We start from the raw sequence: 57671 nt of genomic DNA, 5'->3' as shown, positions 1-57671 counted from the left end.
AGTGCCGGGTCCCCAGCGCCAAACGAATCATGGGAAAAGGATGGAAAAATGAAATTGCTGATCTTGTTTGTGCTGTTCGCTTTAGGGGTAATAGCCCTTTCTAGCGGGCTATGGGGAGGGCATGGTTGGTTAGTTTGAAAGCAGTAACCATGTTGAAGCAAACGCCTGCCGCACACCCTAGCCTTTGATTGGGCCCAGAGGAAAACCTGCAGGCATTTTTGTCACAGCCATTCGCACAATGTCGCGTCTATCTCAAAAGGCGACACCACGCGACCTTACGCGCTAGCAACGGCCATTGCCCGGCGTCTGCGGAGAAAGAGCACCGTCTCCGGAAGAAGCAGCAAGGTTGCCAACCCCGCGAACAACGCAAACTCCGTAAGCCCTCCACCGGCGAGCCTCGACTTTGCATAAGCGAGTGGGTACTTGCCCTGTTCCAACTCCACCCCCCGCCCTGCCTCACTGACAACTTCCCAGGTGAGTCGCAGAGTGCCTTGTAACTCCCCGCGGAATTTGCAGCGCGCCTTTTCAACTGGAAGGTTGAGGGTTTGGCAGATCTCCGGCGGGATGCCGATGATTGTTCCATCCTCGATTACAACCGCGGCCGAATAGACGCGTGGAAATGCCCAAAAAGCAACGACCCAGAACCATAGAATGAAACCCAAAAACCTGATGCTGCCCACTGAAATCACCTTCAAAAAGTTCAGGCCGGTATTCTCGCACCCGATGAAATATACGAAAGATCTGATTTGCCCCAGGAGCATGGTCCAATCGGGACCCGCCGCAGAAGAGCATTGAAGTTGCAGTTTCGGGAATGCATGGAAGATCTGGATCAGAAACGGGCGACGCGCCCTCCTCTGACCTGGAAGCGGTGTTTACAGCATGAGTTCTTTCCCAAAAAAATTCCCGACCATCGATTTTTCGACCCAATACGGACTCGCTCTCGACGACTCTGACAGCTGGATCATCGTCGACCTGTTCGCCGGCGGTGGCGGCGCTTCAACCGGGTTGGAAATGGGTTTGAACAGGCCGGTGACCATCTGCGTTAACCACAATCCGACCGCCATCTCGATGCATGCTGCAAATCACCCACACGCTGAGCACTATCAAACGGATGTGTGGGGCGTCGACCCGGTTGAGGCATGCCGCGGTCGGAGGGTAGGTTTTCTTCACGGCTCGCCGGATTGCACGCACCACTCCCAGGCCGCCGGTGGCCAGTCGCGCAAGAAGGAAATCAGGGATCTCGGCTGGGTTCTGATCAAATGGGCCGGCAAGGTCCGACCGATAACGATCAGTATGGAAAATGTTCGTCAGATGCAGCTATGGAGCCCATTGGTTGCGAAGCGCTGCGCTAAAACCGGCCGGGTCATCAAACTGGATGGCACCATTGCCGAACCTGGCGAGCACGTCCCACGTCACGAACAGTTCCTGATACCCGACAAAGGCAAGCTCACCGGCAATGCGCTGCATCGTCGCAAGCAGCGTCGTAAGTACAAACGTCACGGCAGTCCGGTGAATCGCACTTGGGACCATTTCGTCGCAAGCCTTCGCCGTCTGGGATACGACGTTGAATGGCGCGTTTCGCGAGCCTGCGACGATGGAGCACCGACAACTCGAGAACGCCTGTTCCTGATGGCACGATGTGACGGCCACCCAATTGTGTGGCCGGAGGCGAGCCATGCGGCCGAGCCGAAGAAGGGACAACAGCCTTACCGCACCGCTGCGGAGTGCATCGACTGGACCGATCTTGGCCCGAGCATCTGGGCTCGTACCCGGCCGCTGGTTAAGACCACAAATGTGCGTATCGCCACCGGCATCGAGAAGTTTGTCCTAAACGGACGACCATTCATTGTCCCGGTCACTCACCAGGGTGCGGTTCGTCTGCACAGCATCGACGAGCCAATGCGCACCGTCACCGGCGCCAACCGTGGTGAACTGATGCTGGGCTCGCCGTTGCTGGCCCCATTCATCTCCGAACACGCGAATGCCACCCACCAACGAAATATGCCGGCCGACAGTCCACTGCGGACCATTTGCGCGCAGGTCAAAGGGGGGCATTTCTCGCTCGTGGCCCCCATCATTGTCCAGGCCAACGGCGGCAAGAACACGACACCCGCACACAGCGCCTTGGCGCCATTTAGCACCATCACCAGCGCAGGCAGCCAACAGCAGCTGGCCACCGCATCCCTGATGCACCTTGCTTCCGACCTCGGCCTGCAAATCACCGAGGAACAAATGGCCGGCGCCCTTCGTGTGGCCGACTTTATGCTGGAGCACGGAAAGGCCTCTACCCTCACCAATCAGCCAACCATCGCAGAGAAGCTGGCGCTGGTAACCCTTGATGTTAATGGCACCAAGTACCTGATGGTCGACATCTGCCTGCGAATGCTCAAACCACGCGAGCTCTATCGAGCTCAGGGTTTTCCCGAAAAATACATCATTGATCGGGGCCACGACGGGCGAGAGTTGAATAAAACTCAGCAGAGCCATCTGGTCGGGAACTCTGTGAGTCCTTTGCAAATGGCCCGGCTGGCTCGGGCGAATGACCCATGGAAAGCTCGACAGCGTGGAGCCATCGCCGCCTGAAGCTGAGAAATATCTAGATGGAGCCCGTGGTACCGATATTCGGTTCGGTACCAAACGCCCTAACACAGGTTCTGCGCCATTCTGCCACTGTCAATTGATACTAACATCACCTCTGGCAGCGTCTGAATACTCGGAGGTTCCACGCACGTTACCGCTCCGAAACCTGGCCGAGCGAGCCCCCCCATGACCCCAAGCGCTGTGAAGCACAATCGCCTCGACAGTCGGATTCGGAAATGCCCAGTCTCTGACCGCGCTGGATACAGCCCGTGCCAATGGCGACCTGTCTCAATAAGAATTCCTACGTGAAGTGAAGCGCCAGGGGCATCGTGAGTCATGACCTCTCGATCAAAGAAAACGCGGACAGGCCCGCGATTGAGTACATCGCCGCCTGATTTGATGTCAAAAGGCACAGGCTCTCGGTATGCTCGCCGATTTTCCGGGAGTTCAGGCATGACACTTATTATCGCTGGTCACACGCTAGAGCAAATAAACATCGACGGTATCAAAAGCACCCATGGTCACGGTGTTTTCTTCGCTACTGACAGCAGCATCACCCAGAACGGCGTGGTGGTGGTCAGTGGGTTCAAGAAAGTCTATGAGATGCCCATCCGCGTCAACGGAGTGAACCTGCTCGACAACTGGTTCAATGGCTATCACGGCTTTATCTACGAGGGCGGCTGTGCTGTCGCGTTCGCAGGCAGCACCCTCGTGTCCCAGCACATCATGAACTCGATACGGAACCATCTGGGAGAGCTGAAGCCGACGTACCGGGATGGCATGTACCAACTGGCCATGCTGTGTGAGACCCACAAATTCATCAGTCAACACTGCGACGGCGACATGTTCAAGCGTAGCGACTACGGGCCTAACTACCTGCTGACCGCTCCGTTTATTGCAGGTGTCGTGCAGCACGCGATCCAGTGCGTGCTTGACCGGGCGAGCCAGCACAAAGGGATGAAAACGAACTTCGCGGCTTACCAGGCTGACTTCATTCTGACCGTATGTTGCCCGGACACTGGCAAGTACCACATCTACCGGTATGAGATCGTGCCAGGGCCTGACAATGGTGATCAAAGCAGTGCTGACTCTGTTCCCGCCGTAGCCAAGATGGAAGAAATTCCAGAAGGAAAAGTCGCGGTGATCGGCATGCGTGATAATCACGAAGAAGACGCCAACGCGGCTTTCGCCGCAGCCGTCGAAGCAGGGCAGCGTACTGATCTCGCGATGCACGAATTCATAACCACGGCGATTCGGAATCAAAACGAAATCGGGGTTTTTAAGATCGGTCTTCCAGCCTTTCGGTATGAACACAGGGGAATCCGCTTGGAGTTGCAGGCTCGCAATGACTGAATTTCCTGATCCCTAGCTAAATGCCTGTCTGCATGACGGGTGAGATGGGCCTTGCTCGTGTAGGACTGTGCTTCGACCGGCGGTGGCATGGCCCATGATCATGCTTGGCGCATCACCTATCTGACGCGCACCGCAACCGCCGAGTCGAACATGTTAACCAACCAACCGGAATAGACCCGCTATTTCTTGCAGGATATTGGTCCCCCGCGCCGCGCCCAACCGCTCAGTGATGATCACCAGGTCCGGTACCAGGACGCCTCCCGATCGGAGATCATCAAGCAGGCCGCAACTGCCATCAGGGCAACCAGTGCTCCTCAACCGCCCACAAAGGCTTGTCCTGCTGCAGGGATTGAATTGCCTTGATGTATGCCTCATAGGTGGATTGCGAGAAGATCACCCAGGAGTCCCCCAAAGCTTGGGCGTCGAGAAGATTCTTCCGAAATTCCGCGTACTCATCCTGGTCTGCAACCACTTCGCAGAATGCGCTCAAGCCAATAAGCAGTTTTCTGTCAATTGGCGGATGCAGACGCTCAACCCGTTCGTCATCGTGGTAGCCGCCACAAACCAGTTTTGACTTCAGATAGACGTTCACAAGCTTCTGCGCACGGCCATAGGTGCAACGAAACGTCTCATTCTTTCCGGTTTTGTGGTGCACATAGGTCGCCGGTCGCGCTGCACGTACGGCCTCGATTCGCTCATGTATAAACGCGTCAATTCCCTCCTTGCATGGGAGGTCCTCCGGTGTGTTGATGTCGCGCATGCCGGCAGCTTCCAGCATCCGCTGTGCGTACGGAACGGAATACCCTCCACCGTCGCCGCCACTGCGCGAGTAGGCCCGCCCAGCGGCCCACACGGCGAAACGGTGGGCATGCTCCGCAAAAGAATAATTGGACATCCGTGGCTCCTTCAATGCCCTGGCTGGTTATTGGCAGGTGCAGAACTCATGCTCATTTTACTTTTAGCCGGAATTGTTTTGGCCGTGGGTGGACAGGTTTACACACGGATCAAGTCGATTAAAAAGCCATAATCAGCCGGGTATAGGAAATTCCGCTACACCATCAGGCTGCCTCAGTCGGGGGCTTCGGCAGCCGACTGAGCATAAAGCCGCGTCAACACCTTTTCGCGATTGACGCACTGCTGTAGTGGCTGACCGTTGCTCGGCACTTTTACGTCACTACCGTAGTGCGTCTAATCTTCAAGCCTTCTTGCTATTGATTGGTCCAAGAAAGCGTTGTTTGTTCCCTGCAACGTATTGCTCAAGGGACTCGTTAATCAGGACAGTGATCAACGAAACCTTGGAAGGCTCTTCGGTGATGAATCCGAAAGGAATGGGAACCTGCGAAAGTTCAGGAATTACAACATGGTAGAGCACAACAGCACACCGACCCTCGACGATTATGGCCTCGATCGGGGCCAGTGTTTCGCACTCGATGAAACCATGAAGGAGGTCCTTTGCGTCGGAGCAATCTGACTTTGCTCGTTTGACGCCAGGCATATCCCACTCGTCTGCAAGCGGGACTAACAGTTTCACGTCAAAAATGTTGTGCTTGTCCTTGTTATTTTTTGCTTTGGTATTCGCGAACTCTGCGAAGGCACTGCATATCTCTCCATGGCGCGCAGATTTGCCCCACAGTCCGTGTGCTGCAGGCGCGAGCCATGTCAGCTTAAGTGACCTATCCAAGGGCGAACGTTGAAGTTCCTTCAAATGCTTCCGTAGCAATGAAGAGACCTTGTCCCAGTTTCCTTGCAGGTGAATTGACCCGAACACCCTGTCGTCTGACAGACTTGAAGACTTAGCCGCTCGGTGAAGAGCGCTCAGATCTACACCGTTGGATTTCAAGTATTCATAGGAAGCCGAGTCGCCCAGATGGTCAGCTAGGGCTAAAACTTGGTCCAAATTGGTTGTCGCAACTTGTCTGCGCAACTGCTCGGTCCGTTGCCGAATGTAGTACTCGTTTTCACGCAGTCCGCCTTTGGCAATGAACCGCACTTGTCGCGCATCCGGATCGATTGCAGCACGCTCCTCGACCACCTCCCACCCTTCCTGGGTCTTCTGCGCATCAGCTACCTTGTACAGTTCGGGAGGCATACGCTCTTGGCCGGATCCACCTAGGTCGCCTGTGCGATGAATTTCGTAGATCTGATTCATGAACGCACCAACAGCCAGTCTGCACGAATCTGTCAGCGTGGCTGGCGCAGCCTGCAGTTCAAGGGTACGCCTCGACTCCCTGGATTTCATGCGTCGCCCCAGATAGCTGAGAGCCACGAGGTCAAAGGCGAACGTCTGCTGGCGCTCCTGCTTGCGCTTGACGATGGGCGTTTCGTGGCTTTCAGAAAAAAGCCTGAGCCCCATTTCAGTAAGTTCAGCCCTGCCATCTGGGCGAATGCGTATTTCTCGGCTCTGGAGGAATGGGGACAGGGCTGTACTGAGTTCCTTTTGGGACAACCCAAAGTATTTAGCTATCTCCGCTGGTAGTAGGGCAGAGATCTTCAAGAGGCGTAGTAGGAACTCTGGCACTACAGGAAGCCCCCCCTTGTCAACGAGGGTGTATTCAAAGCGGAACTGCTGAGCCGGCACCGCGAAGTCGATTTCAAAGAGAACAACAGGATTCGTATCCATTACACGATCCCCTTCTCGCCGGCAATGTTGGTTATTTTGTAGTGGTTTGTTTTATCAAGCCTGGTCTGGATGTAACTGGCGACCTTTCCGAGGGGAAGGCTGGCGTTACGGTCACTCCACATTTTCAAGCTCCCAACAATAATAAGCCGTTCCTTTGCGCGAGACATCGCGACGTTGATCCGGTTCGGTATAGACAGGAATCCTGGGTGCTGATCAGGCTTCGCCCTCGTAAGCGAAATTATAATTACATTATTTTCCTTGCCTTGATACGAGTCGCAGGTTTCTATTTTAACGAGCTTGCGGAAATCTTCGGACCAAGATTTCTCCTCGAATCTTTTACGAATAAGTTTTCGTTGATCTCGATACATACAAATCACACCGATCGGTGGTTCTTGTGTGCGCGCCATTTCGTCAATCATACCGGTGCAGAATTCAGTCGAAGCCTCGATTTCCTGCAATAGCTTAATGATGGCGTCGGCCTCAGCGCTGTTGGAAATGCTTTGTCCGCCGCTATCAAACGCCTTGTTTCCAAGGCCGCTAGTGTCCAACCAGGTGACGATGTGAGAGAGGCATGCAGGAACACTCTTCGCGTAATAAGCAGGGCTCGGCCTGAATCCGTTGGAAAGCCTGTTGTTGTAAAAAATCTCACTAACAAGATCGCCGATCGGAGGCAGCATTCGATACTGAGTCTTGAGCTCAGCACGAGCAGCCTGGCCGTAGGGTGATTCGAAGACCCGTTCGAAGTCGCTACGCATTACACGCTGAAATTCAGTTGAGTTCACAGAAATACCCAACGCTTTGGCGATGGCTTTCTTGTGTTCGTCCTCATAGGTGGGGCTCAGCTGGAAGTGGTCACCGACCTTAAGGATGCGGGAGCCAACTTGCATCGCGATCGCCAGCTCGCTCGGGGAGGATCGTGCAGCCTCATCAATGATGACCCAGTCGAAGTGAGTCGTGGCCAAGTTGAGGTGTTGTAGTCCTATCCCAACACACGTACCGCAAACGAGCGTCCGGGAGCGCATGAGGAATTCGTCGTAGTTCGCTCTATTGCTGGACAACCGCTCCATGAACTCCTGCGAGAGTTTGATCAAGTCCTGGCACTGTTTGAATTCTGGTGGACGGACACCGTGGGCAGATTGGATGCTCGTGTACACGCGCTCTAAAATATCTTGCGGGGGTACATCGTCTAACGGGCATTCACCGAGATAACCGCGAGCCGCCTGCTTCAATTCATCAGCAATGGCGTCCTTGAGGGCTTTTAACGCCTTTTTCTCGGCACCTTCCTCGGCTGACTCTATTTCTTTATCCAGTGTTCCAAGGGTTTTGACCTGTCGCGCTATTCTCTGGTTTACGTCCACCATGAAGTTGACGAATTCCTGGCTCAGTCCGAGCGAGGAAGCTAAATTGGAGACTCGCTCTTTCAGTTCCGCGCTGAAGCTGTTCCTCTGTCGCTCGATGATATTTCCGGAGTAAGCATCAAGTAGCTCCTCAGATACAACTTGGCTACGGTTACTAAACCGGACGACATCAAGGTCAGTTCCCAAGCGCCGGCAGTGAGTTCTAATTCTCTCTGCCGCTGTATTCACAGCCTCATGAGACTGGCTCACAAGTAAAATATTTCGGACACCCAATTTTGCAAGCAAGTAATGTACAAACGCAGCGATGAACTCAGTCTTGCCAGTTCCGGGAGGCCCCTGCAACAAATTGATAGGGCCAGTTGTAACTATATGGGTAAAAGCTTTCTTTTGTGCATCGTTCAGACCAATTACGGTGCCATCGGAAGTTGTTCTCTCGTAAAGCGCAAAGTCTTCTTCTGTGGGAGCCTGATCATAAACTAACGGGGCTAATTCGCATCTTTCGTCAAAGTACTGCAGCAAATCAGGTATCACAGATTGGCGATTGATGATCCGGTCCATTGCGCTTCGCCGGCGGATCAAAGAGGTCTTGTTCTGCTGGCTTTGAAGGTAAAGCACTGAATCTGCCTTCACACGCAGAGACTTCTGGGACGCGGGGACGTAAACCGCGTCGCGCAGGCTCTTGCTCAAGTCAATTGCGCCAATGTCGAAGTCGCGATCGCCCTCTCTGAGAATCAGTCGGATACTGTCGTCAGCTTCGAAGCCCTCAAGCGCTTTCGATTCCATGGAATAGGGGATCAGTAACCCTACGTTGTCTCTATGGAAGCGAGGTTCCGCAGCCACCCGGAAAAAAGGCTGAGCTTCCAACTCGGTCGACGTGAAAGTTTTCCAGATCTGGCTGACAGGAAAGACTTTGACCGTCACACCCGCTAACTGTGGGTCATCAACTGGTAGGCCGTTATCGGTGTCCTCACCAGTGATCGACTCTTCTGGTGTCTCGCTCTCTATCAGGACGGCCTGTTTCCGTTGCTCGGTTTCCAGGAATCTAGCCGCAAGATCCGTGAATGCCTCGTCTTGGCTCAGGAATGCGCCGAGGGCTGAGGCATCGCTCACCGCGCCGGCCGAGATGTCGAGCTTTACATAGAGGTGGTAGTCAGCGTTTTTTTCAAAATAGTGGTTGACCCGTTGTTCCAGGTGCGGTTTGAGCAGCTTGGAAACAGATTTGGTCCTAGGGTCGAAGAAGGCAGAGAACTGGCCTCCAATACCTGCGAAGACGATCTCCAGGCTTCCAACCGGGGCTTTTGGGTTCGGCTTGAAGACAACGTAGACTTTCCCGTTGTCCGGGAGGATTTCAAACGATGTGTCGCCCTTGACTGTGACATCGATGGTCCTGAGTGTCTGCTTGGGTTGGAAGGCTGCATTGAGCGCGTCCGAAAACCTGTCCAGCGACATGAAGCCCGACTCGGCCTCGGCTTCAACTGCCACGGCGTTTCTCAGCTCCGCAACGTCACTCTCTGCTGGCTCGTTCCAGTCCATCCCTAGTAACTCAAGCACCATTCGCATTACGGCGAAATTGTCGCTCTCAACCGGAGTGCAATTCTCTACGAGCGGGCTGTATCTGGTATTTGCAGGCCGCTCGCCAGTAGGAGAGAAGTCTGGGTAGTCGAGAAGGTACAGCTGAGTCGACTCGTAGTTCTCGCCCAGCGCGACCTTTATGTTTTGAGGGTGGAGGTCACCGTGGCTGAGCTGCAGTTCATGAAGCTCCTCTGCCGCCTCGATCAGGCGCTTGGCAACGGACAGTGCATCAACTGCTTCCAAGTCCTTCAACTCGCTCCAGTGAACTCCCTCAACGTACTCGCTGACCAGGAAGGGGTTGCCACTTCGGTCGTAACCGAAATGATCCAGCTTGGGAAGAAAGTGGGGGCTGCTTGCTTTCAGGCGTTCGAGGGTTTCGAAGAAGGACATGAGCATTGGTCCTTGTCCGTCTTGTGGATCCCTGGCATTGAGAGATGGCCAGGACTTCACAATCCACGGGCCCGAGCGGTACAAAAGCTTCACGGCTGAATCCGTGATCGGCTCATCATCTTCGCGATAGGCAGAGGCCAGTCGCACATCTGTGGCAAAACAGTCGAGCTGGCGCTTGTCGAATGCGAAGCCGGCAGAATCGTCAGGGGTGGCCTGACTCAATGCCTGCAGAAACTCGTTGGCGTTTTCATACCGGTCTGCGGGGCTGTGGTGAAGCGCCTGGCGGATTGCCGGCGCATACCACTCGCTTGACGCTGATATTTCCCCCACCACGCTATTGATGTAGGTGTCATCCAGCTTGAGGGGCAGAGGCTTGGCCTGAGCTAAATGCCAGCTCAGCAGACCGAGCGCAAAGACGTCCCGCTTGAAGGGTGTCGAGTTTAGACTGGTGTTGGGCTGGTCCTCTGGCAGCGCGATGGTCCCGATGCTCAACAGGCCTCGAAGGTCTCCCACCGTGCCTATGGGCTGGTGGTAGGCGCTGATGAAATTTGAAAGCGCGATACCTGAGCCTGGTGAGAACCAAATGCTGTGATCACCAATGTCACGGTGAGCGATGCTGTGCCCATGGAGGCCGGAGAACTGAGCGAGTAGGATTTTCAGAAGATGCAGGCGCTCGCTGCTCTCCTGACGAACCACAAACCTGTTGATGAACTCGTTGAGCCTAAAGTGGTTATCCGGCATCTCGAACAGTTCGGAATACTGTTCTGTGATGGCATCCCGGCTCACGTTCCCCTTGAACCGAGCGCAGCGGTTTACGAGGTCCTGGTCTAACCGCTTCAAGTAGACGAGGATTTCGCGCTCTCGCGAAAGAATCTTGAATCTTCCCTCGGTGGTTCGGGCAGTGGGGGAATCCAACCTGGAAAAGTCCCACAAGCGCAGCATCGCGTGATCATCTTTGTTGTTGATGTTCACGGAGTCGAATTCGCTATATACCTTGGTGGGGTGCATGAATACCGCCGGCGTTTTGGCGCGGTAGTCGTCGACGACCAACTCTTTGGGCTTTACCGAGCCTTTGCCCAACAGAGCGTCGAACACGTCAAAATGCTTGTTCAAACTCCCACGCTGACTCCTCGGGTACCGCTGCTTGAAGCGCTGCTCATCAGCAAGACTGAGGAAGTCGTCCAGCCGCATGACGTAAGGCTTTTCGTTATCTGGCAGTTCGAAGGTACAGTCAGCACTGAGGACAACGCAGAATTCGACCCAAGGTATTTTTCCCCCAGGAAGTTTGGTCTTGATGGCCTCCAGCTTTTTCTTGAACTCGAATGCCTTCCGTCGAGTTTTTTCAACCGGAGATGGTCCTTGCTCCTTCCCGTTCTGGAGCCACTTGCCGGCATGAGAGGTGATCTTCCCTTTCCAATGCTTGAGTTCGACTACAAGCACCATGCTGTGCAAGACAATGACGAGATCAAACTCACCTTCTGAGCCGCGAGAGTTGGCAAACCGAAAGCCCGCATAACCCTTCCACGGGTACATCGATGCAGTAGGCTCAGGCTTTTTTAGTCCCTTGAGAACATCGAACGAATTTCCTTTCGCAGGCCCCGCGACAGGCTGCGCTGGCGCTTCATTGGCCTGGAAAGCTTTAGCCATACTCTCGATCGCTTCGACTTCGAAGGCGAACAGGCCTCCTTCCCAATACCGAACTTCCATGCAGCCCTCCACTGAGCCTTTAGTTCCGTTGTTACCGTTTAATGGCACAGTATATGGCTGTGCACCAAAAAGGTAGCCAAAGGCCATTTTCACTGTGGTGTGTTTGATATCATGAGTGGCGGGGTGCGGGAAGCGGAGGGCGATAGGGGCTTTCCGGCATGGCAGCGGTACGCTGGGGAGGTCGATTGAGGCTAGGAATTAGCCATCTAAGGGCTCAAGCGACGCAAACGATGGTGTGCCTTTGATCCTCCAGCACCGCTGGAAAAGCCGCACCCAAAAGACAGTGACCGAAGGGAAAAAATCGACGACGCAGAATCACATCGTTGTCTACGGCTATCGGCTTGTTCTGACTCCCGAAAAGCTCGCGCCCGGCCAGTTCGAGAAGTCGCACAACGTACACACCCAGATCCAGCTTGAGCAAATCGTTGAAGGCCAGGACGGCCAGCCAAACCCGCAAAGCGTTGTGAAGGATGTGGCCATGGCTGTTGGTGAGCCAACCAACCTCGACTGGTCCATCAATGGCGAGCAGTACCAACTGACGTTGTGTTTGATTTCGCCAGAGCCCTCAAGCAGTAAGCCGGTTCTGCCCGTTAAGGGGGGCAGACTGCACATCTTTGACGGCAGCCTCTCGCTACTATTGCCCCATCACGCAACTTGAAAGACGTGGTCTGCGCCGCCGTCCGCTCGCATGATCCTTCGACTCATCTAACCGCAAGGACGCCCCAATGACCGCACTATCCATTGCTACCACGGCCCACGCTGCTGCCCTACCCCCACGACCTTGCCGGCGAGTGCGAGACTCCCGTAAAGCGGATAAATTTGTCTTAAGCACCCACACCACAATCATTGACGCCCTGGATGAAATCGCGAGAAGCCATTGCCGGAGCGTCAACTCAGAAATAATCATGGCGGTTACTGAGGCCCTGGACGGAAACCAAAGGACTACGTTCGACCGTCAGCTCTACGTGAACCATCTAGGTGAAGCCCGGGCCAGTTTGATCCTTGTTGGTGTCCCTCATGTCGACCTTTCCGCAATGCGAGGGGACCACACGACCACGGTCCGTCTTCCAGACGGCATTCGGGAAGCTGTAGCGATGGAGGCAGGGATTATGCATTTGTCCATGATGGCGTGGATGCTGAAGGCGCTTCAGTGCTGGATCAATGACCAACGCGATATTCACGCACTGCAAAACGCCTGTGTTGAAACTCAGCATCAGGACAGAACGAACGTTGCGTGACATAAACAGAGCACATGGGAAGATCCCTCTCCCTGTACCACGTGAGCCTCGCGACGCAGGCCTCACGCAGTTCAGTACTGCCAAAGGCCACGCAGCGCGGACAGAGGCAGTCTGTTCAATTTCGATATCGCGCAGGCAGCGTGTCCGGCATCCTGCTCGAGACCTAGGTGATCACCTGGCTTCTAAATCAAGGCACTTGCACCTGAGCCGGACTCGCTGACGTGCGGGATGATGCCGGTGGTCCAATAAGGCGGTTTGGCGATGGGGGCTGATAAAAGCCCTTGGTATCGGCAAGAATTTCCTTCACTTCCTCCTCGATTACCTCCCTCGCCCTCTCCGTCAACATCTGACGGGCTGCCGCGTAGTGAGCGCCAAACAGCTCATATGAACTGCGTGGGTACGCAAGAGGACGCCAGTAATATCCAATGCTGCGCAGCACTCTCGATGACAGGAAATAGCCGGCACCGAAGAACGCCGCAATGCCAAATACTGGGGTGTGCATGACATCCAGGTATTGTTTGTATTCCACAAACAACGCAGCAATTTCCTGGGTCTGTTCCAGGTCATTCAGCATCCAGAAAACCATCGGTCGTACCCCAAAAGCAATGCCAACCCCTCCCAGGGCGGCGAGCGTAAGCAAGCCGACCTCTTTCATTGTCTCCTGGTGACGATCGTCTTTGACGTTGAGGTAGACTCGCAAGATATGGGTGAAAAGCAGGCTGTTAAGCATCAGATTTGGGCGATCGAGCGCTGAGGTGTAAAAGTCCAGAGCAAAGTACAAGCCCACAGTCCCGATGACTGAGAGTACTGCCCAGAAAATTTGACGTCGTAAAACGTCGTTTCGTTGGTGAGTTGTCTGCAAGGCTGTTTTTCCGTGTCTGTTGCGGACGCGAACACCGCGCCTCGCTCTGCCTGTGTCGATATTGTGTTGAATACATGCCAGCGGTTGAAGCGTCTCATTGATCAAGAGGCATGCAAGCTCAAGTTCACCCCGCGCCTGTGGGTTGGTCTGAGCGCACAAAGGCCTTCGAAAGAATCTTCTTTGGGAAGGGAGACTTTCCAAAAAAGACTCTCGGCGGAGTAACCCGCCGATGTCTTAGATGTTGGAGCTGGTGGGAATCGCATCAAGTTCGTCGATGCAGCTAAGTCGAAATGCGGCTCCTGCAAGCAGGACCTGGCGCAGTTCGCAAAGCATGTTCTCCAGCAATGCTTGCTCATAGCCAATTCGGCAGTGAGCGAACGAGAACTGCAATAGCTGCTTTGTCTGATCTGGTGAAAACAGCATTGCGTCTTTCTTGCTAAAGGACCGGTTGAAGTCGCTGTACGGCCCACCCTGTAGCGCGCGTTCATCCTCCTTGTCGAGAGGGTGAAGCTTGTAGCGGATAGATATCGCTCCCCGCTTCTTGCCCACCATTACGAACAGGTGAGCACCGTCTGTATCGATTACTTCCTCCTTGTCGATCCAGTGGCGGATAACAGGCTGGTTGGTAGCGATGTCGTAGCCCAGGGCAACGGTAACCCGGCTGATTGCGGTAATGGTCATGGTCCTCTCCAATTGAGCGAGCCATGCCCCCAGCGGGGCATAGGCCCGCTAGGGTTTAGTAGGTTGTGGCTTCAGTTCGGTTGAACGATCAAGCCGTAGATTTGATCCGGGTTTATAACGCCGGACCCGATCGGGTCTTGGAATCTATTCAGCGGGACTCTGGCGCATCAATCGCATCGGCATCGTATCGGCGATCCGTACCTCAGCATTTTTTGAGAACTCGATGGCGCCGGCGATGAGATCTTCTGTCGTCACCTCGCTCCGTGGATTGAGGCTGTACCAGACAAAGAACCCTGTTGTACTGAGGACGTTGTTGCCCTCACTCGTGTATTCACCACTAAGCTTGCAGCACTCGTCGGGAGTGTCAGTAAAGTACGCCAAAGCGGTTCGCTCGCCCACCGCAGTTTGAAACGACTTCTTTGCCACTGCAGAAGTGTGATTCATGCTGATCTCATCTACGGCCTTCCAGCCGGAATGCAGCAGTCCCTGCAGGATTGCCTGTTTCATTTCGTGGTAGGTCATATTGGAATTTGACATCTCGAAGCTCCATTTGGACGGAGCTTGCCCCGGCAGGGACATAGCCCCGCGAAGGTTGATGTGCGCAGAGTTGCGCGTTGAGTGCTGGTGACCAGCTGACTACATACCCAGACATGTAGGTACGTGAGAGGCTCAAATGTTGCCTTAACCATCTAACCGCGGCAAGAGCCTCTATCAGGTGCGACAAACAGATGATGGAGGCAGCCGCTGGCCACACCTATGACCGCCGGCGGCCGATAGCCTATCAATCGCTATCCGTGCCGAGTTGAGGGTCAATTTCAACGAAATTCCGACGCAGGTAACTTTCCATGAAGACGTCCTCAATCGCCCACTCACCATACCCAAGGTTCCCAACCAGGTCGCGGCGTTGCAGGCGCTTCAATGCAGTCTGAACGGTCGCGGCGCTGGGAACGTTGCCACCGGGCATCTCACTGCCGATCCACTCACGGCCCTCGGCGGAGAATACCGAGATTCCCTTCACAAGCCCGACAAGGACAGTGAAATCCAGAGGAGCCATCTCCAGGATCAGGTTCTCGAAGTTGCCTTCGTCCGTCATGGTGTTCCAAGCTCGTTGGTCTGCATCTCCCACGCTGAGCCCCTCTGTGAGGCACAGCAGGAACACGTCGCGAATGTACTTTGGCATGTAACCCCGGGCAGCAAAGCGCTCGAAAGCGGCATTGACGTTCCACTCCCTGCCGGTGATCTCCAGGAACCGCTGGCCCAGATGCTGCACGAACTCCAAGCCAAGGTTTGGAAATTGAATCTCGTGGCTGAACTGGTAGAACGGTGCTTTGGTTTGACGAAACATGCGATGGAGGCCGTCCTGAGAGGACCCGGTGAACACTGCAAAAACCTCACCGTGCGCCTGCTGCAGTAGCGAACGGAGCGTAGCGGTCAGATCCTCGAATTCCTTCTTGCTCGCCAGGTGCTGCACCTCGTCGATGATCAGCAGCGCCTTGCCGTTACCGAGTATCCGGAAACGCTCAAAGAGCTCGATCAAGTTCAACCCCCCCTCCTTCGCCAGTTCGGCCTTCACCGTCACTCCGTCAGTGCCGGCGCCGGCCTCCACCGACTGGACGATAGAGCCCGGTCGCATAAGCTTCAGCCAGTTGCGTCGCAAGAACCCGGCACCGTGAATGGCTTCATACAGCGCACCAGCAATCACCCGCTCAGGGTGCGCCTTGTCAAACCACAGGTCTGCCGTGGCAACGATAAAGCCGTGTGCCTTGGCAATCGGTATCAGGTCGTTGATGAGGAACGTGGTTTTGCCCTTTCGCCGAGGTGCGAATATAGTCGCGGCATTCTGCAGACGCGACTCGAACGTGGCCAAGATTCCTTCGGCCAGGTGGGTGCGGGGGAAGAGCAGCGCGTCCTTGGTTTCTGGGGTCATTATGGGCCTTTATGCCGAAATTCATAAATTAGGAATTTCCACATAATTACGCATAATTTCCAAAATTGGAAGAGGTTCGGCGTTCCGAAAATGATCGCGACAAGGCGCTGACCTTGGCCGAAACGGCTGCGCGGTACCGGTCAATCGATGCCGTGCGCGAGGGTGTTGCAGTTTCACGACCCCATCATAACCTCATGTCACTGACTTAATGAGGTACTGACCAATGACCACTCAAACTCCGAAAGCCCAAGCGACACGCGCAGCTAAGCCTGCGACCAAGATGAACACGACCCAGCGCAATCAACTGATCACCAGTGCGATCTTGGAAGCAATCACCGCGGGCAAGGGCAATTGGATCACCGGTATCGTCCCGGCCGTGACCGCTCTCAACGTCACCAAATCGAATGATGGCCTGAAAGTTCGTAGCTGCCTCAATACCCTGATCGACAAAGAGCTGGTCTATCGCGTTTCGTTCACCTCTGAAGAACTCTACGACTTGACCGAAAACAAAGTCAGGCCCGTTGAGCCTGAGGGCGGGTTCACTATCCATCACGCGTTCGCGAACGGTGACTTCATCAAAGCCATTTCCGCCGCACATTGCGCTGCGTACGAAGACGAGGAAATGCCTGAGTCTGTAACCTGCAGCGTCACCGGCATTACGGTGTACTTGAAAGTCGAAAAAGGTCAGTTCGTCGTGTCTCTTGCAGACGGAACTGACGTTTCCGGACTGTTTAACGCGGCGCTTGATAAAGCAGTTGGCATGGCGTGACGAAGTGAAAACTGTTGAAATCCAGCACCAGCATTGAAAAGGACATTCACGTGACCACCAAAGCCCAGTTCGACGAAGCTGCTCAGCGGCTGCTAGGGGAAGAGAAGTACGCCAACCTGCTCAAGTCCGGCTATTCCCGCCCGGACTTCTGCCGGGAAATTGCCCAAGACGCGTTCGTGGACAACTTGCTCTGTCCGCCGACCAAACTGGACGACTTGGACCGCGTTCGCCGTGTCGCCAATCGCCTCTGGAAAGGTGATGGCGTCACTGGCTTGGACGATTAGCAATAGACCACCACCCACCGCCCGCGCCTGCGGGATTTGTAGAGGTAGCGGAGTTTTACCGCCCACCTAAATTAATAGCCCAACAGAGAGTCGAGGAAGCCGTGAAGGCAAGCGAAGAGATCACCAGCCAGATCTGTGATGCGATTCCTGAGGTCACGCCAGAGTTACTGGAAGCTGTTTTGACGGTTGCCGGACAAGATAGCCAGATCCTTTTCATTCAGGGTGAGGGGCAGCAGGTCATTGAAGGCAAGACGTCCTACCCGGATTACCTGCAGGTCGAGATCACTGATGCGCAAGAGGCCATGAACTTGGCGCAGCAACTTTTGAACGCATGCTCCGCTGCAATCAGCAACGGTGGAAAATTGCGATCCCCTGTGACACTGCTCATTGCCGGGCAAGCCTTACTGAGCGAGTAAGCAGGAAAACCAGAATGAAGCGCCGAGTGCATTTGGAAGTTATCACCTGTGCAGCCACCGAGGCAGATCCCGAAGGCGATTCGGAAATTGCGTGTGGCACCCAGGCCGATTTTGATGCGGAGCATCTTACAATTTACCCGGATCACGTGACCTGCAAGCGCTGCTTGAAGCGCATGCAGGCCGAACGCCGGCCAGCATAGAGATAGACCATGAAAATCAAAGTGGAGGTCTCTGACGCAGATCTAGGGGCCATGCTGTGCGAATCGTTGGGAGAGTTCGAGCAAGAGTTTCGTAACCAGCTCGATAATGGCGTCGTTACCGACGATGGCGGTGCAGGTTCTGACTGGATGAGCGAATACAAACTGGAAATCGTCAAGGTCTAGGAAGAGATCGCTGCCACCCTCCGGCCCTTGATTGGGCCTTTGAAGTTACAGGTCGCGGTTTTCGCGCTCGCGAAAAACCAAAAGGAATCGGTCCTATGAGTCAGCTTGTCGAGGCGCTACACGCAACCGTCGCACAATGGCGATTGAGCAATCAGGATCGCCGTGGCGGCGTTGTACTTGTGTGGCAGGGCGAAGTCTACGGCTGGAAAAACTGCTTGCGGGATGCGGTTCACGAACGCCCAGGGGCCTATGCCGTTGACGAAGCCGGCCACGTCTTCATTGCCGAGGGTGGTGATGATCAAAACGGCGCGAAATGCTGGGTTGTTGTCGACCCAGCCAGCTAAGGGAAGTGAGCGATGCCAATCAAACCGGACACCACGTCCCGCATCCACCGGCAATTGACCACTGAGACGAACGCAGGGACTACTGCTCATGTCGATTGAAACCTACAGACAATACCGCCGTATTCTGAAAAACACCCCGTTTAACGGGAAATTCATGGAGTACAACTGGGGAGAGCTCCCGGAGAGCGTTGACGCGATGTGGATGCCCTACATCCAAATGTTCAACGAATTTTCTCGCGAGCTTGCTAACGTGGTGAACGAATTTACCCGTTACACCCATCAACTGGCTGCGTGGAGCGATTTATTAGCGCCTCTGGATGATCGCAAGAAGATGAACGCCATCTTGGAGTTTATCAACCCGGTGGCCACGGTGGCCATCAACCTGCCTTATGTGATTCGCTCACGGTTTATCTTTGCCACTGCGCACCTTTCCCACCAGGCTAATCGAGAAAAGCTAGGCACTGCGTGGAAGGACACGTTTCCGTTGGATGATGAGGTCTTCTTCGACGCTGCAGATGCTCACGCCAAAGGCTGGCGACGGTATAAAGTTCTCAAAAAAAGGATGGAGGGAATTGGGGCCAAGAAATATCAGAAGGCCACCAACGATTTCAGGAACGCTTACAACCACCGTTTCTCGCCCCGAATTGAGGTTGGTATTACTCAAGTGGCTACCCGTCACACCAAGCCGGATGGCACTATTTTGTATAGCTTTGGTGGCGTTTCCCCACTTCCATTAACCAGTATCGTCACCCTTCTGGAGGCCCAGTGTCAGTGTTGCTATCAGACTTTTGAGGCCTTCAAGCTATTGATCAGGGAGCACGAAGAAGCCATCAAGTCATACTGAATCGGGTTCAAAGATGAGATTGCAAAAGCCCCGCCAATGGTGGGCTGAACAACATGGATTGATGAGGGGAAACATATTGAACACGAAAATTATTGCGCTAGTTGGGGTCATCCTTTGCATCATCGGCCGAGTCACTTTGGGATCTGACGCTGCCACATGGTTGGACGCGTTGGGCATCATCATCGGGTTTGGCGGTTTCTGGATGCTTGCCCGCAGGCCAACTCGAAGTGCATAGGGGAAACGCGTGGCTATCTACGAAGAAATGCAAGCTCAGCTCCAGGAACTGGTGGACTTGGTGATGCAGGACGAGCAGTACACCGCTGCTGTCGCCTACGGCGCGATTCAGGCCGATCAGGACAACGCCCAGACCCACCAGCGGCGTGCAGCTCGCATCGTCGAATTGAAGCGCAACTACGGGCTCAAGTGAACTCTCGCTGAACGACACAGAATCTGATTAAGGAGTTGAACACGAATGAGCGAAGAGGATTTGAAGCGGCAACTGGTCGCCCAGGTTAAACATCAGACGCGGTGGATACGCAGGGCACCGATGTTGATTGGTGTTTTCGGTGGAGGGTTAGCGCTGTTGGGCCTTTGGCATGCTTCAGGGTCACTTATCACTCTTGGCACTTGCGCCGGGGTTGCTGGTTTCGGTGCGCAAGCGGTTCTTTGGTACGGTCTTCATGACGAGGAAAAATTATGAAAGAAGTTGCACTTAGCTGTTTAGCGGTGCTGGCCTCTATGGTGTTTTTTAGTTTATTTTGGGCACCTTGGGTCGAGTTGATCACTCAGTCGTCGGCGGACCTTGCAGCCGTGAAGGGTTGGATCTGGTTGGCAGGATTGATCGCGTTCGGGGCGATTATCGCATATTGGACTTGGCCACCGCTTGCAGCCATAAAACTCACTACCAAGGACCACGCATCGGACTGACAGTGGTCGAAGTTCGTCCCCCCACGGAGCGACATCAGAAAGCGTTCATTGCCCAATACTGCTGGTCGGGGACAGTCCCTGAACGCTTTACCAATGTGGCTACGAATCCTGCTTGCCAGCCCCTCGCTACGTCATGCTTGTGTGCTGAATAACCGCCTCGGTTTCGAGCGGCCTGGTACCCCGGCACGAGGGAAAATTGAGGCACCCAAGAAACACACTGTTCGCTATTCCACCGTTGGTGGAGCGCGGGTACCGGGCCGTCATACCGCCACCGCACCGGGGGCAACTGGGTGAATTGTTGGAGTTCGACGAAGGTGGGCACTCCTTCGGTGCATCACCAGATGCTGGCGCAACTTGACTGACGATTTCGCGGTCGGCCTCTTCCAAAGAATCTTCTGCCGGAAGAGTTACCCTGCCCAGGTCAGGCTGCTTGAACCACTGAATAAGCCGCTTCCCGTCGATCAGCTGCAGATTGGTCCCCTTCGCAAACTTCCAGGCATCATTGGTATAGGCGCCAGAGGTGACCACAAACCCTCCAGTCGCGCCACGCGCTGACATCACGCCATAAAGCTCGCGGACGACCTGTACTCCCACTTTCGAGGCTCGCCACTGTTTGCATTGGACAAGGAACACCTCCCTGCCCTTACGCAGCACCAGGTCGACACCACCATCAGGCCCCTTATCCGTCTCCTGAACAGTGAAACCCTGTTTGCGAAAGGCTTCGCCGACCATGTTCTCGAATTGCTCCCAGGTGAGGTTGCGGATAGCAACGCCAGGCTCCTGCGCCGACCCAATGCGGCTGAATTTTCGAGCCCTCACTTTGCGCTGAATCCACCCAAGGATTCCCCCCAGCAGAAATACAGGTGGGATGGCGTACTGCCCGATATAGGCGACCAGCCGCAGGATTTGTTCCGCGATCGCGGGGCCAAGCTCACTCCCGGGCATCACTGACAACGTCTGTAATTCCGTACCACCGTAATACCGTAGGAAGGCAAACGAGCCACCGGCAATCACCAGATTCGCCCAGAGCGGCATCTTCATCGCGATATTGAGCAGATCATCAAGGGTTGAGGTTTTGCGCCGGCTGGCCATACGTTGCTCCATTGAGGGAAGAAGCAATCATGGTCCCTTGCAAACGAGCAAGGCCGGCAATCAGTGCCCTGGTAAGGGTTGCGAAGAGAGACATCGGCTACCGATTCAGGAGGCAACATTGGTGGCTGGAGTCGGGCGTCAACGACCAGGTTCAAAGCCGCCGTGGGACATGCAGCTGATCCAGCTCGTTATTTCAAGAAGGGCTTGAAGCGTTTGTTACTCGGGTAATGCAGGGGTTGGAGCAACGAGTCACTCTGCTGCGTCCATCGTCGCCTGGACCTCCCTGCTAAAAGCATCGCTATCGTCACTGGAAAGCACCCCAAACGACTCTAACTCCAACAGTCGCCCATGGATCAGGCCCTGCCTCCAAATACGAAGGTCCGGCTGTTTCTCCGCTAGAGCTCGGGCAAGATCAATGCGCAATTCGGCAAGCTTGCGTGCCTTAAGAGCGTCTGGCGTTTCGATTCCACTCATGAAGGTGCTCCATGGAGTTGGTGTCGGATCCGTGGTTCTGGACTAGCTCTAAGCATAGACCCGGTGCTCGGCCGGTTGGCAGCAATTTTCAGTCATCAAACCGGTCATCGTCGTCCTTCCAATGGCTGAACAGATCGTTCCAGTCATCATTGGGGTCGTCTTCAATCACATAGGATTTGGTTGGAGGCGCATCAGCACTCGGAAACAGATTGAAGAAAAGCACCGCTGGAATCGAGGCACATACCAGCAGTACGAGAGATAGCGCAATGGCCCACCCCGGGAAATGTTTCAGGGCATACACCGCAAAAAATGAGGCGGAAATAGCCAAGGCGATCGACCCAAGTCCCTTACCAATCAGTTTTACAGCTAGGTTCATTGTCTCGCGTCCATTCCCAGTGGCCCCTAATTCAACGCTTAAAGCGCGTGCACCACAAGACAGTTCCCAAAGGTGAAGTCTTGTTGATCGATGAGTCCATCTTTCATTGATCTGGGACAATGCAAACAGGTCATCCGCCCTGGTATTCAGCACCAACTCCTGCTTCGCTTGGAAGCCCTAAATGTAACGAAGAAGATGCCAATCACCAGAGCCAGCCGGGGGCAACTTGACCCTCATGAGGGTTTCCCCGGGCAGGCTTGCATTTGCGCTAAGTCACGGACAATGCATCACACGTTTCGCCCTCAGGACCCTGTGATGCACCTATGTGAAGAACACACCACCGATGCTGTCATCTCTGCGGCCATTGCGTACCGGAGATCCAAAGAAGAGCGACCCCGGCCAGGTGACGGTCGCGTTGAGGCTTTGCTCGACGCAATCGAGGGCTGCTGGTTCGAACTGCCGGCGGGCCGGAACCTGTGTTACACCCACAGCCAGCATCTTCGGACAGCAAATTTGGTCCAACATCTGCCTGCCGTGACCAGCGTGCAAGAACGATCGCGCTCCTGGTCAGCAATGAAGCGCCATCAATTGGGCGACAGGTTCACTTTCGTTTTCGGTCTCCCAAACACCCTGCCTGACATTGTGCAGAGGGCAAGAGGTCTCCCCTACGGAGGGCCGAGACGCCCCCTCGAATTCACCGCGGGCAAGTATCGAGCTATCGACTTGCTCCAGTGGTTACAGGACGCTGTAGCAATCACAGACCAGCTGAACGCGCTCATGGATGCTCTTGAGCCAGAGTTCATGTTTGACACCCAAGCGGACATAGAGCAACAAGTGGCCCACTTGGCGGCGCATGGGCAGATGCATTATCTGGACAAGTACCTCTATGCGCTGCGGAGGAGGTTTCTGTGGCGAGAGGACGAACGATGGCTGCGGGAGGTTAAGGCGGGTGCGATCAGCATCAGCGAGTTTGACGCACGAGTGGCGGCCCGCGACGGTCAACGGGAGCAGGACAATCGCTTGCATTGGCAGAGCGTGTACGAACGGATCCGCCAGCTTGCGAGCTATTTGGAACACACAGGCAGCTATCACCATGGAACCCTAACAAGGCGTCTGCGTGAGCGATTTGGCCGCTCAGTCCGGCTCCTCCGTGAGCACTCTTCAGGAGGGTTGATCCTCGAACTCGATGGCGGCCCAAGTGTTGGGAGTGGTCAAAAGCTCGAGGACGGGTTGGCCCTTGTCAATTTTGTCAGCGCACTGGCTGATGAGGTGAAGGAAACCCCTCCAGATGTTCACTGCTACTTTGCTGCAGTGGATCAAGCTTCGACACGACTCAATGCCGCCTCCTCCCCATCGATTCCGACGTGTCGGCGCATCGAGACGATCGAGCTGCAGGATGCCGGCCTTATCTGACTTGCATATTTTCGTTCGTGCATACCCTGGAGGGGTTCTTCACCTTCAGGGCTCTGACCATGCAATTGATCGCCTCCACCCTCTTCCAGGATGCCGTCCCGGTAGCGTCACCCATCATCGAACGCTCGTTTCCGGAGAAGGTGGCCGAAGCTATTGCAGTGATCAAGTCCCTGATCCTGGCCGGAAAGCGACTGGTCGTAGCCAGTTCCTTCGGAAAGGACAGTTCGGTAACTCTCGCCATTGCACTGAAGGCGATGGAGCAACTGAAGGCTGAAGGTTTCGAGGTCCCGGAACTGCACGTGTTGAACAGCGACACTCTCATTGAGAATCCAAGGGTCCATTCGTACAGCAAGGACGAAATCCGCGCACTGAAGGCTTACTCCGAAAGGAACGGGCTGCCTGTACGCATCTGGGTTTGCAGCCCCAACCTCTCAGAAAATTGGCTGGTCTCCATAATCGGTGGTCGCACCGTCGCTTCGTTGCCCGGGAACTCGGCCAAATGCCAACAGCAAATCAAGGCATCACCGATGGATCGAACGAAGCGCCAGATCAAGGCAGTCATCGAGCAGGAGATGGGAGGCGACTTCGCCAGCGATACCATCATTACACTGATCGGCACCCGCCGGGATGAGTCGGCCGTCCGTGGGCGCAACATGGCCACCCGCGGCGAAAGCGCCTTCTTACCTGTGAACATGGCAAAGCCGGGGGAGAAAAGTAACTGGGTCCTCAGTCCCATAGCGGACTTCACGACCATGGATATTTTCACGTTCCTTGCCGAGGTCACCAATGGCCGTCTGGACACCTACTCGGACTTTTCTCAACTGACCGAGGTGTACCGGGACTCGACTGGGGACTGCATGGTGAACGTGATGATTCGGGACGGGGGTGTTGAGCGCAAAACCTCCTGCGGCGCCCGTCATGGCTGCTGGATATTATCCGCCCAATGAGCGTTTTGTTGACTATTGATGTATTTCGCACCTCCAACAGCACCGATGGGATAGTGAGTCAACAAAACATAAAAAAATGCATAGTCAACATAGCAATTATTAGGAATATACTAAGTGTTGATTACTGATTTAATTATCCGACTCACGAACTCACTGTTGCATCAGTCTAGGTTTTGTGCATAAATAGCCGCAGCAGCAGACCCAGCGAAGGTCTGTTTGGTCCATCAGCTAGTTCGGCTTGATACACTTCAGCCAATCAATAATTCGGCCGTGTACGGGTGATCAGCGTTGACTTTGATGTTTCATAATCAAGGAAATCGTTGATATGCCTCATACACTCGCTTCCCCTGTGAGTTATCGCTCGCTTATCCCGCTCAAAAAAATTGCTGTCAGCCCATTAGTTGTTTGGGACAAATTAAACCAGCTTAAACCACAAAAAATCATATCAAAATCATGCTGCCCCTCATCATACATATTGAGGAAAGCAGTATGAAAGTCCGTGAATTTAAAAATGCTGACGGAATACCCACAGCATTAATCTTCGACGACAACAAACCTGTGTTTTGGGCTAACTATTGGCTTATAAATCTAAAAAGACAAGTCAGACCTAAATCATTAATTACCTATAGCTATGATATCTGCATAGTGATGTTATTTTTTAGATATAAAAAAATTAACTACATAAAAAGATTCAGAGAAGGAAAATTCCTTACCAACGGAGAGTTATCAAAATTACGTAACAGCTTGATGGAAACCAAGAACACTATCGAACGCCGAATTTCAGGATTAGGCTTCATCAATCAAAACAATGTATGTAACTCAGCATACGATAGAAGATGCCGACTCGCAAAACCTTACTTACTGTTTTTGGCCGAAGAATTATTGATTGACACCAAGGCAGAGAAAGGAACGGCAATTGTTGATTTTTCAAATCGACTTGAGAAACAACTTAGAAGCAGTAACTCTAGTGATGATAATTGTGTAGAGCCTTGGACACAAGATGACTACACAATGATGGATCGTGCAATTAAACAAAACTTTAATCGCAAATCTAAATTTTTATTGCATAGGGACCTTGTCTTATTTCACCTACTACGAGAACTCGGGGTCAGAAATAGTGAACTACTTGGAATAACCATTGATTGTTTTGATCGAAAAAAGCACGGATATGTAACAGTAAGAATAGAGTCAAACTCAGACTTGAGCACGGACCCTAGATCTTCGCCTGCCACCGTAAAAACATTAAACAGAGAATTAAAAATCTCTGACGCCTTATGGACCCTTATCGAAAGATATATTATCGAAAGAAACAAAATAAAATCATGCATAAAACATAATTTTTTGATAATTGGAATATCTGGCGCTCCATTATCGAATGATGCAGTTGGTAAAATATTCAATCTATTGAGCAACAAAACTAAAAGAAAAATAAATCCGCACAGCCTTCGGCATTCGTGGGCATGCAACTTTATATTTCGAGAATATGAAAAGGCCGATGGTTTCACGGGACGCGATAGAGAGAGAATTATTTCCAACGCTCTAAGTATTCTACGAGTTCAGATGGGGTGGAGCTTGCGTTCAAAGATGCCAGAGCACTACGCCAGATACGCATTTCAAAAAATCGGGAACGACCGATTGTTTGCAGAGGATAACATATTAAACACAAAACTAATGATGGGTAATCCTCATGAAAACCTCTAAGAAATCTGACTACAAAAGCGAAGCTTTCGAAGAAATAACTGTTTACCACCAAAAAACCCAGCTCACCTTTAATGTTGGGTCTACACTCATTATTACACACGAGTCTCTTCGTAGAAAAGGATATATCGAATTCGATCCGATGCGAAAATACCTAGAATTCGAAATTATAGAATCATTTCGCAACGAACTATGCTCTAGGATTGCAGAAAGTTACTCCCTATCCTCTATTGAATCTTACTGCAGCAAATTAAACGAACTTTGTAGAAAGCTTGAAGACTTCAGCTTACTGAATAACAAAATTATACGAAAAATAAATGAAACCAACGAATTATGGTCAATCTTCATAGAATGGCTAAATAAGAACCAGAACTTAAAAGGTTTTTTATCTTCATGTAACGGTGAGGATGGAGTGTTATGGAGCGAAGAGTACAATTTAGCAATTGATATGATCAGCAGCGCGAATTACAAAAAATTAAGTCCTGTTAGAGCGGCAGATCCAACCAATGGCGCACTGACTGAGCTTGAAGTTAGAGATGTCACATTTGCGATCTGCAGTGGATATGAAAAAGGTTTGCTACAACTCGAGCATCTAGCGATTTTCTTTCTTGCTTTAGTACTTGGATATAGACAAAGTCAAATCCTAAAGATCAAGTTAGACGACTTGACTTACAGTCAAACCCAAAAGAACTGGATATTAAAAATCGAGATCATCAAACAAAAACTCAAAAGCAAATCTATTTATAGAAATATAAGACTCCCACCCTTAGTAAACACACTGATCAATTATATGATTCCAATCTGCCGGAGCAGAAATAGAACTTACTTAATTCACAAATCCGTGGGTATTGCTGGACTTGTGATCCCCGAAGAAAAAATCAAAGAACTACCTGATATCCCATGCAATGCTTCTGTAATACTGACAAGATTGAAAGATGTGGTTTACGATCTTGGTGTTAGGAGCGACAGAGTTTCAGACGGAAAAATAAACTTAAACTTCATTAGATTCAAACATACACTACTCACGCGCGCTGCTGTCCATGGAGCAAGTATACATGAGTTGATGTTTTTAGGATTACACAGCGATGCTTCGTCAGCCAGTTCATACATTGACTCTATTCCAGAATCTCAGGCCCGAATCAAAGAGGAGTTAGGCTCCTCGCTCGCATCTATTGCGAATTTATTTCTTGGCGGCCCCTATGAGGGTGGATATGAACGGGCAATTATGGAAATGCCCGACTCGATACAGCGCCATTACGGAATTGCTCAAGCTAAACCAATAGGAGTTTGTGGCAGTATGAAAAACTGTACGGATCACGCACCAGTTGCATGCCTACTTTGTTCTAAATTTGAACCTTTCCGAGATGCGCCATTCGGGGAATACAAACAATATCTAATTCAAGAACACCAAAATCAACCTGACATTAAAGTAAAAAAAACTGTTATGGAATATATCGATGCTTGCGACATGTGGATTACCAAACTTAGCATTAAATAGGAGCATCTTTCATGAACAAACAAAATCCCCAACTGAATTTTGCCTGGTTCAAAGAAACTTTTATCCCCCAATTCAGAGAACAGATCATAAAAAATAACACCATTGATATGTCATTAAAATATAAATTACCCCACAAAATGCTGTTAAAAGCCGACCCATGTGACTTTACGCATGCCCTCCCTTCCACTTTCGAAAAAAAAACTCCTATATTCGAACAAGTCTGCTCTGATGAAGACTGGATCATCGCCCTCAAACTATTTCACCTAATACGTTCGCTCGAGAACAAAAAAAAATGTCGTGACGTCGCTACTGGGTTTTATTTTCTCATTGACACGCTTCCAAAATTCAAAAAACCTTGGGAATTAGTTAATTCAGACTTTGCCAGAGCCTCAAACAGAACCGATTTATCACCAGGACTTACCTATCGATTAGGAGCCGGCTTGGCGTGTATAGGCAAGACGTTAAAAAAATATAACCTCTCACCGGAGAAAATAAGATATCTTCAAAACCCTCATATTAGGCCTCAACGTTCAGCCAAAACTTTTTTACCAAATCTCGAGGCATGTAAAGTTCTTGCCGAATCGTTTAAATCTCCACTGAATGGGTTCGAAATTTTAGTTTCATCGGCGTTTGCACTGCTGAACTATGCACCGTCCAGAGGTTCAGAAATATTGACGTTAGATGTCGATTGTATAACTACACTTAATGGTTTTGGGCTGTGTTTTCCTAGGCCGGCAAAGAATGGAAAATCGACGGTTAAAAGAGCGCCATGTATCGAATTTGAGAAAGTAGTAACGGAGGCATGTCGAAAACTTAACGAGTTTGGCGAATCGGCAAGAAATGCTTCAGCGTGGTACAAAACTAATGAAAGCATCTACATACCTGAAGACCTCGAACATTTGAAAGGCAAGAAGGAATATAGTATTCAGGAGGCATTAGCAATAATTGGCTACAGAAGGAGTGACAACAATTACTCACAACCGTTGTATTTTAACAGGCCGAAATCTCCACCTGCTGCAATGATTCCGCCGGGACTAAATAGGTTATTTCAATCAAAAAGCGGAGTTTACTACCAAGATAATAAAATACGACTGGATGATGAAAGCTTCATAAGCGCCTCTAATCTTTATAAATGGGCAACAAATAACCTATCACCCACATTTCCTTTTATAGACGGTGTCTCTCAGGTTGAGTACAAAGATTGTTTATTTGTACATCCATATGCTTCTCGCACTCCCTATAAAAAAACATATTGGCAATGTGAAAACGTACCATGTTTTTTTACGACTACGAAACTTCAGCATTGGTTTGGCAAACTTTTTTTCCGCGGTCGTAACAGAGAGGATCTTTCATTAGGCACTCACGCAATGCGGCATTTACTCAATACCTTGGCGCAAAGCAAACATATAGATCAACGCTTGATTGCCATATGGTCTGGCAGGAGCTCCGTAGACCAAAACAGCTCATACGATCATCGTACGCCCACAGATAAAATTGATCTCGTCGATGAGAATGCGAACGGATCAGGATTTGAGTTTGGTGGCTTTCTCGATGAGTTATATGAAGATGAGTATAAGCCGACGGGGGTGTCAACGGAGGATTTTTTCAAGAATGTTATTGGATCTCTTCACGTCACCGAGCTAGGTCTATGCCGGCACGATTACAATTCTGGACCCTGCCCCAATATATTTCAGTGCATTGATTGCACAGAACACTGTTTTAAAAAAGGTGATGAGAGATCATTGGCCGTTGCGCACAGAATGATCGAAAAATTAACACCTGTTATTGAAGCTTCTCAAATAGCAGTAAATAGTGGAGAACCTGGTGCGGAAAAATTTCTTAACTCTCATAAAAGAAAGATATCCAGATACAAAAAACAAATAGATATTTGTTCTGACCCAACAATCTCCAGTGAGGCGATATGCGCCTTACCGCCATCTACACAAACAGACAATATAGTTTCAAAGGCACTTGCCCTACGCGATAATAACACAAAGCAACTGAGACAAAACTTGTATGACAGGGGCAGAATTAGTCATTGCGACATTGATTGCGAGACGGTAAGTTTGTTCAAATCATTAATGACTTCCTGGACGGTCGATAGAGGGCTTCCTACTTGGGATAATGTTTGTGAGATCTTCAGGGATAAACACGATATACAGATAAAACATCAGGTTATTAAGTGCAATAAGGAAATGGCACGATCCTACGAAAACATGAGCGAGCGACTACTTGAGAATAACTTAGTCAAGCGAGACTCTTCTTCAAGATGGCATTGGAATATTGAATACATAGTTTCACACATCTTGAACAACTGGCACTTCGAATCTCTTGGCTCGCCCACTCTTTCTAAAGTTGCACAGTACATACAAGAGAAATATCCATTTGCAAAAACAACCCCTATGGCTCTTCAACAAAATCTCAAAACACGAAAGCTTCTTTCAGACAAGTTACTGGATCTACATGCCAAGGGAATAATATTTCTTTCTGCCAATGGATGGGTAATTTGTGAGCGGAAACTGACTTCACAAAATAGTACATACTTAAACATTCATGAATCTTTCGCTATTTTTGCGGAAGATTGGGGAGTCAAGGATGGACTTCCTTTCGTGGACATTATTCTAAAGAAATTTTCGGAGAAAACTGGATTTACGTTTAGAAAATCACACCTTTTTTCTGATAAAAAACTTCTTGAAAGCCTCAACAACATTAAAGAAAGCGCTCTCAATACGGGCTTCGTAAACTACGGCAGATCAAATGTACCCTCCTGGAATGTTGACCATATAGTTTCATCTTACTGTATTAATACTAATGAAGCCTTAAAAACCGATCACACAAATGAAATATACAACAATATTATATCCCTCTTCCCTGGCATTAAGCTCAACGAACGCGACTTCCTGAGAATATTGAAAACTCGTTTGCATGAGGATTCCGAATGAAGCGCAGAAGAATCACCGACGACGATGCCGCAACATTTATTAACATCCTCAAAAGCTGGGATACTAATAAAGACGGCGAACTAAACTGGAATAGTTTTATCGCCAGCATTCAGGTGATAACAGGCTATTTATACGAGAGAACTTCACTATACAAAACAAAAGAAGGAGCAGTTTACAGAGAGTTTGAGGCTGCTAAAACCCAAATAAAAACAGGAGCAAAGTCGAAGGGAAACTCCATGTCTAGGAAGCACTTATTACTAGCACATTCCAAATTGAAGCTTGAGATTGAAATACTACGCGCCGAAAACCTCAGCCTACTTCAACTACACGCCGGGTATCTGAAATTATTGTATGAAAATGACATAGCACCGGAGTTTGATGGATTGTGAAGATATCACCTACATTGGATACTATTGCTGCGGCAAAATTAATTCAATTGTTGAGATATTGCCAAACCAATTTACTTTCGAAATAATCGCCAAACGAGGCTACCTGGTGATTTTTTCGCATAAAGAAATTGACATAATCGTTGGTTGGAAACATATCTACTGGAAAGCAAAGCATTCCGGCGACCGGCAAAGACAACTGCATAAAATGGATAAACCAATTACAAAATGGCTAGCAGTTGCTGGCGATAGCTTTTCGAAAAATATATTCGATAAGTCGATTCGGAGGTCAGATCGTCAGCCTGTAAGATCTTCTGTACTGAGGTGGTAAGAGCTTGGCTGATTGGCTTATTTAGTTCACCGTTCACCGAGCTATCAAACTTGCCGTCTATCGAACTAGCCTCAGTTGCAGGTACACCTACTTCGCAAACGACAGCCAAATGTTCCGGCAGATCATCGGCGATGCGCTGTGAGAACTGTTTCAGCGTCGGCTCCGCCAAGACGAACAACCATGCTTGATCGTCAATGTCGCCTATACGGCGAAGGACCCTCCCTAAAACCTGACGATAATGCAGCTCAGTTCGAATTCGGCTGAGATAGCAGCAAACCTGTAGCCGAGGTATATCGGTTCCCTCGCTGATCATTCCCACAGCAACAATCCAACGGCAATCGCTAATTTTAAAACTGTTGATTACCTGCTGCGCATCTAGTGTTCTCGTAGTCACGACTTGGAAGCTTTCACCCTTGCTTTTTAGCGCCAAAGCTACTTGGTGGGCATGATCGATATTAGTAGCAACAATCAGTCCCGCAGCATTCGGTTTGAGCATTCGCAACTCATCCAGTTTCCTGCTTCCCAAATCGAGCAACTGGTTGAGCGCGTCTTCATGATAAACCAGATCCTGGTATGAGACCGGAGATTCACGTAGCAGTTTAGCAATGCTGGGGAAAAGTTTGACGGTGCTATCATTCGCGAAATCCTCTTTGAATCTCACCATCTGGTTATCTAGCAGAACAATGCGAGGTGACCGGCACACGCCATCGGAAATGGCTTCCTTGAGCCCGTAACGATAATCGCAAATCAATCGGCCTTCCGGATTGGAGTATCGAGCCAGAGCAATGCCTCTGTCATCTGAGCGCCATGGCGTACCCGATAGAGCCAACGTATAAGCAGCGCGGTCTTGCATTTTCAAAAGAATTTGCTGCCCCCAAGCATTGCTCAACAGCGGATCGTATCCTGAGCAGTGATGGATCTCGTCGAATACTGCAAACACGCGGTAGTCATCGAAGAGCCTCCAGAAGGCATCATCCTGATGCTCCATCGATTGATAGGTACTCGCGGCTCCTACGGCACCGATAAGCCCATCCAGACGCTTCCCAAGTACAGCGGAGAATGTCGAGCGAAAGCCGTCGACGACTTGGCATGACGGAGCAAAACAAAGCACGAGATCAATCTTGCCTTGCTCCAACAGTTGTCTCGCCAACTCTGCGGCCATTCTTGTCTTCCCGGCCCCTGGAGTGGCTTGACAGAAGAAGTGCGGCGTTGTGGTGTAGTGCTCCAGCGCTATTTCAATGCATTGGCTCTGCCATTTTCTCGGCGATGCTTTCATCGTGCGGACATGACTGTCTTGAGCGTCTTTTCGACCGCTCGGAGATGTCCTAGAAGACGAGAGCTTCGGTCTCGAGCTTCGAGAAAATCACCTTCGACTTGGTCTTTCAGATGCGGCATTTCGTCGAGCAATTGCTTATAGCGCTCTGTCTCTCCCATGGAGGAAAGGAAGTCGAGCCGAATCTCTTTGAGTATGGATTCAAGGTGTTCGACCAAATCCGGCCCAGGCTGCTCTGAGTCGATGCTTTGCGCGGACTGTTGCAGCGGTTTACTCGCCGACTTGAGACGGTTCTCGTACCCATTGTCGATGAGCTCCACCTGTAGATTCGCTGGAATACTCTGCCAGTGATAGATCTGACCCCGCTTTTGTCGTTTTTCATCCTGAATAACCCATCCAGTACGCAGCATCCGTCTGATTTGCTCATAGACATATCTGCGCAGGTCGCTGCTGTTGAACGAAATACCCGCCAGTTGGGTGGCGTAAGCGTTACGTAAGTCATTGGTCGTAAATTGGCGTAGGTGCTCCTGCTGAAACAGGTCGTACAACCGCCTGTCGAAGATAAATGAATCGGGTTTCATGCAGGCACCTGGAAGGGAAATTCGCGGAACGGTCAAAATGCGGATTATAGTCCGTGGCCGATTCATCCGCAAACGCAAGATAGTGCCGCCTCAGTGGAGACCGAGGCGGATATGCATCAGCTTGCAAAGGCATTGGGCGAAAGAATACGGACACAACGGAAAGCCAAGGGATTTTCCCAAGATGCCTTGGCGCACTCCTGCACCGTCGATCGAAGCTATATGGGGCGTATTGAGCGCGGCGAAGTGAATATCACCGTAGAAAAGCTATATCGCATAGCCAACGTTCTGGAATGCGAGCCTCAGTCCCTCTTGCCGGAAACGCTTTCTCTCCACGAGCTGGCTTCTGATCTGGCGGTAAGCGACTAAACCCAAATTAGCCGGCACTAATTGACCAGAAGTGACAAATTACTGATTCAAATGCGCAGCATCACTTGACAAGGGTCGGCATGGTCCCTATCCGGCACGAACCAGCCATCATGACTTTTCACTTCGATTGGAATTCTTTTCATTAAGAATGGAATCGGCCAAATATAGCCAACCGTCGCGCGGGAACGTTAAAGACCGGCATGGGCGCCGTATATGAAATGATCATGTAGTGATGCCGAGTCTTTGCTAGAGGAGCATCCAAGCCGGGTACTGACCAGCCGAACTCCGAGCGCACCTCCAGCCTGGAGACATTCTAGGTCCCGCAATTGGTATTGCTCATGCATCGAATTGCCCTGCCGAAGAGGCGGTCTCGGGCACTGCGCACCACGCATTCGATACACCAAAAGGTTTACATAGTTATCACTAGATACTTTTGGTTTACACAGTCTATTGCAATTACTAGCTAACTACCCTTCAGTGATCATTAGAAAATAAAAGGAAGTCAATAGATTTTAAATCGGGCGAGTATTCCCCCACGAGAGAGCCTCGGAAAGACTCAACGGCACAGAACCTGTGTGCGGGCTTGCCCGCGAAGGCCACACCTCGGTATGGAGCCAGAGCAGCGCAAGTGGCGCAATTGGCCAACAACGTTCGGGGCGTCATGCTGGAGCGCTTGGCTCCTGTTGTTTGGGAAAGCTCTGCCTCGAAAGCGAGCTTTGCGCTGGAAGATCTTGAGGACACAGCAAAGCTTTGGATGACGAGCAATCCTAAACCTGCGCCACTATGTAAAGACACTATTGAAGGTCTACGACAAGTATTCTCTATTAAGTGGTAACCCTGCCCAGGGCCAAGACAAGGTGTCTCAATTCAGCTAATGCCTAGTTTTCCAGTGCAATTTCAATGCACTGGCTCTGCCAATTTCTCGGCGATGGATTCATCGTGTGGTCATGACTGTCTTGAGCGTTTTTTCGACCGCTCGGAGATGCCCTAGAAGACCAGAGCTTCGGTCTCGAGCCTCGAGATACTCACTTTTTACCTGGTCTTTCAGATGCGGCATTTCGTCGAGCAATTGCTTATAGAGCTGGGCCTCACCCATTGAGGAAAGGAAGTCGAGCCGAATCGCTTTGAGTATGGATTCCAGGTGCTCGATCACACCTGGCGCTGGTTGCATCGGGTCGACGCTATGCAAGGCTTGAAATTCAATGACCTATAACAGCAATTTTGAAAAATCGCAGTTTCTCACTGCCAACTGTGCGACGTTTTGATTCAAACCAAACTGCCGATCAGAACGGTGTAACGCGGCGTAGCTAATTTTTGGCAGCTCGGGTGTTGTGACCAATGCACGTAAGGCACCATTTTCGATCAAATGGGACAGGCACGCCTTAGGGAGATAGCTGACTCCGACCCCCGACAAAGTGAGCCCTACCTGCACGAGTAGGTTATGACTGGTAAGAGTTTTAGGCATGTGCACGTTAAAAGAGGCCAGCCATCGCTCATAGATCAAGCCAGTGCCTGATTGTGATCCTTGGGTTAACACAGTGCATCCAGCCAAGACTTCAATTCTCACTGGGTCCGGATCGGAAATCAGACTGGGAGCACACATCCAAGCATTTTCAACGCTTTTCAATGGTGTACTGACAAATCGAGCATCGTTGTAAACATCCGGTACGATGATCAAGTCGAGCTGATCATTTTCCAGCTTGCGAAATAACTCGCTGCTCAATTCTACCGATGGTTCGATCTGCACTTTGGGATATTCCAAGCGTATTGCTTCGACTAGCGCGGGGAGCCAAGTCAGCGCGGTCAGTTCAGTGACACCCAGGCGTAGTCTTCGCACCAAGACTTCACGCGCACTGACACGCTCAAGCAAATAATCGCGACGTTCTAACAAGTCTTTAGCGTAATCCAGTAATTCACCGCCCTTTTCGGTCAGTCGGGCATTGCGCTTGCTGCGGTCGAATACTTCCACATCGAAGGTTTCTTCCAGTTCTTGGATGCGCTTCGAGATAGCCGACTGAGACATGTGCAACTTGTTGGCCGCTGCTTCAAAGCTGCCCAACTCGGCTATCCAATACAGCGCGTCGATTTGCTTGAAGGTAATCATCACTACATCACATGAGAAAAAGCGATGATAACTCATAATAAAATATCGCTAAAACTGTTTTCTGATCACTCCTAATATCGAGCCACAGCCCTGAAGGGCTAGTACCTCAACCTTTCGGAGATCAGCCCATGGCCTTGCCCGGCTCTCGCATTCTTCCCAATCCACCGCTAGCCGATGCCGAAGTGCTTGAAGCCTTCGCCAACGTGGTGACGCCACATATTAGTGACAACCTGGGTCGCCATATCGGAGCTCGTGGCCTCACCCGCTACAACCGAAGCGGAAAGTTGGTGGGCACTGCCCTAACCGTCAAAACTCGTCCTGGAGACAATTTGCTGATCTACAAAGCCATGAGCATGCTGCAGCCAGGCCATGTACTGGTGGTAGACGCGCAAGGCGATACTAACAACGCGGTGATTGGCGAATTGGTCAAGCTTTACGCCCAGCAACGTGGTTGTGTCGGGTTCGTCATTGACGGCGCGATTCGCGACGTCGCCAGTTTTGATGACACGCCTTGTTACGCCCGAAGCGTCGTGCACTGTGGCCCCTACAAAAGCGGTCCAGGAGAGATCAACGTACCTGTTTCAATTGGCGGCATGTTGGTTCAGCCAGGCGATCTGCTAGTGGGCGACGAGGACGGACTTGTGGCCTTCTCTCAAGCGGATGCCGCTGAGGTTCTGCGCCGCGCCGCGCATCACGCAGCTCACGAAGAAGAAGTAAAAGCCGAAATCGCTACAGGGGCTGTCCGCCAGAGCTGGATGGATATGGTCTTGCAGCAAGCTGGCCTGGCCGATTGAGGAGTACGTCATGAGTACTGCATTTTTGTCGAATCGGGTGCTTGGTATCGAGCCTTCACCGAGTATCGCTGCTAACGCATTGGTAACTGAGTTACGCGCCCAGGGCCGGGACATAATCAACTTCACAGTAGGGGAACCAGACTTCGACACTCCGGAGCATATTCTCCAAGCTGCCAGTGCTGCGATGCAGCGTGGTGACACGCACTACACGGCCACTACTGGTACCCTCGCCCTGCGCAAGGCCATCAGCCATAAGCTTGAGCGCGACAACGGGCTGGTTTATGGACTAGACGAAGTTGTCGCCGGTTGTGGCGGCAAACACATCATTTACCATGCCCTCGCCGCGACCTTGAACCTGGGCGATGAAGTCATCGTGCACACACCGTATTGGGTGTCCTATCCGGACATCGCCCGACTGAACGACGCCACGCCGGTGATCATTCCGGGTGACGAAACCAACGGCTTCAAGCTATCGCCTGAAGCTTTGGAAAAATCCGTCACTCCACGCAGTAAATGGGTGATTCTCAATACCCCGAACAACCCAAGCGGCGCGGTCTACAAAGAAGACGAACTGCTGGCTCTTGCCGCTGTGTTGCGTAGACATCCGCACGTACTGATCATGGCCGACGAAATATATGAACAGTTCGTGTATGGCGATGCCCAGCATGTGTCTTTGACACGACTCGCCCCTGATCTGAAGGATCGCACACTGATCGTCAACGGAGCCTCCAAAGGCTATGCCATGACCGGGTGGCGGCTGGGTTTCGGTGCAGGTCCTGCTTGGCTGATCACAGCAATAGCAAAGTTATTGTCCCAAACCACTACCTGTCCAAGCTCGGTAAGCCAAGCAGCCGCCGTGGCGGCGTTCGCAGGCGACCAGACCCCGATTGCTGGTATGCGCGAGGTTTATCAGCAACGCCGCGATCGCATGATGGAATTGTTGGCACCTATAAAAGGGCTGACTTTCACACCGCCGGATGGAGCCTTCTATGTGTTCGCCAATGTCAGCGCGCTCATGGGCAAAACCACCGAAAGTGGCGAATCCATACAGAACGATTCGGAACTAGTAGCCCACCTACTCAAAGAGTACGGACTGGCCACAGTAAGCGGTGCGGCGTATGGAATGTCGCCCTATATCCGCCTGTCATTCGCCAGCTCAATGGAAGTAATCGAAGAAGGCTGCCGCCGCCTTAAAGAAGCATGCCAACGATTGCGCTGACGGATTAGTAACACGCGGCAGCCAACGGACGGCTGCTCATTGACTGCCTAGAACAACACTCATAAGCATTTCATCAAATGAGGCATCTCCATGCATCAGCCCCGTATCACACTGGTATGGCAAATAATGATTGGCCTACTCGTCGGCATCGCCATCGGCGCCCTGCTGCACCGTTTCCCCGAGTACCGCCCTTGGTTGGTCGACAACCTCTTGCAACCGGCTGGCGACATCTTCATCAAATTGATGAAGATGATTGTCGTGCCGATTGTGTTTTCCTGCATGGTGGTCGGTATCGCCGGTCACGGTGACGGTAAATCCCTTGGCCGTATCGGAGTCAAATCGCTGGCCTATTTCTTCAGTATCACTACCTTGGCAATCATCGTCGGACTGGTGATTGGCAACCTGTTAAAGCCCGGAACTGGCACCGACCTGGCAAGCCTCAAAGCCGCTGCAATCACCTTACCAACCAGTAATGGAACCGGTCATAGCCTTGGGCAAATCATTGTCGGGATCATTCCTGACAACGTGATCAATGCAATGGCGCAGGGAAGCCTGCTTTCAGTGTTGTTTTTTGCGGTAATGTTCGGCCTCGGTGTTTCCAGGCTTAGCAACGAACGAAAGGAGCCGGTAATTGCACTTCTCCGAGGTGTATCGGATGCGATGTTCAAGGTCACCTCGATGATCATGGCTTACTCACCTATAGGTGTGTTCGGAATGATCTCCGTGACTGTGGCCAATTTCGGTTTCAGCGCCCTTCTTCCACTGGCCAAGCTAATCATGGTCAGCTATGTGGCCATCGCTTTCTTCGTGCTGGTCGTTCTAAACCTAGTGGCGCGATTCTGCGGCATCAATCTGTTCGCGCTAATGCGCCATATCAAGGACGAGTTGATCCTGGCGTTTTCCAGCGCCAGTTCGGCAGCAGTGATGCCGCAGCTGATGAAAAAACTGGAAACCTACGGTGTGCCACCTTCGCTGGTCAGCTTCGTTGTTCCGGTGGGCTATTCGTTCAACCTTGACGGTGCTTCGCTGTTCCTCGGCATCGGGACCTTGTTCGTGGCACAACTTTATGGGATCGACCTAAGCGTCGGTGATCAGGCTTTGCTTGTGGTCACCATGGTGCTGACGTCCAAGGGAGCTGCCGGTGTACCGGGGTTCATGTTCGTGATCCTTTCAGCCACCTTAGCCAGTGCAGGTCTGCCACTGGAAGGCATTGCATTCATTGCCGGTGTATACCGACTAATGGAAATGCCGACGACTGCTCTGAACGTGCTTGGCAATGCCTTAGCTCCGCTGGTAATAGCAAAATGGGAAAGACGCACTGCACGCTGCTTGAAGGCTTCGCTAGCCTGAGTTAAGAAATGCATCCTTAGGCACTATCAAGGATAGTGCCTAAGGCAGCTATTTCAGAGTGCCAACCCAAAGCACCATCTAACTTAGGTAGTCCACTCGCTGCTAAAAATAGTTCAGCTTAGCCCCACATAATCATTTTTAAAGGCTGAGTCATGTAAGCCCTACTCCAAACCCCTACCACAGCTATCAGTCTAAAGCGGGTTTAATACAATAGTTTAGGGTCACTTACTTCTAACAAGCTTACAAGCTTGGTCAACGCAAACCGAAGCTCCGTACGGTTGGTTGGAGACATCAATACAATTCTCACAGCAGAAACCCCACCACTTCCCTCGCCCTCAAACTGACTGGAACTCATGACCATCACCCCATTAGCACGGGCAAGTGTCGCGAACTCGTCACTGCGCCAAGGCTTGGGTAGCTTCAACCAAGCATGGTAGCTAAAAGGCTGACTGATCAACTCCCACTGATGGAACACCTCACGAGCAATGGTTTGTCGAGCTGATGCCTCCTCCCGATGTCGGGAAATGATCTCGTCGTGCAGGCCGGTGTTCAGTACATGACTGGCGATATGAGCTGTAATCGGTGAAGGCATCCAGACCGTGCTGCGGACCATGGCCGTTAAGCGAGGCAACAGACGCGCAGGGCTATATAGGTAGCCGATGCGCAGAGCGGGGAGAATAGATTTCGACAGACTTGTCAGATAGATTGAACGATCAGGTGCAAAACAGGAAAGGGGCCGAGTTTCACTATCAGTGGCAAGAAAGCCATAAATATCATCGTCAAGAATTAGGAAGTCGAACTCTTCGGCGATCGCGGCAATCTCAGCCCTTCGATTATTAGGCATGATAGCCGTCGTAGGATTCTGACAAGTTGCTACACAAACCAACATGGCTGGACGTTCACGCTTGCAGAGTTCGCGAAGTCCATCTGGGATGATTCCATACTCATCCATGGGTACTGCTCCTAGACGACGGCCAGTACCATGGACTACCGAAATAATACCCGGGTAGCAGAGCGATTCACACAATACGAGATCTTGGTTACCAGTGAGTGCACTGATAGCAACCATCAAACCGTGCTGAGCACCACTTGTCAGCACCACCCGTTGCCAATCCGCTCCGGGAATCCATTGATTCAACCATCTAGCTGCAGCTTGGCGGTGTGCAGGATGCCCCCCGTCTGGAACATAATCCATTGCAGGACCAAGATCACTCCCGTCCGCAAGATCTATTAGCGCTGATTTCAGCCATTGCTCCTGCGCTTGTCCTTGAGGTTTGATGATTGAGAGATCAAGCATGCCCGTGCGCAATACGCTGGCCTGTTCTGCGCCCGGTATGACGGATATCAGATCAGCATCTGAATCGAGCTCAGCAAGTACATACGTACCCCGGCCCACTTCACCCTGTGTGAGCCCTCGACGGGATGCTTCGTTATACGCGCGACTAACAGTCCCAGGTGTGACATCCAAAGCGTGTGCTAGCTCACGGAGGGTTGGTAAGCGCTCTCCGTGCTTCAACCTGCCACTAGCAATATCTCGTCCGAGCGAATCCGCGATTGAAAGGTAAACGGGTTGGTGATTCTCGCTGAGGTGAGGTACCCACATGATCAGCTTCGCCTAGAAAACAAGAAAGCTAGATATTACACCAGTTCATTGATGCAAAGCGTATCGGTTGGCGAGGTCCTTCACGTACGAGGGATCAGCCAGGATAGGCGACAGCTTGCTATATGACGAACGGGAGGTTGATCGGTCAAATGTAACTTGATTTGTATCCGCACCGTACATTAGATTGATTGAGTCGATTCACATTGAGTCGATTGAATCGATCAACAAGAGTGCATTGAGTATGTCTAGACTCAGAAAAGATCTATCCCTGTCAGCGACCATTGCGGGCTTTGTCGCAGTGCTCATCTCGTACGCAGGCCCCTTGGTCATCGTATTCCAAGCCGCCCACCAAGCGAATTTGGGAAGTGACATGATTGCCTCCTGGATTTGGGCGATCTCAATCGGCAGTGGCGTCACCGGGATCTTGCTGAGCTTCTGGCTCAAAGTGCCAGTGATCACAGCTTGGTCTACACCAGGTGCCGCTTTGCTGGTTTCGACACTGCCCGGGGTCACGCTGCCGGAGGCCGTGGGTGCCTACATAGTTGCTTCGGTAAGCATCACTGTAATCGCACTTAGCGGTGCCTTCGATAGATTGATGAACAAACTCCCAAAAGCAATCGCTTCCGCTATGTTAGCGGGCATACTGTTCCGATTCGGCGCAGACTTGTTCGGTTCGCTTAAAATCCAACCAGTGCTAGTGCTGTCTATGCTTGGAGTGTACCTTCTAATGAAGCGCCTCAAGCCACGCTACGCGATTCTTTCAGTTTTGGTCGTAGGCTGCGCAGTGGCTGCATCCCTGAATCAATTGCATTTTGGGACGGTCGTTCTAGAGACTGCTGTTCCGGTCTGGATTACTCCACAATGGAACTGGCAGGCAATTGTAAGTATCGGTATACCGCTGGCCCTAGTCTCGCTCACTGGCCAATCCGTCCCGGGTATAGCGGTTTTGCGAACCGCTGGTTATCAAACACCCGCTCGCCCTATCGTTGCATTCACGGCAATCGCGTCGTTCTTACTCGCTCCATTCGGTGCGCACGGCGTTAACTTGGCAGCAATTACTGCTGCAATCTGCACCGGCCCCGAATCACATAATGACAAAAGCAAAAGATATATAGCTGGCATCGCATGCGGCTTTTTCTACGTTCTAGTAGGGACGTTCGGTGCGACCTTGGCTTCGGTGTTTGGGGCGCTACCCAAAGAACTTATCGCCACCCTTGCTGGCTTAGCGTTATTTAGCGCAATCGCCAATGGTCTCACGGGCGCGATGGCTGATGAAAAGCAACGAGAACCAGCGCTAATAACATTCTTGGTAACCGCGTCAGGTATGAGCTTTATGGGCTTGGCAGCTGCATTTTGGGGGATGGTTTTCGGTTTGGTAGCTTATGCCGCCCTTGTCTACTCTATAAGAGTACGGACAGTTCAACACACTCCCATTACTTAGATTTTGAAATTAAACTTACGGGCAGTTATACTTATCTGCCCTTTTCTAGTACTAAATTCGATACAGCTTCACACACTCACGCACTATGCTTGCAAGCGTATAGCCTAACGCCTGTTGGTCGTGCCTCATAAAGGCAAAATGATAATCGACCCGCTTTACATCGGATTCTAATTTCACCTCTTGAAAAAGTCCTCGCTCAAGATCTGACTCGAATAACACTCTCGGAATGCAGCTAACCCCAACTCCAGCTCGTATTAATGCCGCAAGCGCAAATAGACTATTACTCCCGAACACTTTCACAAATTCCAAGCCAGCCTGGGCAAAGAGATTTTCCAAGCGAGTAGTTATCCCAGACTGAGGCCCCTGGACTATGACAGGAAGTCGAGCAAGGTCTCGAAGGGTAACAGAGGCTCCCTCTTGGAAAGAGCCAGGAGGCGCGAGCCAAGCAAATTCTACGGAGTCAACAAGAAGAGACTCCATTTCCCCACTTACATAGTCAACTGGAACCACTATCATATCTAGCTCCCCCACTAGCAACTTTTGTTGGAGCTTAGCAGATATATCAACATCGGGTATAATCGAAATATGTGGATAAATACGTTTGGCTTGCTCAACAAAGCTTGAAAACCAAGTAAGCGTCACAAGCTCAGAAATACCAATTCGAACGGTACGTATGGTTCGCTGTGCTGATGCTCGCAACTCGTCGAGCACCTGCAGACTGCTCAACACGCCATCAGCAGCAATCAGAAGCTCTTCACCTTTAATGGTCAGTGCTGACTTTTGTGCGTTAGATTCAAATAAAGGAATCGATGCACACTTTTCTAACTCCTTAATTCTTTTGGTAGCTGCTGACTGCGTTATAAATAATTTCCCGGCTGCACGCTGGAGCGTACCAAGCTTAACCGTCCAATAAAATGTTTCTATTTGCTTAATATTAGTCATGTTATTCAAAACCTTGATAGCAGGCGACTTATCAACTACACCAGCGAACTCGAAGTACAAACTTTCGAAACTATATCTGTTATTCGTTGCAATATTGGTGTAAATGAATCAGCTCGCGCCATTGCAACATACAGAATATCTGGAGGCGCGGGGTGAAGAGCAACTTTAGTCAACTGCCCAGTTTTCACATAACTATCAGCGATCAAAGGCGGCAAAAAGACAACTCCTAACCCTGATATAGCGAGACCAATCATGGCCAGCAGACTACTGCAAGCGACCTGACTCAATAACTTGACATCCTTTGATCTAAGCCATTCATTAATGAGAATACCGGACCCGGATTTTTTAACCTCAGACAGAAGAGCATATTTTTCAAATACTTCGAGACCAACATCAACCCCCCTCAACTCCAACCCTGGCGAACAATATAGACCAAAATTTTCCGAGTGGAGAGAAAACTTAATTATGCCCTCATTTGCAAAAGCATCTGGAAGAACAACGACATCAAGGCGACCCGCCAATAGCTGAGCGCTGAGTGCTGACCCCATATCAACGACAGGTAAAATCGTAATATGGGGAAACTCTTTCACAATCGCCTGAACAATACCGGGAAGCCACTTAAGCGCTGTAAGTTCAGTCACACCGATCCGTAATTTCCTCTTGACAATTTCATTACTCATTAAGCAGCTATCAAACACACCTCGCTGAAGCAGTACATGCCTCGCTTGAGAGATGACTTCCCTCGCCATCGCATTAGGCTTGCCTGACCGACCGCTGCGATCAAAAAGACTGAAACCGAACCATTGCTCTAACTCCTGTATCTGCTTGGAAATAGCTGACTGCGCCACACCAAGATGTCGAGCTGCACCGTCAAATGTTCCGTGATCATAGACCGCGATGAATGCTTCGAGCTGCTTGAAGGTAACGCGCATCTTTCATCTCGCCTTGGAATGTTTTTCATTCATTTATTATCACTATGCGTCCTACCGTGTCTTCTGTAAATTTTATTCCATACGAGCTCACCCTTGATCGCCATTCCAGGGCACCAGCTCCAGCAAAAAGCCTTCATTCATAAAAATCGCGCCTCAGGAATCGCTTATGCAACCGCCAGAGCTGAACGCCTTTAACGACATAGTTGTAATCGGTGCAGGAATTGTTGGGCTTTCAGTAGCGCTGCAGCTGCATCTGGATGGCTATAAGGTCACGGTTATTGACCAGTCACCACCTATGGTGGGGTGCTCAGCAGGCAATGCGGGCTATCTATCTCAAGCCAATATCTTTCCACCTGCTACACCAGACCTACTGCTGAAAATGCCAAAGCTGCTGATGGATAAGCAAGGCCCTTTGGTCATCAAGCCGAGCTACTTCGGAAAAATGGTTCCATGGGCTCTCCGAGCGGTCTCGACCTTAAAGCCCGCTCCCTATGCGAAAACGGTCAACGCGCTTTCGAGCTTGATCACACGCTCGCAAGACAGCCTTTCAAACCTAGCTGGTCAAGCAAATGCCGCGCATTTGTTGACCAAGGAAGGTGGACTTATAGCGTTCCGTACTCAATCGGCATTCACAGCCCGGCAGAAAGCCCTACCGATCTGGCGCGACCATGGCATCGATGTAACGACCCTTAGCCGAGAGGAAACCTTGGGATTAGAGCCAGCACTAGCCCCTGACACCGTCGGCTCGATTCACTTTAAGAATTCAGGACGATGCAGCGACCCCCAAGGTTTAGGCCTGCTCTATGCACAGCATTTGGCAAAAGGCGGAGCGCGATTTATTCGGGATAAGGTCATTAGCATCAAGCAAGCCGAGATGGGGGGCTGGAAGGTTGCTATGACGACACAAAACTTACATACCCCCAAGGTAGTGGTTTGTGCAGGTCATGCTTCCGATGAACTACTTGCTGGCTTTGGTTACAGAAAGGCGCTTGTCAGTGAGCGTGGCTATCACCTGATGCTTCCATCTTCAGGTATCAGTTTGACCAGGCCAGTGGTCTTCGGCGAGCCCTACTTCGCAGCAACACCGATGCTACACGGACTTCGGCTGGCTGGAACTGCTGAGTTCTGCTCCGCAAGCGCGCCACCCAATATGGATCGATCGTACATGCTAGGCAATCTGGCTAAGCAGTACTTGCCAGGACTGAATCTCGAGGGTGCTGAGCCTTGGATGGGGGTGCGCCCGTCTCTACCCGACGGCCTCCCAGCGATAGGTCAAATTGAAAGAAGCGCCGGCTTCTTCTACGCCTTTGGACACGGCCACAACGGCCTAATGACTTCCGCGATTACCGCCAAATGTGTGTCAGAACTCATAAGCGCGCGGCAGACGACGGTAGATATCACCCCGTTTGATTTGAAACGGTTTGGATAATTTGTAGGAGTTTAAAGTGACTAATTTCGCTCGAATCAAACATAACGAACTGATGAGCAAGGCTATACGCGCTAACGGATTCGTATTTGTCGGCGGTCAAACACCAGATCAACGTAATGAGGACGTCGCGGGCCAAACGCGCCAGGTACTAAAAAAAATTGACGAAAATCTCGAGGCCATGGGCCTAGACAAATCTCACCTCGTGAGTGTTTCCATTTGGCTCAAAGACATCACACGAGATTTCGAGGCGATGAATGCGGTGTGGGCGGAATGGGTAGATATGGAAAACACACCTACTAGAGCAACCGTCGAGGCCCACCTTCGCACAGCCGATATGCTAGTTGAGATTGCAGCAATCGCAGCCGAATAAGCAGCAAATTTCAGAACTCTGACAAACGAGTGTAACTAGCTGTTTTCCGAACACCAATCGTGAAATGGCTTTAAAAACTGCCGCAATAAATCTTATAGCAGCGGCATGGCGTAGTACTCCATGCCGCTCATGTCAATCACTACAAGAAACAGACATCGATTATGCGCATTCAAAAAATACCGTTGGTTTGGCAAATACTCATTGGATTCGCGCTGGGCGTTATCGTCGGTGCGATCCTGCATCACTTCCCGGAATCACGGGACTGGATGAACGCCAATGTCCTACAACCAGCGGGTGACATTTTTATCAAATTGATGAAAATGATTGTTGTCCCGATTGTTTTCTGCTGCATGGTCAACGGTATCGCCGGTCACGGCGATGGGCATTCGATTGGACGCATTGGCGCCAAGACAATGATCTATTTCATGAGTGTTACCACAACGGCAATAGTTTTCGGGCTCATTATGGGAAATTTGACCCAGCCTGGTGCAGGCATGGACATGTCCAGCCTTCATGCCACGAATGTTGCGATTAACACTGTACCACCAGGGAATCACGGCTTCGCTGGCATCATCTTAGGTATCATCCCAGAAAATATCCTGGAGGCCATGTCTCAGGGCAAGCTTCTTTCCGTACTATTTTTTGCAGTGATTTTTGGTGTAGCTCTTAACAAGATAAGCAGTGAGAAGAAGGCACCTGTTATTGCCTTGGTTTCAAGCATCTCCGAGGCAATGTTCAAAGTCACTCACATGATTATGGCCTATTCACCAATAGGTGTATTCGGCATGATCGCTGTGACAATTTCTACCTTTGGCTTCTCTGCTCTTATTCCGCTGGCCAAGCTGATCGTTGTCGTATATGCCTCATTCATTATATTCGCTGCAGTGGTATTGGGTAGCATTGCCAAGTATGCCGGCTTCAGTCTTATTTTTCTGATCCGTCATATCAAAGATGAACTGATTCTGACTTACTCAAGCGCAACTTCTGCTGCTGTAATTCCACAAATCATTCAAAAAGCGGAATCCTTAGGTGCTCCTAAATCGCTGACAGGATTTGTAGTGCCGGTTGGGTACTCGTTCAACCTCGATGGAACCTCGATCGTTCTTGGCATCGCAACACTCTTTATTACACAACTTTACGGCATTGAACTTAGCTTAGGTGAACAGTTGATGCTTGTTGTGACAATGGTTCTCACGAGCAAAGGCGCCGCCGGTGTACCTGGCTTCATGTTTGTCGTTCTTTCCGCTACGTTGTCGAGCGCTGGTTTGCCGTTAGAAGGTATAGCTTTCATTGCAGGCATCTATCGAATTATTGATATGGCATCGGCCACCATGAACGTTCTGGGCAATGCTCTAGCTCCACTGGTCATAGCCAAATGGGAAGAAAACTCCCAAGCGAAAATGCGCCTTGCCGAATCGACCTAAATCAGCTTTTTAGTTTGGGAATAGGTGTATTCACCACACCTCTTCCCTTCCAACTTACTCGAGAGGAGTATCCAGCAGCAATTCGTTTCAAAATGGCGCTGAGCAGTGCCGCCCGTAAATGAACTATCACGCTCTTATGAGCCAAGTAAATAAACTGATATTAGGTGACCTATGTTTTCCTATGAAGATATCCTGCAGGCCCGGGAGCGTATCAAAGGCCATATTGTAGAAACACCTGTGCTTTCCTCCCCTATGCTCAACGAGATGGTGGGTGCCGAACTCTACGTGAAAGCTGAATCGCTGCAGTTAACTGGATCATTCAAGGTGCGAGGCGCACTTAACAAAGTAATGTCGCTGACCCCAGCGGAGCGTGAGCGCGGTGTACTGGCCTATTCCTCCGGAAACCATGGCCATGCAGTCTCAGCAGCATCCAAGATCGTTGGCACCAAAGCTACTATCTGTCTTCCATCATTTGCTCCGGCCATCAAGGTAGCCAATTGCCGCTGGTGGGGCGCTGAAGTTGTCTTCTACGATGCCGAAACGACCGACCGCGAGGAGTTTGGAGCGGCACTCGCTGAAGAGCGCGGGCTGACTCTCGTTAAGCCATTCGATGATTATTTAGTCATGGCTGGTCAGGGAACTGCCGGACTTGAACTTTGTGAATTTTTGAAATCCCGTAATATCGAACTTGACATGATGCTTGTCAATTGCAGCGGCGGTGGTCTGACCTCCGGCGTCTTCGCAGCAGTTAAGCATCACTTTTCAAACGTTGAATATGGTGTTGTAGAGCCTGTGGGTTACGAGAAAGTCGCCAGGTCACTGTTAACCGGGGTTCCACAGCGCAATGACGTTATTCGTCCAAACGTGATGGATGGAATCCTCGGCCCAGTAATGGGTGCCTACACCTTCCCAGTCATTCGAGATTGCCACCCTACCCCTTACGCAGTGACTGAAGAGGAAGCATTGAACGCAGTCAAGGTTGCATTCAAAACTCTAAAGCTCGTACTAGAACCCGGTGCAGCAGTTTCCTTGGCAGCAATCCTTTCCGGGAAAATTGATGTTCGCGGAAAAAAAGTAGCCCTGATTGGCTCTGGCGGTAATGTGGACCCAGAAATGTTCACTAGGGCGCTTGCCGTCTAAGCGTACTAGCTCCACTACACATCTTGACCACGCATCAAAATGTGTATTGGCTTTCCAGTTCCGCAACTTCCAGCTTGAACATACGTACTCTATGGCGTCCTTGGAGGGACATGTCTTGGAGTGGTTAAACCATTAAATGGTCTTACTCATACTTCCTCGGAGTTACCATGAGCAAAGTTCTAGACCGCTTACAGGCATTAGGCCTGAAGCTACCCGAGTTCAATACTCGCGGCGGAACCTATGTTCAATTCAGGCGCTTTGGTGACCTGATCTTCGCCGCGGGTCAAGTTGGTTTAATTGATGATATCCTGCAACACCAGGGCACCGTGGGTTTAAACATCAACATTGAGCAGGCGCAGAGCTCAGCACGTCTATGCGCTCTAAACCTGCTGGCAATCGCCAACGCTGCTTCTAACTTCGACTTGGATCGAGTCAGGGTGCTGAAGGTGAATGGGTATGTGAAGTGCTTACCGGAATTTATACACCAATCAAAAGTAATAGACGGGGCGTCCGACTTTTTAATTGACATACTGGGCCATGACCGGGGCGGGCACGCTCGAGCTGCAATTGGTGTTGCTACTCTTCCTCGCGGCGCCCCCGTGGAAATTGAAGCAGTCTTTGCGATCGATTGAAAAGATATACACAAGCTAAGTACTCATACAATTCAAGGAGTTTATGATGTTCATCAACGTCCCTACCGATAACGTTGCTATTTCCGAAAACTGGGAGCGTGTAGACCTTACATTACTTGAAGAAATAGCCCACTACCCGGTTGCTTTAATCGGCGATGTAGTTGAGCGCATGGGTATGATGGCCTCGGCAATCCATCACGTCGCAGGAAAGGCCAACTTCTTCGGCTCCATCCTTCCCGTCCTTACTCGAGAAGGTGACAACCTGGCAATTCACCGTGCACTTGATGAAGCCCAGCCCGGAGACGTACTGGTCATTAATGGAAACGGTGAGGTTAATCGGGCGGTCTTTGGGGACCTGCTTGGTGAAGTCTGCCTAGCAAAAAAAGTAGCGGCAGTGGTCATAGACGGCGCTGTTCGAGACATCGAAGAGCTCTCTACTATGGGCTTGTCTACATTCGCCAGAGCGGTCAACCCAGCTGGTCCATCTAAGAATGGCCCAGGCCAGATAGGTACACCGGTCGCCTGCGGGAATGTGGTTTGTAACCCAGGAGACGCCATTTTCGGTGACCGCGATGGCGTGATTGTCATTAGCCGCCATCTGGTTCCAACTCTAGCTCAAAAGCTCCAAGTACAAAGCGATATTGAGTCCTCCTTCCGTGAGAGGGTACGAGCCACCTTACGTTAATCTAGCTAAGTACACAGGCTAACTACAAAGGAGCCTACCGGCGATTGCGCTCTGCATCATTGACTAGGGATTAAGCGTAATTGCGGTAGGCCTAACCATGCGATTGGCCACGCCATCACACGACGCGAGGGTCAAAACACAGATCGTTATGTGGGAACGTGGTAGCCATCCGTATAGAGTCGGCATACTTTATATAAATGCCTTAAACTTCTGCTTTCAAGAGCCTGCATTCCCGGAAAAAGATGGTCAGTAATCGCGAAGGGCTTTCGCTGGGTAATCCATTCTATTCATTCCTATTGGTCTGCCAAGCGCTCGCATGCTCCCTGCCCCTAGCAAATACCGAGGGCCAATGAACTCTGCAAGCCTTGTAAAATGCGGGATCGAGACGCAGATTCGAGCCGGAGCGAATTGCTTGCTCAAGGGACTGACATTCCTACTATATTGCAGATCAAGGCCGTCATATATTTGATTACGCCGAACACGGCGATATCCCCGGACTTTTTCCTGCACTGCAAATAACTGTTGAGAGCAGCAGGTATCGCTGGCACCGATTATGATTATTCCGCAAGTGCCAGAAACTCATGATTGTATTGGCAAAGATCGGAGCGTTCAGCCTCGCGTGTGCGAACTGGTGCATGGTCGTAACCATATACAGCGCCTCTCACATGCGGATTGCCCCAGAAGAACCAGTTTGGAGCCGTTGAATGCATATCATGGTCTCCAACGAATTAGTCTGTGACCGCCTCCAGCGCTCGGGTAGTACAGTTAGATCGAACGCAGAAGCTGCTCCAGTCACGTCCTGATCTATCGGGAAAGTTTGTCGATGGATTGGATGCCAGAAAGGCACAACGGGTTCATCACGGCCTGCACAGATGATGATGCAATTTAGCGCCGTTGAGCACCTGATAGAAATCACCCTAGGATTGACTCCTGATTTTGGCAGCAATAGCCGTAACCTCAACACGCATGCCTGGCTTTCCTAAAGCTGCAACGCCAATACATGCACGGACTGGCCATGGCTTGGAAAAGTAGCGCCTGTAAACTTCATTGAAGCCAAGTCGATCTCCAGGGTGTGTTAAATAGATAGTCAAGTGCAAGACACGATCTAACGAACTCCCCGCTTTCTCGAGCGACTTCTTAAGCGCAAATAATGTACATTCACTCTGAGCTTGGATGTCGCCTTCCTCCATTTCGCCATCGGAGTTCAAAGGAATCTGGGTCGAAATCAAGAGATCGCCAAAGATCGCCACATCTGATGAAATTGAGTTCTGATCTTCATCTGGAATAAATTCGATATCAGCCTGCTGCATTTCACCATCCTTATTAATCAATAAAAAAGCGAAGCTCCACACTTGTCGGAGCCTCGCCAAAACTTTCAAAGCGTCTCCTTCCACGAAGGAAAAGCAATTCGATGCTTACAACATTTAACTGACTAGAACGCACATCTATTAATGCGACCTCAGATCTGAGATAAAAGTCTTAGCTCGTGGATGCTGCGGAGCTGAAAAAAAGCTTATCGGATCATTTTCTTCCAAAATAGCCCCCTGATCCATAAACCAAATTCTGTCAGCAACTTCACGTGCAAACCCCATCTCGTGAGTTACGCACATCATGGTCATTCCTTCTTTCGCGAGGGATTTCATGACGCCCAAAACCTCTCCTACCATCTCCGGATCAAGCGCACTAGTTGGTTCGTCAAAAAGCATCACTGGAGGATTCATAGCTAAGGCTCTTGCAATTGCCACACGCTGCTGTTGCCCACCGGATAGCTGCTGGGGATATGCTTCAGCTTTATGAGCCAGTCCAACTCGATCCAAAAGCTCCATTGCCCTTTTTTTGACCTCTGCTTTACCCTGTCCACGAACAGTAATGGGTGCCAGGGCAACGTTGTCGAGAGCAGACATGTGCGGAAAGAGATTGAACTGCTGGAACACAAATCCTACTCGAGACCTAAACTCATTGATATCCACACCCTTAGCGTGAATATTTTTTCCGTCCAAAAATATATCCCCACGTTGGATTTCTTCTAGACGGTTAATTGTTCGAATCAACGTCGACTTACCTGACCCCGACGGACCACATATAACCACCACTTCGCCCGATTTCACCTCGGCATTAATATCAACTAATGCCTGATACTCACCATACCACTTACTAACCTTGGAGAACTGGATCATTTGCTTCACTCCGATTAACACTGCTGACACCGAGGCGCTTACGAGTAATACGCTTTTCAAGAGTTTGCGCCAACTGAGTAAGACAGAAGCAAACTACGAAATATACAAGCGCCAGAATCATGAAGACTTCAAACGGCTTTGTTAGTAGCTGAGTATTGATCTGATTAGCAGAAAAAGTCAGCTCTTGCACACCAATAACGTAGCCTAACGAAGTTTCCTTTATCGTCGATATGAACTGACTGATGAGGCTCGGCACCATATTATAAAGAGCCTGAGGCAAGATCACTTTCAACATCGTTTTCCTGTAACTCAGACCTAAAGAACGTGCTGCCTCAGTTTGCCCTTTTGGCAATGATTCAATACCTGCTCGAACTACTTCTGATAAATAAGCCGCCTCATAGACAATGAGTGTACATAAAAGCGCGGTGAAGCCGCTTACCGTATGACCCACCATTAGCGGAACCAGGAAATAGCTCCAAAAAATCATCATCACCAGAGGTAGCCCTCTGATTACATATACAAGAATTGTCGCCGGGATGCGAAACAGCTTGAACGGTGAAATTCGGCATAGCGCAATCAACACACTAAGAGGAAATGAGATTAGAAGCCCTAGAACCGATAGAATCAGTGTTAGCGCTACGCCCCCCAGCACACCTTGCGGGTATTGACCCACCAGAATTTGCTGCCAATAAACTTCTATGACTTCCCACATAAATCACCTCGCCGGGATACGGGTATGATGGGCGACCACACTTCCAACCCACATCAGACTCAACGATACCAACAAATAAAACAAGGTAGCGATTAAGTACGCTTGAAAAGTTAAAAATGTCTGGTTTTCAATATCTCGCACCGCATACGTCAGTTCAGCTGCACCTACGGCCATTGCCAAACTCGTATTTTTGAATAGCAAAACGGTGTGATTTATGAAGGGTGGCGCGCAGATCCGAAGTGCCTGCGGCATTATCACGTGGCGCATTGATTTTAGGTAGCTCATTCCCAATGAACGTGACGCCTCATGCTGCCCAAAAGGTATCGAACGCAGTCCGCTACGAATATCTTCACAAAAGTACGCGGCCATGCACAGGCCAATAGCAATTGCAGGATATATAAACTCGCTTCCAAGCGCACTCAAATGATCCTGAACACTGACGGGTAATATATTAGAGACCCCAAAATACCATAGCAATATATGCACAAGCATAGGGACGTTACGTTGAAACGCCACATAGGACGCTACAATTTTTTGAAAAAAAACGATCTTTGATTCACGTACAATTGCTAGCATTGCGCCTAAAGCAACGGCCAAGATCCAACTAAATACGGTCAACTTCAATGTTAGTACTAGCCCTTCCAACAACAGCACATCATAGGGCGGTTGAAAAAGCGTAATAAAAGAGCTTAGGAAATTATGCATGTGTCGACTCCAGCCTGGCTGGCTTTGCCAGCCAGAACTCTAATACGTGATCTTTAAGGTACGATTGGTTGTACCTTAAAACCCCGTTCCATGCTGTAAATCGTGCCTTTACCCATCCACTTCTGGAAAATCTGGTCGGCTTCGCCTGAAGACTCCATCTGACTCAAAGTATCGTTGACCGCGGCTAAAAGCTGTGGCTCGCCTTTTTTAACACCTAGCCCCCAGTATTCTTGGCCAATAGGCTGATCTAAGACAACAATCTTCGAGTTATCACCCAGCTTTGCAATAAAACGTCGCAACATCGCTTCAGTTAAACCAAAACCATCCACCTTCCGCTGAGCAAGGGCCATAAAAGCTGATGGTGCATCGTCATAGCTTACGACCTTCGCTCCCGGGATGGAGGTGCGAATCATGACCTGTGTACTGGATCCTTTGATCGAGCTGATGCGTTTACCATCCAGCGCGTCAAGGGACTTATAGTTGGCGCTCTCCTGGACAGCCAGTTTCATCTCACTGAGGAAATAGCTGTTTGAAAAATCCACCTGTTCAGCTCGAGCAGGCGTGTAGCCTAGTACCGCAGCTAACAGATCTACACGGCCTTGGGAAAGCTCGGGGATTCGTGCATCCAGAGAGAGTTGCCGGTAGTCAGCCTTGACGCCGAGATGTTTCGCCACGCTTTTACAAAAATCGACGTCGTATCCGACCAACTCGCGACTGGCAGGATCGACATAGCCAAACGGCTCGAGTGTGCTCAACACACCGCAAATCAATGTCCCGCGGGCTTTGATATCAGCGAGCTGATCGGCCTGCGATTGGAGGGAAGTAACGCTTATCAACGCAGAGGCTGTGAGTACGCCTAACATCTTAATTTTCATCATGTTCCTCGCTTTTTGTGGTGAGCAGTTTGAAAAAATCCATCGCTCGAGCTTTTTGTTTTCGAGGGTCGGCTCGTGTTATGGCGATTCTTACAGAAGCCCTCCGCGGAAGCATAGTGATAATATCTGAAGGAAAAATATTCCAAAATGAGATTAATTGCATTTGAAGATATGATTAAGATTAGACGTTATTTTCGATGTACATTTAAAGTGTCGGATTTCATTGGTCTACGACGCCAAGGAATACCGTTGCCATTAATTCACGACAAAACGATCAACATACGTAATCTGGCAAGTTACTTGTGAGAATGATACTCTAGGTCTTAAATGCGGACCAACACCACTCTAGCAATAAGATAAAAGCACGCAACACAACGAGGGCACTCTACTGCCTTGAGTAGACCATACGACATCAACAGACAAAGCTAAGGAAGAGTTTTATGCTGCATGAAACTAATTTCTGCGGTAAAAGTTACAGATTAATAATAACCAAGACTCAAAATAATCGACCTAGTCGGATACAGCTAGATGGTCGAACCAGCGAACAGATATTGAAAAAGCTCATTTGCACCCTTAGGGAGATTGGATCGCAGCGACATTGAAAGTCAATAGCCTATCTAACTTTTCCTGCACACTCCTACCTTTCAAAAACTGCCAACACCACTCAACACCAACAAGCTCGCGGGACTTAAAGCCACATTTAGCTGCAGTTGGTAAACAAATGGATTTTGGCGGTTGGATTGGTCAACACATAGATCTTCGGCTGTCAAAACACTCATCCGTCGTTCAGCCCATAAGCTCACATTGGCTACCGTTTGGGTGAATCAGACTTAACGAATTCATCTTACTCATTCTGATGGGCGGCTGCACGCTTGAGGGATCTACGCAACGAACACCACCCATTGCTGCACCCGATGCATAAATCAAGTGCAATAGCCGCTACTAGTGCTTTAGATTAAGTGATGAGAGTCTGGTCGCATCCAAATGTGGCCGGAGCCCAACAATGTTAAACACGGTTTTGATTAGTGAAACGGGTGAACCTCAAGTAATGCGGTTCGAACAGACTATTCCTCAATCTCCTGGAGCTGGCGAGGTTTGGCTAGAGCAGGCAGCCATTGGAGTCAACCCGCTGGATCTAAGCCAGCGTAGCGGCGCAGTACTTGTGCCACTCCCCTCCAAGCTGGGCCTTGAAGGTGCTGGTTACGTTACGGCGATAGGCGCGGGTGTTACAGAAATCAAGGTTGGCGACAGAGTCGCGTATGCCACAGGCCCCCTTGGCGCTTACGCGAGCGGTCGCATTTACCCAGCAAACCGGTTGGTAAAGATCCCAGAGACTCTAGGTTTCGACGAAGCTGCGGCTACTCTTTTCAAAGGCATCACAGCGCACTATTTGCTTACAGACACTTACCCCGTTAGCAAGGGTACTACAGTGCTGTTATATGGTGCCGCAGGGGCGTTAGGGCAAATAATGGTGCCTTGGGCAAAACATCTGGGCGCCTTCGTGATTGGCGTTGTCTCTAAACAGGACAGTGTTGAGCGTGCCAAGTTGGCGGGATGCGATGAAGTGATTGTGTTCAACGCTGACACACTTCCCGCTCAAATATCACAAATCACCGATGGGAAAAAAGTTGACGTTGTGTTTGACCCAATCGGACGCGCTTCCTTTGAGGCTTCTCTTGACTGCCTTCGTCCACGCGGTTTGATGGTGTCTTTCGGTGTGGCTTCAGGCGCCCCGTCAGCTGTCGAAATTAGTACACTCAACGCTAAAGGCTCGCTTTTCCTGACCCGGCCCTCTCTGGCCGCGCATACCTCCACTGCGCTTGAGTACCAACAACGCGCAAGAGAAGTTTTGCACATGGTTGACGCGGGTATCATTAAGCCTCGAGTCTGGCGTCGCTACCCTTTATCTGATGCAGCCCAAGCCCATGCAGACCTGGAAAGCGGGTTGTCGCAAGGCGCAATCGTTCTTATACCCTAGATATTGCGAGGTTAATCGTTGTATGGATCTGTTCGACAGCCGACAGGCAGATGAAATTGCCACGATTTTGGCACTGTCCGAGCACGGTTCATTTACCGCCGCCGGGCGGATGTTACAGCGTCATCCTTCGGTGCTGTCAAAGCGTCTCAGTGCTTTGGAGACACGACTTGGTATTCGTCTGATAGAGCGCACAACAAGGCAACTCCGCTTTACGGATGAAGGTGAGCGGTTGGTTTCGCGGTTACGCCATGCCATCACTATGATCGAAGAAGCCGAGCAAGATGCTGCATTGAGCGCGGTGCAAGTCAGGGGTCGTTTGCGAATCGCTTTACCCGCAGCGATGGGGCGTATCTGGCTAAGCTCAATGCTGTCAGAGTTCGCTTTGGCCCACCCAGAGGTTTCGATTGAAGTTGAGTACTCGGAACGCTTCGTAGACATTGTCGCTGAAGGCTTTGATGCTGCTATCCGGATTGGTGAGCTGCCTGATAGCCGACTTGTGGCGAAGAGATTGTGTGATCATCGCCGCATTCTTTGTGCTGCACCTGCTTACCTGAAACGGGAAGGCATACCGAAGACTCCGGAAGAGCTAACTAAACACGATTGTCTTGGCTTCACGGGATTGCACTCGTATCCGGAGTGGAAATTGACCACGGATGGTGAGCATAAGACCATCAGAGTGCGCAGCACCATGATTAGTAACGACAACGAAGCTTTATTGTCAGCAGCTCGGATGGGACTGGGCATCATCGCCGGCGGTGAATGGCTGATGACAAAGGACATCAAATCCGGGCAGCTTGTCCGAGTTCTCCCTAAATGGCATCTCGATTCAGACGCTGGCGTTTTTCTGGTACGTCCATCGGCCAAGCACAACACAGCCACGACGTTAGCGTTCAAACAATGGTTCGAGGCGCAATTTGCCATAGGTGCGCCCTGGAATCTTAGCTGATTCCGCCACTTACCTCCGAGTTTCTGGCCGCGTTCAAAAACTCATCGGTGGCTTCGCTGATCGCCCTGATGGAACTGCTGGCGCAAGCCAAACAAACAGCTGAATTCACCGCCAACCTGTTCGAAGCCTTGACCCTGGCCACGCTCATCTACTTCACGCTGAACATGGGCCTGATGCTGCTCATGCGCAAAGTCGAGAAGAAAGTCGCCGTACCCGGCCTGATTTCCATAGGTAGCAAATGATGGAATTCGATTTCAGCGACATCACTTCTGCCCTTCCCGGCTTGTTGAACGGAATGGTCATGACCTTGGGACTGATGGCGATAGGCGTCGTCGGAGGGATTATCCTCGGTACGATCCTGGCATTCATGCGCCTAAATATCTCGATACAACTCAAGCACAATCTCCAGCGGATGCCTCAAGGCTCTGCTGGATATGCGTTTAACTTGGCTGCGACACGAGTAGCCGGTAGCAAGTGGCTCGCCTGGCATGTTCGCTGAGAGCTTACGATTCCATGACTGTTCAAAAATAACCCGCGATGTCTGCTGATTGCGCGACTCATGACCATAGGTACCGGACATC

General features: G+C 50.7%; 56 protein-coding genes and 4 pseudogenes (1 of these 60 running past the window's edge). 36 read left to right on the top strand and 24 right to left on the bottom strand.

Features of this window, described 5'->3' with window-relative positions:
* Positions 1-275 precede the first annotated feature (275 nt).
* The gene (locus KW849_RS14095; RefSeq protein ID WP_218429924.1) at positions 276-761 is read right to left on the bottom strand and encodes a hypothetical protein; all 486 of its coding nucleotides are present in this window, start codon (positions 759-761) and stop codon (positions 276-278) included.
* 118 nt (positions 762-879) lie between these two features.
* Here KW849_RS14095 and KW849_RS14090 point away from each other — a divergent pair, with 118 nt between their 5' ends.
* Both KW849_RS14090 and KW849_RS14085 read left to right on the top strand, forming a co-directional pair.
* On the top strand, positions 880-2583 hold the full coding sequence (locus tag KW849_RS14090) for a DNA cytosine methyltransferase (protein ID WP_218429923.1): 1704 nt from the start codon (positions 880-882) through the stop codon (positions 2581-2583).
* A gap of 450 nt (positions 2584-3033) precedes the next feature.
* Positions 3034-3933: a hypothetical protein gene (locus KW849_RS14085; protein ID WP_218429922.1), complete on the top strand. Its 900-nt coding sequence runs from the start codon at positions 3034-3036 to the stop codon at positions 3931-3933.
* 295 nt (positions 3934-4228) lie between these two features.
* Here the strand turns inward: KW849_RS14085 and KW849_RS14080 are convergent, their stop codons facing one another.
* From KW849_RS14080 to KW849_RS14070, 3 genes are all read right to left on the bottom strand, one after another.
* The gene (locus KW849_RS14080; protein ID WP_218429921.1) at positions 4229-4828 is read right to left on the bottom strand and encodes a hypothetical protein; all 600 of its coding nucleotides are present in this window, start codon (positions 4826-4828) and stop codon (positions 4229-4231) included.
* A 300-nt stretch (positions 4829-5128) separates the two neighbouring features.
* Entirely contained in the window at positions 5129-6553 is a 1425-nt protein-coding gene (locus KW849_RS14075; RefSeq protein ID WP_218429920.1) for a hypothetical protein, read from the bottom strand.
* Positions 6553-11580, bottom strand: a complete 5028-nt coding sequence (locus KW849_RS14070; RefSeq protein WP_218429919.1) for an AAA domain-containing protein — start codon at positions 11578-11580, stop codon at positions 6553-6555. Before KW849_RS14070 ends, KW849_RS14075 begins: the two co-directional genes overlap by 1 nt.
* A gap of 241 nt (positions 11581-11821) precedes the next feature.
* On the opposite strand from KW849_RS14070, the gene KW849_RS14065 reads away from it, so the two are divergent.
* Positions 11822-12238 (top strand): hypothetical protein, encoded by a 417-nt coding sequence (locus KW849_RS14065; protein ID WP_218429918.1) that lies wholly within the window; start codon positions 11822-11824, stop codon positions 12236-12238.
* 67 nt (positions 12239-12305) lie between these two features.
* Positions 12306-12818 (top strand): Arc family DNA-binding protein, encoded by a 513-nt coding sequence (locus tag KW849_RS14060; RefSeq protein ID WP_218429917.1) that lies wholly within the window; start codon positions 12306-12308, stop codon positions 12816-12818.
* A gap of 187 nt (positions 12819-13005) precedes the next feature.
* On the opposite strand, the gene KW849_RS14055 is transcribed toward KW849_RS14060, so the two are convergent.
* The 4 genes from KW849_RS14055 to KW849_RS14040 form a co-directional block, all read right to left on the bottom strand.
* Positions 13006-13599: a hypothetical protein gene (locus tag KW849_RS14055; protein WP_218429916.1), complete on the bottom strand. Its 594-nt coding sequence runs from the start codon at positions 13597-13599 to the stop codon at positions 13006-13008.
* Between the two features lie 315 nt (positions 13600-13914).
* Positions 13915-14361, bottom strand: a complete 447-nt coding sequence (locus KW849_RS14050) for a hypothetical protein (protein WP_218429915.1) — start codon at positions 14359-14361, stop codon at positions 13915-13917.
* Positions 14362-14505: 144 nt separating this feature from the next.
* Positions 14506-14898 (bottom strand): hypothetical protein, encoded by a 393-nt coding sequence (locus tag KW849_RS14045; RefSeq protein WP_218429914.1) that lies wholly within the window; start codon positions 14896-14898, stop codon positions 14506-14508.
* Between the two features lie 244 nt (positions 14899-15142).
* Complete coding sequence (locus KW849_RS14040) at positions 15143-16288, bottom strand: ATP-binding protein (protein ID WP_218429913.1); 1146 nt, start codon at positions 16286-16288, stop codon at positions 15143-15145.
* Between the two features lie 223 nt (positions 16289-16511).
* Between KW849_RS14040 and KW849_RS14035 the strand changes: the two genes are divergently transcribed.
* The 10 genes from KW849_RS14035 to KW849_RS13990 all read left to right on the top strand — a co-directional run bounded on the left by KW849_RS14035 (position 16512) and on the right by KW849_RS13990 (position 20255).
* Positions 16512-17057: a hypothetical protein gene (locus KW849_RS14035; protein WP_218429912.1), complete on the top strand. Its 546-nt coding sequence runs from the start codon at positions 16512-16514 to the stop codon at positions 17055-17057.
* A 50-nt stretch (positions 17058-17107) separates the two neighbouring features.
* The gene (locus KW849_RS14030) at positions 17108-17341 is read left to right on the top strand and encodes a hypothetical protein (protein ID WP_218429911.1); all 234 of its coding nucleotides are present in this window, start codon (positions 17108-17110) and stop codon (positions 17339-17341) included.
* A 101-nt stretch (positions 17342-17442) separates the two neighbouring features.
* Complete coding sequence (locus KW849_RS14025) at positions 17443-17757, top strand: hypothetical protein (protein WP_218429910.1); 315 nt, start codon at positions 17443-17445, stop codon at positions 17755-17757.
* 14 nt (positions 17758-17771) lie between these two features.
* Complete coding sequence (locus tag KW849_RS14020; RefSeq protein WP_218429909.1) at positions 17772-17957, top strand: hypothetical protein; 186 nt, start codon at positions 17772-17774, stop codon at positions 17955-17957.
* Between the two features lie 9 nt (positions 17958-17966).
* Positions 17967-18140, top strand: a complete 174-nt coding sequence (locus tag KW849_RS14015) for a hypothetical protein (protein ID WP_218430087.1) — start codon at positions 17967-17969, stop codon at positions 18138-18140.
* 95 nt (positions 18141-18235) lie between these two features.
* Positions 18236-18484, top strand: coding sequence for an antirestriction protein ArdR (locus KW849_RS31345; protein WP_256357219.1), 249 nt, complete (start codon positions 18236-18238; stop codon positions 18482-18484).
* Between the two features lie 88 nt (positions 18485-18572).
* Positions 18573-19328, top strand: coding sequence for an integrase (locus KW849_RS14005; protein ID WP_218429907.1), 756 nt, complete (start codon positions 18573-18575; stop codon positions 19326-19328).
* 244 nt (positions 19329-19572) lie between these two features.
* A complete protein-coding gene (locus KW849_RS14000; RefSeq protein WP_218429906.1) occupies positions 19573-19755 on the top strand; it encodes a hypothetical protein in 183 nt (60 codons plus the stop codon).
* Between the two features lie 45 nt (positions 19756-19800).
* Positions 19801-20028: a hypothetical protein gene (locus tag KW849_RS13995; protein ID WP_218429905.1), complete on the top strand. Its 228-nt coding sequence runs from the start codon at positions 19801-19803 to the stop codon at positions 20026-20028.
* Positions 20025-20255, top strand: coding sequence for a hypothetical protein (locus KW849_RS13990; protein ID WP_218429904.1), 231 nt, complete (start codon positions 20025-20027; stop codon positions 20253-20255). Before KW849_RS13995 ends, KW849_RS13990 begins: the two co-directional genes overlap by 4 nt.
* A 126-nt stretch (positions 20256-20381) precedes the next feature.
* Here KW849_RS13990 and KW849_RS13985 read toward each other — a convergent pair whose 3' ends face one another.
* From KW849_RS13985 to KW849_RS13975, 3 genes are all read right to left on the bottom strand, one after another.
* Positions 20382-21347 (bottom strand): restriction endonuclease, encoded by a 966-nt coding sequence (locus KW849_RS13985; RefSeq protein WP_218429903.1) that lies wholly within the window; start codon positions 21345-21347, stop codon positions 20382-20384.
* 249 nt (positions 21348-21596) lie between these two features.
* Entirely contained in the window at positions 21597-21821 is a 225-nt protein-coding gene (locus tag KW849_RS13980; RefSeq protein WP_218429902.1) for a hypothetical protein, read from the bottom strand.
* An 88-nt stretch (positions 21822-21909) separates the two neighbouring features.
* Entirely contained in the window at positions 21910-22197 is a 288-nt protein-coding gene (locus tag KW849_RS13975; protein ID WP_218429901.1) for a hypothetical protein, read from the bottom strand.
* A gap of 801 nt (positions 22198-22998) precedes the next feature.
* On the opposite strand from KW849_RS13975, the gene KW849_RS13970 reads away from it, so the two are divergent.
* From KW849_RS13970 to KW849_RS13945, 6 genes are all read left to right on the top strand, one after another.
* A complete protein-coding gene (locus tag KW849_RS13970; protein ID WP_218429900.1) occupies positions 22999-23610 on the top strand; it encodes a hypothetical protein in 612 nt (203 codons plus the stop codon).
* Positions 23611-23669: 59 nt separating this feature from the next.
* Positions 23670-24557, top strand: coding sequence for a phosphoadenosine phosphosulfate reductase family protein (locus KW849_RS13965; RefSeq protein ID WP_256357218.1), 888 nt, complete (start codon positions 23670-23672; stop codon positions 24555-24557).
* Between the two features lie 489 nt (positions 24558-25046).
* Positions 25047-26258 (top strand): site-specific integrase, encoded by a 1212-nt coding sequence (locus KW849_RS13960; RefSeq protein WP_218429899.1) that lies wholly within the window; start codon positions 25047-25049, stop codon positions 26256-26258.
* On the top strand, positions 26245-27753 hold the full coding sequence (locus KW849_RS13955; protein ID WP_218429898.1) for a site-specific integrase: 1509 nt from the start codon (positions 26245-26247) through the stop codon (positions 27751-27753). The genes KW849_RS13960 and KW849_RS13955 overlap by 14 nt, the downstream gene beginning before the upstream one ends.
* A gap of 11 nt (positions 27754-27764) precedes the next feature.
* Complete coding sequence (locus KW849_RS13950) at positions 27765-30695, top strand: hypothetical protein (RefSeq protein ID WP_218429897.1); 2931 nt, start codon at positions 27765-27767, stop codon at positions 30693-30695.
* Positions 30692-31084 (top strand): hypothetical protein, encoded by a 393-nt coding sequence (locus KW849_RS13945; protein ID WP_218429896.1) that lies wholly within the window; start codon positions 30692-30694, stop codon positions 31082-31084. The genes KW849_RS13950 and KW849_RS13945 overlap by 4 nt, the downstream gene beginning before the upstream one ends.
* A gap of 218 nt (positions 31085-31302) precedes the next feature.
* On the opposite strand, the gene KW849_RS13940 is transcribed toward KW849_RS13945, so the two are convergent.
* Positions 31303-32688 (bottom strand): DEAD/DEAH box helicase, encoded by a 1386-nt coding sequence (locus tag KW849_RS13940; RefSeq protein ID WP_218429895.1) that lies wholly within the window; start codon positions 32686-32688, stop codon positions 31303-31305.
* Entirely contained in the window at positions 32685-33266 is a 582-nt protein-coding gene (locus KW849_RS13935; RefSeq protein ID WP_218429894.1) for a hypothetical protein, read from the bottom strand. The genes KW849_RS13940 and KW849_RS13935 overlap by 4 nt, the downstream gene beginning before the upstream one ends.
* Before the next feature lie 111 nt (positions 33267-33377).
* Between KW849_RS13935 and KW849_RS13930 the strand changes: the two genes are divergently transcribed.
* On the top strand, positions 33378-33632 hold the full coding sequence (locus tag KW849_RS13930) for a helix-turn-helix domain-containing protein (RefSeq protein WP_204928842.1): 255 nt from the start codon (positions 33378-33380) through the stop codon (positions 33630-33632).
* 619 nt (positions 33633-34251) lie between these two features.
* Positions 34252-34467, top strand: a pseudogene (locus tag KW849_RS13925) (aldolase); the annotation flags it as partial.
* A 99-nt stretch (positions 34468-34566) separates the two neighbouring features.
* Here KW849_RS13925 and KW849_RS31340 read toward each other — a convergent pair.
* Positions 34567-34782: pseudogene (locus KW849_RS31340) on the bottom strand (hypothetical protein); the annotation flags it as partial.
* 57 nt (positions 34783-34839) lie between these two features.
* Positions 34840-35736, bottom strand: coding sequence for a LysR family transcriptional regulator (locus tag KW849_RS13920; protein ID WP_218430073.1), 897 nt, complete (start codon positions 35734-35736; stop codon positions 34840-34842).
* A 128-nt stretch (positions 35737-35864) separates the two neighbouring features.
* On the opposite strand from KW849_RS13920, the gene KW849_RS13915 reads away from it, so the two are divergent.
* From KW849_RS13915 to KW849_RS13905, 3 genes are all read left to right on the top strand, one after another.
* Positions 35865-36530 (top strand): RraA family protein, encoded by a 666-nt coding sequence (locus KW849_RS13915; protein WP_218429893.1) that lies wholly within the window; start codon positions 35865-35867, stop codon positions 36528-36530.
* Between the two features lie 10 nt (positions 36531-36540).
* On the top strand, positions 36541-37749 hold the full coding sequence (locus tag KW849_RS13910; protein WP_218429892.1) for a pyridoxal phosphate-dependent aminotransferase: 1209 nt from the start codon (positions 36541-36543) through the stop codon (positions 37747-37749).
* A 90-nt stretch (positions 37750-37839) separates the two neighbouring features.
* Positions 37840-39099: a cation:dicarboxylate symporter family transporter gene (locus tag KW849_RS13905; RefSeq protein WP_218429891.1), complete on the top strand. Its 1260-nt coding sequence runs from the start codon at positions 37840-37842 to the stop codon at positions 39097-39099.
* A gap of 202 nt (positions 39100-39301) precedes the next feature.
* Here KW849_RS13905 and KW849_RS13900 read toward each other — a convergent pair whose 3' ends face one another.
* Positions 39302-40702: a PLP-dependent aminotransferase family protein gene (locus KW849_RS13900; protein ID WP_218429890.1), complete on the bottom strand. Its 1401-nt coding sequence runs from the start codon at positions 40700-40702 to the stop codon at positions 39302-39304.
* 241 nt (positions 40703-40943) lie between these two features.
* Between KW849_RS13900 and KW849_RS13895 the strand changes: the two genes are divergently transcribed.
* Positions 40944-42143: a benzoate/H(+) symporter BenE family transporter gene (locus KW849_RS13895; protein WP_218429889.1), complete on the top strand. Its 1200-nt coding sequence runs from the start codon at positions 40944-40946 to the stop codon at positions 42141-42143.
* A 51-nt stretch (positions 42144-42194) separates the two neighbouring features.
* Here the strand turns inward: KW849_RS13895 and KW849_RS13890 are convergent, their stop codons facing one another.
* Both KW849_RS13890 and KW849_RS13885 read right to left on the bottom strand, forming a co-directional pair.
* Positions 42195-43085, bottom strand: a complete 891-nt coding sequence (locus tag KW849_RS13890) for a LysR family transcriptional regulator (protein ID WP_218429888.1) — start codon at positions 43083-43085, stop codon at positions 42195-42197.
* A 35-nt stretch (positions 43086-43120) separates the two neighbouring features.
* Positions 43121-44017, bottom strand: a complete 897-nt coding sequence (locus KW849_RS13885) for a LysR family transcriptional regulator (protein WP_218429887.1) — start codon at positions 44015-44017, stop codon at positions 43121-43123.
* A 166-nt stretch (positions 44018-44183) separates the two neighbouring features.
* On the opposite strand from KW849_RS13885, the gene KW849_RS13880 reads away from it, so the two are divergent.
* The 6 genes from KW849_RS13880 (at position 44184) to KW849_RS13855 (ending at position 49697) form a co-directional block, all read left to right on the top strand.
* Positions 44184-45446, top strand: a complete 1263-nt coding sequence (locus KW849_RS13880; protein WP_218429886.1) for an FAD-binding oxidoreductase — start codon at positions 44184-44186, stop codon at positions 45444-45446.
* Positions 45447-45462: 16 nt separating this feature from the next.
* Positions 45463-45816 carry a RidA family protein gene (locus tag KW849_RS13875; protein ID WP_371319139.1) on the top strand — a complete coding sequence of 118 codons (354 nt, stop codon included), beginning with the start codon at positions 45463-45465 and terminating at the stop codon, positions 45814-45816.
* 161 nt (positions 45817-45977) lie between these two features.
* The gene (locus KW849_RS13870; RefSeq protein WP_218429885.1) at positions 45978-47240 is read left to right on the top strand and encodes a cation:dicarboxylate symporter family transporter; all 1263 of its coding nucleotides are present in this window, start codon (positions 45978-45980) and stop codon (positions 47238-47240) included.
* A 171-nt stretch (positions 47241-47411) separates the two neighbouring features.
* On the top strand, positions 47412-48380 hold the full coding sequence (locus KW849_RS13865) for a threonine/serine dehydratase (protein ID WP_218429884.1): 969 nt from the start codon (positions 47412-47414) through the stop codon (positions 48378-48380).
* A 167-nt stretch (positions 48381-48547) separates the two neighbouring features.
* Positions 48548-49012: a RidA family protein gene (locus KW849_RS13860; protein ID WP_218429883.1), complete on the top strand. Its 465-nt coding sequence runs from the start codon at positions 48548-48550 to the stop codon at positions 49010-49012.
* A gap of 46 nt (positions 49013-49058) precedes the next feature.
* Positions 49059-49697, top strand: a complete 639-nt coding sequence (locus KW849_RS13855; RefSeq protein WP_218429882.1) for an RraA family protein — start codon at positions 49059-49061, stop codon at positions 49695-49697.
* A 917-nt stretch (positions 49698-50614) separates the two neighbouring features.
* Here KW849_RS13855 and KW849_RS13850 read toward each other — a convergent pair.
* The 5 genes from KW849_RS13850 to KW849_RS13830 all read right to left on the bottom strand — a co-directional run bounded on the left by KW849_RS13850 (position 50615) and on the right by KW849_RS13830 (position 54169).
* Positions 50615-51007: a RidA family protein gene (locus KW849_RS13850; RefSeq protein ID WP_218430071.1), complete on the bottom strand. Its 393-nt coding sequence runs from the start codon at positions 51005-51007 to the stop codon at positions 50615-50617.
* Between the two features lie 138 nt (positions 51008-51145).
* The gene (locus tag KW849_RS13845; protein WP_218429881.1) at positions 51146-51874 is read right to left on the bottom strand and encodes an amino acid ABC transporter ATP-binding protein; all 729 of its coding nucleotides are present in this window, start codon (positions 51872-51874) and stop codon (positions 51146-51148) included.
* Positions 51852-52586, bottom strand: coding sequence for an amino acid ABC transporter permease (locus KW849_RS13840; protein WP_218429880.1), 735 nt, complete (start codon positions 52584-52586; stop codon positions 51852-51854). The genes KW849_RS13845 and KW849_RS13840 overlap by 23 nt, the downstream gene beginning before the upstream one ends.
* A gap of 3 nt (positions 52587-52589) precedes the next feature.
* Positions 52590-53291, bottom strand: coding sequence for an amino acid ABC transporter permease (locus KW849_RS13835; protein WP_218429879.1), 702 nt, complete (start codon positions 53289-53291; stop codon positions 52590-52592).
* Positions 53292-53344: 53 nt separating this feature from the next.
* Positions 53345-54169, bottom strand: coding sequence for an ABC transporter substrate-binding protein (locus KW849_RS13830; protein ID WP_256357217.1), 825 nt, complete (start codon positions 54167-54169; stop codon positions 53345-53347).
* Positions 54170-55214: 1045 nt separating this feature from the next.
* Here KW849_RS13830 and KW849_RS13825 point away from each other — a divergent pair.
* The 4 genes and pseudogenes from KW849_RS13825 to KW849_RS13810 all read left to right on the top strand — a co-directional run.
* Positions 55215-56144, top strand: a complete 930-nt coding sequence (locus KW849_RS13825; RefSeq protein ID WP_371319143.1) for a quinone oxidoreductase — start codon at positions 55215-55217, stop codon at positions 56142-56144.
* 22 nt (positions 56145-56166) lie between these two features.
* Positions 56167-57090, top strand: a complete 924-nt coding sequence (locus tag KW849_RS13820; RefSeq protein WP_218429877.1) for a LysR family transcriptional regulator — start codon at positions 56167-56169, stop codon at positions 57088-57090.
* Positions 57087-57332: pseudogene (locus KW849_RS13815) on the top strand (amino acid ABC transporter permease); the annotation flags it as partial. The gene KW849_RS13820 and the pseudogene KW849_RS13815, both read left to right, overlap by 4 nt.
* A pseudogene (locus KW849_RS13810) lies at positions 57332-57475 on the top strand (amino acid ABC transporter permease); the annotation flags it as partial. The pseudogenes KW849_RS13815 and KW849_RS13810, both read left to right, overlap by 1 nt.
* On the opposite strand, the gene KW849_RS13805 reads toward KW849_RS13810, so the two are convergent.
* On the bottom strand, positions 57464-57671 hold the 3' portion of the coding sequence (locus KW849_RS13805; protein ID WP_218429876.1) for an FAD-binding and (Fe-S)-binding domain-containing protein. 2825 nt of this gene lie beyond the right edge of the window; only the last 208 of its 3033 coding nucleotides appear in the window; its start codon lies off the right edge, out of view — the gene reads right to left on this strand; the stop codon is at positions 57464-57466. The pseudogene KW849_RS13810 and the gene KW849_RS13805 sit on opposite strands and share 12 nt — an antisense overlap.

The organism is Pseudomonas sp. PDM26 (assembly GCF_019219185.1).
Lineage (GTDB): Bacteria > Pseudomonadota > Gammaproteobacteria > Pseudomonadales > Pseudomonadaceae > Aquipseudomonas.
This window is presented reverse-complemented; position numbering and strand designations above follow the sequence as displayed.

Excerpts from the sequence above, each read along its gene's own strand:
- KW849_RS14040 (WP_218429913.1), bottom strand. The coding sequence starts at position 16,288 with ATGACCCCAGAAACCAAGGACGCGCTGCTCTTCCCCCGCACCCACCTG.
- KW849_RS13855 (WP_218429882.1), top strand. The coding sequence starts at position 49,059 with ATGTTCATCAACGTCCCTACCGATAACGTTGCTATTTCCGAAAACTGG.
- KW849_RS13935 (WP_218429894.1), bottom strand. The coding sequence starts at position 33,266 with ATGAAACCCGATTCATTTATCTTCGACAGGCGGTTGTACGACCTGTTT.
- KW849_RS13840 (WP_218429880.1), bottom strand. The coding sequence starts at position 52,586 with ATGTGGGAAGTCATAGAAGTTTATTGGCAGCAAATTCTGGTGGGTCAA.
- KW849_RS13845 (WP_218429881.1), bottom strand. The coding sequence starts at position 51,874 with ATGATCCAGTTCTCCAAGGTTAGTAAGTGGTATGGTGAGTATCAGGCA.
- KW849_RS13860 (WP_218429883.1), top strand. The coding sequence starts at position 48,548 with ATGAGCAAAGTTCTAGACCGCTTACAGGCATTAGGCCTGAAGCTACCC.
- KW849_RS13955 (WP_218429898.1), top strand. The coding sequence starts at position 26,245 with ATGAAAACCTCTAAGAAATCTGACTACAAAAGCGAAGCTTTCGAAGAA.
- KW849_RS13830 (WP_256357217.1), bottom strand. The coding sequence starts at position 54,169 with ATGATGAAAATTAAGATGTTAGGCGTACTCACAGCCTCTGCGTTGATA.
- KW849_RS14015 (WP_218430087.1), top strand. The coding sequence starts at position 17,967 with ATGAAAATCAAAGTGGAGGTCTCTGACGCAGATCTAGGGGCCATGCTG.
- KW849_RS14070 (WP_218429919.1), bottom strand. The coding sequence starts at position 11,580 with ATGGAAGTTCGGTATTGGGAAGGAGGCCTGTTCGCCTTCGAAGTCGAA.
- KW849_RS14005 (WP_218429907.1), top strand. The coding sequence starts at position 18,573 with ATGTCGATTGAAACCTACAGACAATACCGCCGTATTCTGAAAAACACC.
- KW849_RS14095 (WP_218429924.1), bottom strand. The coding sequence starts at position 761 with ATGCTCCTGGGGCAAATCAGATCTTTCGTATATTTCATCGGGTGCGAG.
- KW849_RS14060 (WP_218429917.1), top strand. The coding sequence starts at position 12,306 with ATGACCGCACTATCCATTGCTACCACGGCCCACGCTGCTGCCCTACCC.
- KW849_RS13865 (WP_218429884.1), top strand. The coding sequence starts at position 47,412 with ATGTTTTCCTATGAAGATATCCTGCAGGCCCGGGAGCGTATCAAAGGC.
- KW849_RS14050 (WP_218429915.1), bottom strand. The coding sequence starts at position 14,361 with ATGACCATTACCGCAATCAGCCGGGTTACCGTTGCCCTGGGCTACGAC.
- KW849_RS13835 (WP_218429879.1), bottom strand. The coding sequence starts at position 53,291 with ATGCATAATTTCCTAAGCTCTTTTATTACGCTTTTTCAACCGCCCTAT.
- KW849_RS14035 (WP_218429912.1), top strand. The coding sequence starts at position 16,512 with ATGACCACTCAAACTCCGAAAGCCCAAGCGACACGCGCAGCTAAGCCT.
- KW849_RS14090 (WP_218429923.1), top strand. The coding sequence starts at position 880 with ATGAGTTCTTTCCCAAAAAAATTCCCGACCATCGATTTTTCGACCCAA.
- KW849_RS31345 (WP_256357219.1), top strand. The coding sequence starts at position 18,236 with ATGAGTCAGCTTGTCGAGGCGCTACACGCAACCGTCGCACAATGGCGA.
- KW849_RS13995 (WP_218429905.1), top strand. The coding sequence starts at position 19,801 with ATGAGCGAAGAGGATTTGAAGCGGCAACTGGTCGCCCAGGTTAAACAT.
- KW849_RS13985 (WP_218429903.1), bottom strand. The coding sequence starts at position 21,347 with ATGGCCAGCCGGCGCAAAACCTCAACCCTTGATGATCTGCTCAATATC.
- KW849_RS13880 (WP_218429886.1), top strand. The coding sequence starts at position 44,184 with ATGCAACCGCCAGAGCTGAACGCCTTTAACGACATAGTTGTAATCGGT.
- KW849_RS13920 (WP_218430073.1), bottom strand. The coding sequence starts at position 35,736 with ATGATTACCTTCAAGCAAATCGACGCGCTGTATTGGATAGCCGAGTTG.
- KW849_RS14080 (WP_218429921.1), bottom strand. The coding sequence starts at position 4,828 with ATGTCCAATTATTCTTTTGCGGAGCATGCCCACCGTTTCGCCGTGTGG.
- KW849_RS13890 (WP_218429888.1), bottom strand. The coding sequence starts at position 43,085 with ATGACTAATATTAAGCAAATAGAAACATTTTATTGGACGGTTAAGCTT.
- KW849_RS14085 (WP_218429922.1), top strand. The coding sequence starts at position 3,034 with ATGACACTTATTATCGCTGGTCACACGCTAGAGCAAATAAACATCGAC.
- KW849_RS13900 (WP_218429890.1), bottom strand. The coding sequence starts at position 40,702 with ATGTGGGTACCTCACCTCAGCGAGAATCACCAACCCGTTTACCTTTCA.
- KW849_RS14020 (WP_218429909.1), top strand. The coding sequence starts at position 17,772 with ATGAAGCGCCGAGTGCATTTGGAAGTTATCACCTGTGCAGCCACCGAG.
- KW849_RS13945 (WP_218429896.1), top strand. The coding sequence starts at position 30,692 with ATGAAGCGCAGAAGAATCACCGACGACGATGCCGCAACATTTATTAAC.
- KW849_RS13885 (WP_218429887.1), bottom strand. The coding sequence starts at position 44,017 with ATGCGCGTTACCTTCAAGCAGCTCGAAGCATTCATCGCGGTCTATGAT.
- KW849_RS14045 (WP_218429914.1), bottom strand. The coding sequence starts at position 14,898 with ATGTCAAATTCCAATATGACCTACCACGAAATGAAACAGGCAATCCTG.
- KW849_RS13965 (WP_256357218.1), top strand. The coding sequence starts at position 23,670 with ATGCAATTGATCGCCTCCACCCTCTTCCAGGATGCCGTCCCGGTAGCG.
- KW849_RS13980 (WP_218429902.1), bottom strand. The coding sequence starts at position 21,821 with ATGAGTGGAATCGAAACGCCAGACGCTCTTAAGGCACGCAAGCTTGCC.
- KW849_RS13870 (WP_218429885.1), top strand. The coding sequence starts at position 45,978 with ATGCGCATTCAAAAAATACCGTTGGTTTGGCAAATACTCATTGGATTC.
- KW849_RS13970 (WP_218429900.1), top strand. The coding sequence starts at position 22,999 with ATGTTTGACACCCAAGCGGACATAGAGCAACAAGTGGCCCACTTGGCG.
- KW849_RS13825 (WP_371319143.1), top strand. The coding sequence starts at position 55,215 with ATGCGGTTCGAACAGACTATTCCTCAATCTCCTGGAGCTGGCGAGGTT.
- KW849_RS13850 (WP_218430071.1), bottom strand. The coding sequence starts at position 51,007 with ATGCAGCAGGCTGATATCGAATTTATTCCAGATGAAGATCAGAACTCA.
- KW849_RS13905 (WP_218429891.1), top strand. The coding sequence starts at position 37,840 with ATGCATCAGCCCCGTATCACACTGGTATGGCAAATAATGATTGGCCTA.
- KW849_RS13950 (WP_218429897.1), top strand. The coding sequence starts at position 27,765 with ATGAACAAACAAAATCCCCAACTGAATTTTGCCTGGTTCAAAGAAACT.
- KW849_RS13960 (WP_218429899.1), top strand. The coding sequence starts at position 25,047 with ATGAAAGTCCGTGAATTTAAAAATGCTGACGGAATACCCACAGCATTA.
- KW849_RS13915 (WP_218429893.1), top strand. The coding sequence starts at position 35,865 with ATGGCCTTGCCCGGCTCTCGCATTCTTCCCAATCCACCGCTAGCCGAT.
- KW849_RS13820 (WP_218429877.1), top strand. The coding sequence starts at position 56,167 with ATGGATCTGTTCGACAGCCGACAGGCAGATGAAATTGCCACGATTTTG.
- KW849_RS13975 (WP_218429901.1), bottom strand. The coding sequence starts at position 22,197 with ATGAACCTAGCTGTAAAACTGATTGGTAAGGGACTTGGGTCGATCGCC.
- KW849_RS13910 (WP_218429892.1), top strand. The coding sequence starts at position 36,541 with ATGAGTACTGCATTTTTGTCGAATCGGGTGCTTGGTATCGAGCCTTCA.
- KW849_RS13940 (WP_218429895.1), bottom strand. The coding sequence starts at position 32,688 with ATGAAAGCATCGCCGAGAAAATGGCAGAGCCAATGCATTGAAATAGCG.
- KW849_RS13930 (WP_204928842.1), top strand. The coding sequence starts at position 33,378 with ATGCATCAGCTTGCAAAGGCATTGGGCGAAAGAATACGGACACAACGG.
- KW849_RS14075 (WP_218429920.1), bottom strand. The coding sequence starts at position 6,553 with ATGGATACGAATCCTGTTGTTCTCTTTGAAATCGACTTCGCGGTGCCG.
- KW849_RS13895 (WP_218429889.1), top strand. The coding sequence starts at position 40,944 with ATGTCTAGACTCAGAAAAGATCTATCCCTGTCAGCGACCATTGCGGGC.
- KW849_RS13990 (WP_218429904.1), top strand. The coding sequence starts at position 20,025 with ATGAAAGAAGTTGCACTTAGCTGTTTAGCGGTGCTGGCCTCTATGGTG.